Annotated in this window: 38 protein-coding genes and 4 pseudogenes; 23 read left to right on the top strand and 19 right to left on the bottom strand. The window is 43.4% G+C overall.

Annotated features, from left to right (window positions below; all coding sequences use genetic code 11):
• Window positions 1-162: 162 nt before the first annotated feature.
• The 3 genes from B3J29_RS05015 to clpB all read left to right on the top strand — a co-directional run bounded on the left by B3J29_RS05015 (window position 163) and on the right by clpB (window position 4,557).
• On the top strand, window positions 163-1,212 hold the full coding sequence (locus B3J29_RS05015; RefSeq protein ID WP_005235029.1) for an NADP(H)-dependent aldo-keto reductase: 1,050 nt from the start codon (window positions 163-165) through the stop codon (window positions 1,210-1,212).
• Between the two features lie 145 nt (window positions 1,213-1,357).
• Window positions 1,358-1,723, top strand: a complete 366-nt coding sequence (locus B3J29_RS05020) for an MbcA/ParS/Xre antitoxin family protein (RefSeq protein ID WP_175967299.1) — start codon at window positions 1,358-1,360, stop codon at window positions 1,721-1,723.
• Between the two features lie 254 nt (window positions 1,724-1,977).
• Window positions 1,978-4,557, top strand: coding sequence for an ATP-dependent chaperone ClpB (gene clpB / locus B3J29_RS05025; protein ID WP_286964527.1), 2,580 nt, complete (start codon window positions 1,978-1,980; stop codon window positions 4,555-4,557).
• Window positions 4,558-4,623: 66 nt separating this feature from the next.
• Here clpB and rlmKL read toward each other — a convergent pair whose 3' ends face one another.
• On the bottom strand, window positions 4,624-6,828 hold the full coding sequence (gene rlmKL / locus B3J29_RS05030; RefSeq protein ID WP_286964528.1) for a bifunctional 23S rRNA (guanine(2069)-N(7))-methyltransferase RlmK/23S rRNA (guanine(2445)-N(2))-methyltransferase RlmL: 2,205 nt from the start codon (window positions 6,826-6,828) through the stop codon (window positions 4,624-4,626).
• Window positions 6,829-7,483: 655 nt separating this feature from the next.
• Here rlmKL and B3J29_RS05035 point away from each other — a divergent pair.
• The 4 genes and pseudogenes from B3J29_RS05035 (at window position 7,484) to B3J29_RS05050 (ending at window position 11,688) form a co-directional block, all read left to right on the top strand.
• Window positions 7,484-7,816, top strand: a complete 333-nt coding sequence (locus tag B3J29_RS05035) for a hypothetical protein (protein WP_034170006.1) — start codon at window positions 7,484-7,486, stop codon at window positions 7,814-7,816.
• A 224-nt stretch (window positions 7,817-8,040) separates the two neighbouring features.
• Complete coding sequence (locus B3J29_RS05040; RefSeq protein WP_034170005.1) at window positions 8,041-9,057, top strand: aspartate carbamoyltransferase catalytic subunit; 1,017 nt, start codon at window positions 8,041-8,043, stop codon at window positions 9,055-9,057.
• A 10-nt stretch (window positions 9,058-9,067) separates the two neighbouring features.
• Window positions 9,068-9,934: pseudogene (locus B3J29_RS05045) on the top strand (aspartate carbamoyltransferase); the annotation flags it as partial.
• 260 nt (window positions 9,935-10,194) lie between these two features.
• Window positions 10,195-11,688 (top strand): OmpA family protein, encoded by a 1,494-nt coding sequence (locus tag B3J29_RS05050; RefSeq protein WP_286964531.1) that lies wholly within the window; start codon window positions 10,195-10,197, stop codon window positions 11,686-11,688.
• A gap of 63 nt (window positions 11,689-11,751) precedes the next feature.
• Here the strand turns inward: B3J29_RS05050 and B3J29_RS05055 are convergent.
• From B3J29_RS05055 to B3J29_RS05095, 9 genes and pseudogenes are all read right to left on the bottom strand, one after another.
• Window positions 11,752-12,827: pseudogene (locus tag B3J29_RS05055) on the bottom strand (IS3 family transposase).
• A 122-nt stretch (window positions 12,828-12,949) separates the two neighbouring features.
• On the bottom strand, window positions 12,950-14,362 hold the full coding sequence (locus B3J29_RS05060; RefSeq protein ID WP_286964532.1) for a short-chain fatty acid transporter: 1,413 nt from the start codon (window positions 14,360-14,362) through the stop codon (window positions 12,950-12,952).
• A gap of 97 nt (window positions 14,363-14,459) precedes the next feature.
• Window positions 14,460-15,098, bottom strand: coding sequence for a CoA transferase subunit B (locus B3J29_RS05065; RefSeq protein WP_004782495.1), 639 nt, complete (start codon window positions 15,096-15,098; stop codon window positions 14,460-14,462).
• 2 nt (window positions 15,099-15,100) lie between these two features.
• Window positions 15,101-15,805, bottom strand: coding sequence for a CoA transferase subunit A (locus B3J29_RS05070; protein ID WP_180013207.1), 705 nt, complete (start codon window positions 15,803-15,805; stop codon window positions 15,101-15,103).
• Window positions 15,806-15,905: 100 nt separating this feature from the next.
• On the bottom strand, window positions 15,906-16,808 hold the full coding sequence (locus B3J29_RS05075; RefSeq protein ID WP_286964533.1) for a hydroxymethylglutaryl-CoA lyase: 903 nt from the start codon (window positions 16,806-16,808) through the stop codon (window positions 15,906-15,908).
• A pseudogene (locus tag B3J29_RS05080) lies at window positions 16,805-18,677 on the bottom strand (acetyl/propionyl/methylcrotonyl-CoA carboxylase subunit alpha). The gene B3J29_RS05075 and the pseudogene B3J29_RS05080 overlap by 4 nt, the downstream one beginning before the upstream one ends.
• A 19-nt stretch (window positions 18,678-18,696) precedes the next feature.
• The gene (locus B3J29_RS05085; protein WP_034169999.1) at window positions 18,697-19,491 is read right to left on the bottom strand and encodes an enoyl-CoA hydratase/isomerase family protein; all 795 of its coding nucleotides are present in this window, start codon (window positions 19,489-19,491) and stop codon (window positions 18,697-18,699) included.
• Window positions 19,492-19,503: 12 nt separating this feature from the next.
• Window positions 19,504-21,105, bottom strand: a complete 1,602-nt coding sequence (locus B3J29_RS05090; protein WP_005235052.1) for a carboxyl transferase domain-containing protein — start codon at window positions 21,103-21,105, stop codon at window positions 19,504-19,506.
• A gap of 35 nt (window positions 21,106-21,140) precedes the next feature.
• Window positions 21,141-22,313: an isovaleryl-CoA dehydrogenase gene (locus tag B3J29_RS05095; RefSeq protein ID WP_005235053.1), complete on the bottom strand. Its 1,173-nt coding sequence runs from the start codon at window positions 22,311-22,313 to the stop codon at window positions 21,141-21,143.
• Window positions 22,314-22,459: 146 nt separating this feature from the next.
• Here B3J29_RS05095 and B3J29_RS05100 point away from each other — a divergent pair, with 146 nt between their 5' ends.
• From B3J29_RS05100 to B3J29_RS05120, 5 genes are all read left to right on the top strand, one after another.
• Window positions 22,460-23,095 (top strand): TetR/AcrR family transcriptional regulator, encoded by a 636-nt coding sequence (locus tag B3J29_RS05100; protein WP_004782481.1) that lies wholly within the window; start codon window positions 22,460-22,462, stop codon window positions 23,093-23,095.
• Window positions 23,096-23,192: 97 nt separating this feature from the next.
• A complete protein-coding gene (locus tag B3J29_RS05105) occupies window positions 23,193-24,881 on the top strand; it encodes an AMP-binding protein (protein ID WP_286964535.1) in 1,689 nt (562 codons plus the stop codon).
• Window positions 24,882-25,123: 242 nt separating this feature from the next.
• Window positions 25,124-25,795 (top strand): class I SAM-dependent methyltransferase, encoded by a 672-nt coding sequence (locus B3J29_RS05110; protein ID WP_005235056.1) that lies wholly within the window; start codon window positions 25,124-25,126, stop codon window positions 25,793-25,795.
• A 62-nt stretch (window positions 25,796-25,857) separates the two neighbouring features.
• Window positions 25,858-26,655, top strand: a complete 798-nt coding sequence (locus tag B3J29_RS05115; RefSeq protein WP_005235058.1) for a thioesterase family protein — start codon at window positions 25,858-25,860, stop codon at window positions 26,653-26,655.
• Window positions 26,656-26,738: 83 nt separating this feature from the next.
• Window positions 26,739-27,515: a Rossmann-like and DUF2520 domain-containing protein gene (locus B3J29_RS05120; protein WP_034169997.1), complete on the top strand. Its 777-nt coding sequence runs from the start codon at window positions 26,739-26,741 to the stop codon at window positions 27,513-27,515.
• A gap of 43 nt (window positions 27,516-27,558) precedes the next feature.
• Here B3J29_RS05120 and trmB read toward each other — a convergent pair whose 3' ends face one another.
• Together trmB and B3J29_RS05130 are read right to left on the bottom strand one after the other, a co-directional pair.
• The gene (gene trmB / locus B3J29_RS05125) at window positions 27,559-28,275 is read right to left on the bottom strand and encodes a tRNA (guanosine(46)-N7)-methyltransferase TrmB (protein ID WP_005235062.1); all 717 of its coding nucleotides are present in this window, start codon (window positions 28,273-28,275) and stop codon (window positions 27,559-27,561) included.
• A 150-nt stretch (window positions 28,276-28,425) separates the two neighbouring features.
• On the bottom strand, window positions 28,426-29,871 hold the full coding sequence (locus tag B3J29_RS05130; RefSeq protein WP_286964536.1) for a SulP family inorganic anion transporter: 1,446 nt from the start codon (window positions 29,869-29,871) through the stop codon (window positions 28,426-28,428).
• A gap of 216 nt (window positions 29,872-30,087) precedes the next feature.
• Here B3J29_RS05130 and B3J29_RS05135 point away from each other — a divergent pair, with 216 nt between their 5' ends.
• The 3 genes from B3J29_RS05135 (at window position 30,088) to B3J29_RS05145 (ending at window position 31,764) form a co-directional block, all read left to right on the top strand.
• Entirely contained in the window at window positions 30,088-30,699 is a 612-nt protein-coding gene (locus tag B3J29_RS05135; protein WP_004782472.1) for a glutathione binding-like protein, read from the top strand.
• Window positions 30,700-30,855: 156 nt separating this feature from the next.
• Entirely contained in the window at window positions 30,856-31,437 is a 582-nt protein-coding gene (locus B3J29_RS05140; RefSeq protein ID WP_005235065.1) for an NAD(P)H-dependent oxidoreductase, read from the top strand.
• 15 nt (window positions 31,438-31,452) lie between these two features.
• The gene (locus tag B3J29_RS05145; RefSeq protein WP_034169995.1) at window positions 31,453-31,764 is read left to right on the top strand and encodes a putative quinol monooxygenase; all 312 of its coding nucleotides are present in this window, start codon (window positions 31,453-31,455) and stop codon (window positions 31,762-31,764) included.
• Window positions 31,765-31,804: 40 nt separating this feature from the next.
• Here B3J29_RS05145 and B3J29_RS05150 read toward each other — a convergent pair whose 3' ends face one another.
• From B3J29_RS05150 to B3J29_RS05175, 6 genes are all read right to left on the bottom strand, one after another.
• Window positions 31,805-32,530: a hypothetical protein gene (locus tag B3J29_RS05150; RefSeq protein ID WP_005235069.1), complete on the bottom strand. Its 726-nt coding sequence runs from the start codon at window positions 32,528-32,530 to the stop codon at window positions 31,805-31,807.
• A 309-nt stretch (window positions 32,531-32,839) separates the two neighbouring features.
• Entirely contained in the window at window positions 32,840-33,622 is a 783-nt protein-coding gene (locus tag B3J29_RS05155; RefSeq protein ID WP_005235071.1) for a thiazole synthase, read from the bottom strand.
• Between the two features lie 17 nt (window positions 33,623-33,639).
• Window positions 33,640-33,837 carry a sulfur carrier protein ThiS gene (thiS, locus tag B3J29_RS05160; protein WP_005235073.1) on the bottom strand — a complete coding sequence of 66 codons (198 nt, stop codon included), beginning with the start codon at window positions 33,835-33,837 and terminating at the stop codon, window positions 33,640-33,642.
• Between the two features lie 39 nt (window positions 33,838-33,876).
• Window positions 33,877-34,242: a DUF423 domain-containing protein gene (locus tag B3J29_RS05165; protein WP_005235075.1), complete on the bottom strand. Its 366-nt coding sequence runs from the start codon at window positions 34,240-34,242 to the stop codon at window positions 33,877-33,879.
• 134 nt (window positions 34,243-34,376) lie between these two features.
• Complete coding sequence (rpoH, locus tag B3J29_RS05170; protein ID WP_005235076.1) at window positions 34,377-35,246, bottom strand: RNA polymerase sigma factor RpoH; 870 nt, start codon at window positions 35,244-35,246, stop codon at window positions 34,377-34,379.
• A gap of 141 nt (window positions 35,247-35,387) precedes the next feature.
• A complete protein-coding gene (locus tag B3J29_RS05175; RefSeq protein ID WP_175968201.1) occupies window positions 35,388-35,621 on the bottom strand; it encodes a sulfurtransferase TusA family protein in 234 nt (77 codons plus the stop codon).
• A 383-nt stretch (window positions 35,622-36,004) separates the two neighbouring features.
• Between B3J29_RS05175 and B3J29_RS05180 the strand changes: the two genes are divergently transcribed.
• A complete protein-coding gene (locus B3J29_RS05180; RefSeq protein WP_004782461.1) occupies window positions 36,005-36,220 on the top strand; it encodes a cold-shock protein in 216 nt (71 codons plus the stop codon).
• 96 nt (window positions 36,221-36,316) lie between these two features.
• Complete coding sequence (rhlB, locus tag B3J29_RS05185; RefSeq protein ID WP_286964539.1) at window positions 36,317-37,468, top strand: ATP-dependent RNA helicase RhlB; 1,152 nt, start codon at window positions 36,317-36,319, stop codon at window positions 37,466-37,468.
• A 62-nt stretch (window positions 37,469-37,530) separates the two neighbouring features.
• Here the strand turns inward: rhlB and B3J29_RS05190 are convergent, their stop codons facing one another.
• Entirely contained in the window at window positions 37,531-37,908 is a 378-nt protein-coding gene (locus B3J29_RS05190) for a hypothetical protein (RefSeq protein WP_034170065.1), read from the bottom strand.
• 265 nt (window positions 37,909-38,173) lie between these two features.
• Between B3J29_RS05190 and B3J29_RS05195 the strand changes: the two genes are divergently transcribed.
• The 6 genes and pseudogenes from B3J29_RS05195 to B3J29_RS05220 all read left to right on the top strand — a co-directional run.
• Window positions 38,174-38,752, top strand: coding sequence for a nitroreductase family protein (locus B3J29_RS05195; protein WP_004782456.1), 579 nt, complete (start codon window positions 38,174-38,176; stop codon window positions 38,750-38,752).
• 33 nt (window positions 38,753-38,785) lie between these two features.
• On the top strand, window positions 38,786-39,859 hold the full coding sequence (locus B3J29_RS05200) for an NAD(P)H-dependent glycerol-3-phosphate dehydrogenase (RefSeq protein WP_005235078.1): 1,074 nt from the start codon (window positions 38,786-38,788) through the stop codon (window positions 39,857-39,859).
• Between the two features lie 73 nt (window positions 39,860-39,932).
• Window positions 39,933-40,388 (top strand): SixA phosphatase family protein, encoded by a 456-nt coding sequence (locus tag B3J29_RS05205; protein ID WP_005235080.1) that lies wholly within the window; start codon window positions 39,933-39,935, stop codon window positions 40,386-40,388.
• A gap of 30 nt (window positions 40,389-40,418) precedes the next feature.
• Entirely contained in the window at window positions 40,419-41,561 is a 1,143-nt protein-coding gene (gene gspL, locus B3J29_RS05210) for a type II secretion system protein GspL (protein WP_104426267.1), read from the top strand.
• The gene (gene gspM, locus B3J29_RS05215; protein ID WP_005235083.1) at window positions 41,561-42,040 is read left to right on the top strand and encodes a type II secretion system protein GspM; all 480 of its coding nucleotides are present in this window, start codon (window positions 41,561-41,563) and stop codon (window positions 42,038-42,040) included. Before gspL ends, gspM begins: the two co-directional genes overlap by 1 nt.
• Before the next feature lie 90 nt (window positions 42,041-42,130).
• Window positions 42,131-42,354: pseudogene (locus B3J29_RS05220) on the top strand (quinone-dependent dihydroorotate dehydrogenase); the annotation flags it as partial.

Here is a 42,354-nt window from a genome sequence, read left to right on the forward strand (position 1 = left end):
AATCTATTTCAGGACAAGACATTAAAAATTTCAGCCTGATTTAGAACATAACAAATTGGCACAAGCTTGTTAGAAAAGATGATTTAAGTCCGTCTTATAATTCCGATAGGCTATAGCACACTTGCTCTTGATAAATAACAGATAAACTTAAAGGACATTTTTATGCAATTCAGACCATTGGCGGATACGGGAATCTTATTGCCAGAAATCTGTTTGGGCACCATGACTTTTGGTGAGCAAAATACTCAGGAAGAGGCTTTTCAGCAATTAGACTATGCCTTGGATCAAGGTTTATATTTCTGGGATACCGCAGAAATGTATCCAGTGCCACCTAAGGCAGAAACGCAGGGTGCAACTGAACGCATTATTGGTAACTGGATTGCTTCACGCGGTGGTCGTGACAAACTGTTTTTAGCTTCGAAAATTGCGGGTCCGTCACAAGGTGGGAGCCATATCCGTGATGGTCAGACTAAGTTCGTGGCTTCGGAAATTGCATCAGCAATTGATAATTCATTGTCACGTTTGCAAACTGATTATATCGATCTGTACCAATTGCACTGGCCACAGCGTGCGACTAATTTCTTTGGCAAGCTGGGTTATGGCAATGCAGAAGCTGCAGATGATCGTGCCGTAACGAATCTGGAAGAAACCCTGACGGCTTTGCATGACGAAATTAAGAAGGGTCGTATCCGTTATATTGGCCTGTCGAATGAAACCCCTTGGGGCACCATGAAGTTCCTGCATCTGGCAGAGAAACTGGGACTGTCCAAATTTGTTAGCGTGCAAAATCCATATAGCCTACTGAATCGTACTTATGAAATTGGCATGTCGGAAATTGCCAAATATGAAGGTGTGGGTTTGTTGGCTTATTCACCGCTGGCATTTGGTTATCTGACTGGTAAATTCCGCAATGGTGCACGTCCAGCCAATGCACGTGTGACTTTATTCTCTCGTTTTAGCCGTTATAGCAATCCGGAAAGCGAGTGGGCCGTCGAGCAATATGCACAACTGGCTGAGCAGCATGGCCTGACATTAACCCAGTTGTCACTGGCTTTCATTAAACAGCAGTTCTTCGTGACCAGTACCATTATCGGTGCGACCAATCTGGATCAGCTCAAAGAAAACATTCAGGCGTTTGACGTGAATCTGTCTGAAGAAGTCTTGCAGGGCATTGAAGTGATTCACCGTCAGCAGCCCAATCCGGCACCATAATCGTTTAATTGTTCTCTTTAAATGCCCTCCAAGTGAGGGTATTTATTGTTTCAATAAAGGATCAAATTTAATGATAAACAATATAGCAAGAAAAGGATAAAGGCAGCATAATCAAAACAAGATTCATCAATAGAATTTGACAAAAATGAATAATAAAACGGATATTCCTAAATCCCAAGTATTAGCTATAGCAATATTCAATCTCGCTGAACAGTTGCAATTGCAAGAATTTGAGCTTGCATTAGTTCTGGATCTATCTAAAGCAGAATTATCGTCAATCATAAATCAAAAAGAATTAGAACCAGATACTACCGCAGGTAAAAGAGCAATAACTTTAATCAATATCTATCAGGCATTATTTAGTCTGACTGGTGGAGACTTGAGCTGGATGCGCCAGTTTATCAATTCGCCTAACAAGCTTTTGGATGAGCAAACGCCAAGATCCTTGATACAAACAGAACATGGTTTGAGTGCAGTATTGCGATTACTAGGACGCTTGCAACCGCACTAAAAGTCTTTCTCTATTTTCTACCCAGCCGAAAAATAGCAGAGTCAATTAAATCAGATATTAATTATTGATCTTCACTTTAAAAATTCTACTTTCGCTCACTTGAAATATTTTCCTGGAATACCAATATTAATACTGATAACTCTGTCCATTATTAAATTAAGTTTTTGAAAAGTAAATAAAAAAATTATTTGAAATTTTATTTCCAGCACCCATATATTTATCAAGTAGAAAATTTGTTGTGAGGAATAACAAGAATGCGTTTTGAGAAATTTACTAATCGCTTACAGCAAACCCTTTCCGATGCGCAATCTCTGGCAATGAGCAAGGATCATGCTGCCATTGAAGGGATTCACATCTTGTCCACCTTGATGGAAGAAGCATCGAATGTGAGCTTGCTGCAACAGGCAGGAGCGAACCTGCGTGAACTGCAAAGCAAAGTACAAACTGCGCTAAATAATGTAGCTACGCTCGGTAATCCCTCTGCCGATATCAATATCAGTCAGGAAGCAGCCAAAGCCCTGCATCTTGCGGACAGTTATGCACAGAAAGCAGGAGATGAGTTCCTGTCCACTGACTGGGTATTACTGGCACTTGCAGAAACGGGTGCCACCAAAACCTTATTAAACAGTGTTGGCGTAAAAACAGAAACTTTACGACAGGTTATTAATCAAATTCGAGGCGATGAAAAAGTCATGAGCAATAATCATGAAGATCAACGGGACTCACTGAATAAATATACGATTGATTTAACTGAACGTGCCATGGCAGGCAAACTTGACCCGGTGATTGGTCGTGATGATGAAATCCGTCGTACGATTCAGGTGCTGTCACGCCGTACCAAAAACAACCCGGTACTGATCGGTGAGCCAGGTGTCGGTAAAACTGCGATTGTCGAAGGTCTGGCACAACGTATTGTCAATGGTGAAGTTCCAGAAGGACTGAAAGGCAAACGCGTTCTGTCATTGGACTTGGGTTCATTGTTAGCTGGTGCCAAATATCGTGGTGAGTTCGAGGAACGTCTAAAAGCTGTTCTGAAAGATCTGGCTAAACATGAAGGCGAAATCATCCTGTTCATTGACGAGCTGCATACATTGGTCGGTGCCGGTAAAGGTGATGGTGCTATGGATGCGGGTAACATGCTGAAACCTGCATTAGCGCGCGGTGAATTACGCTGTGTCGGTGCAACGACTCTGGATGAATACCGTCAGTACATTGAAAAAGATGCAGCCTTAGAGCGTCGTTTCCAGAAAGTGCTGGTGGATGAGCCAAGCGTGGAAGACACCATTGCGATCCTGCGTGGTCTGAAAGACCGTTATGCGACTCACCATGGTGTGCAGATTCTGGACTCAGCAATTATTGCTGCGGCGAAAATGTCACATCGTTACATCACTGACCGTCAATTGCCGGATAAAGCCATTGACCTGATTGATGAAGCAGCATCCCGTATCAAAATGGAGCTGGATTCTAAACCTGAAGCACTGGATAAACTCGAACGCCGTCTGATTCAGCTGAAGATGCAGCTTGAAGCGGTGAAAAAAGATGCAGATTCTGGTGCGCAGGGTGAAGTGAAACACTTGGAAGAGCAGATTGCCACTGTAGAGAAAGAGTACAGCGAACTGGAAGAAATCTGGCGTGCCGATAAAGCGCTGGTAGCAGGCAACAAAGACATTCAGGTGAAACTGGATCAGGCTCGCATTGCTCTGGAAAAAGCCCAGCGTGAAGGTGATCTGGCTGAAGCAGCACGTTATCAGTATGGTGTAATTCCGGAGCTGCAAAAACAGCTGGAACGCATTGAAGGGGCTGAAGAAAGCGAAGCACCAAAACTGCTACGTGACAAAGTCACTGACAATGAGATCGCTGAAGTAGTCAGTGCTGCGACCGGTATTCCTGTACCAAAAATGCTGCAAGGTGAGCGTGATAAACTGCTGCATATGGAAGACTTCCTGCACAATCGTGTTGTTGGTCAGGAAGAAGCTGTAGTGGCTGTATCTAATGCTGTACGTCGCTCACGTGCTGGCTTGTCAGATCCAAACCGTCCAAGTGGTTCATTCCTGTTCTTGGGCCCAACAGGTGTGGGTAAAACAGAATTGACCAAAGCCTTGGCGAACTTCCTGTTCGACAGTGACGATGCCATGATCCGAATTGACATGTCCGAATTTATGGAAAAACATTCGGTGAGCCGCTTGGTCGGTGCACCTCCGGGCTATGTCGGTTATGAAGAAGGTGGTGTGCTGACTGAAGCGGTGCGCCGTAAACCATATAGCGTGGTGTTATTCGATGAAGTCGAAAAAGCGCATCCGGATGTGTTCAACATTCTGCTGCAAGTGCTGGATGACGGCCGTCTGACCGACTCGCAAGGCCGTGTGGTGGACTTTAAAAATACCGTGATTGTGATGACTTCGAACCTGGGTTCACAAGATGTCCGTGAGCTGGGCGATCAAGCAACTCGTGAAGAAGTCCGTACTGTGGTGATGAATGCGGTATCGGAACATTTCCGTCCAGAGTTTATCAACCGTATTGATGAGCTAGTGGTGTTCCATGCACTGGAAAAAGACCAGATCCGTGGTATTGCTGATATCCAGTTGAACCGCTTGCGTCAACGTCTGGCAGAACGCGATATGCGTCTGTCTGTGGATGACAGTGCTTTCGATCAGTTAATCGAAGCTGGTTTCGATCCGTTGTATGGTGCGCGTCCATTAAAACGTGCGATCCAGCAACGTATTGAAAATGGCTTGGCACAAAGCATCCTGGCAGGTGAGTTTGGTCCTGGTGATACTATCGTCGTTCGTGGTGAAAGCGGCGAACTGGTCTTTGAAAAATTGAAACTCAGCTAATACCAGTTTTCCTCGCAACAAAAAACCCAGCCTAGACTGGGTTTTTCTTTATCTTATATTCACATCTTACATTTTTGGATGAGTGATTTTCCAGGCACGGTGAATTTTTTGATTACGCTTGAAGTCTGGACCAATTGTTTCATGCGTGATTTCTTCCACGTCGTATAAACCTTCAATCATTTCATCCATTTCGAAACCACGATAGTTATTCGAGAAATACAAAGTACCGTCAGTGGTTAAACGGTTCATGGCACGCTTCAGCAAAGAGACATGGTCACGCTGAACGTCGAAAGTCCCGTAGAATTTTTTCGAGTTAGAGAATGTCGGTGGATCGATAAAGATCAGGTCATATTGTTCATGACCTTCTTTCAGCCATTCGAAACAGTCAGAGGCGAAGAACTGATGTTGCTGATCGGCATGGTCTACAGTCAGGCCATTTAGAACAAAGTTCTCTTTTGACCAGTTTAAATAAGTATTAGACAAATCCACGCTGGTGGTACTCGCTGCACCACCTAAAGCTGCATGTAAGCTCGCGGTAGAGGTGTAGCTGTACAGATTCAGGAAGTGCTTACCTTTGGCTTCTTTGGCAATACGCAAACGCATCTGACGGTGATCCAGGAACAGACCGGTATCCAGATAGTCGGTCAGGTTGACCAGAATCTTGGCTTGGCCTTCCTGTACGATAAAACGTTTAGACGCGGTACTTTGTTTGGTGTACTGGTTTTTACCTTCCTGACGGGCACGGGTCTTGATAAAGATCGCATCACGGCCCAAACCGGTCACGGCACGAATCGCCTGCAGAGCCAAATTGAAACGTTTTTTGGCTTTTTCAGGATCAATTTTCTTCGGTGGTGCATATTCCTGAACATGCAGACGTTCGCCGTATAGATCAACTGCTACGTTAAAGTCCGGCAAGTCCGCATCATACAAACGCAGGCAGTGAATATTTTCTTTTACTGCCCATTTTTTCAGGGTTTGCATATTCTTGGTCAGACGGTTAGCAAATTCCATCGCACCTTCAATCGGCTCGAATTGTTGCGGCTGCCAGCTTTCCAGGAAAGGACGTGTGACTGCTGCCGGTTTTACAGTACCGAAACGGATATAGATTGGCAGTTTACCGTTCATCAAACGCAGAATTTGTGGATCATTGAACGCCAAGACATCGGCTTGTTCCACCTGAGCAGCAATGACTGCCGCTTTCTGATTCGGGAAATTCTTTTGCAGCAGATTAGACAGACCCAGATACAAGGCACGGTTAGAGGCTTTATCACCTAAACGCTCACCGTACGGTGGATTCGTCACAAAGAATACTTTCTTGCCTTCAGCCTGGAAATCTGGCCAGTCATTCAAAGTACGCTCTTCGATCTTGATCTGATCGAGGACTGATTCAAAACCTGCCGCAATAATATTCTGTTTAGTGGCTTTCACCGCTTCCCAGTCGGCATCAAAGGCATAGAATTTTGGTAATGGGTTTTCTAGCGCAGCTTTATGACGTTCAGCCGCTTCAGCTTTAATACCCATCCACAATTCATGATCATGACCATTCCAGCCATTAAATCCGAAACGACGCACCAGACCTGGGGCACGATCAGTCAGAATCATCAGTGATTCAATGATAAACGTCCCTGAACCACACATTGGATCAACCACAATATCCGGGTTGATGTCTTTCAGGCCGCCTTTTTGCAGGATCGCAGCCGCCAGATTTTCCTTGATTGGTGCTTCAGTCATAAAGCGGCGATAGCCTCGTTTATGCAAGGAATCACCGGATAAGTCTAAACAATAAGTGTGTTCTTTTTTACCGGCCAGAATGTACATGGTGATTTCTGGCTGTCTGGTATCAATACTTGGACGCTTGCCCACAGCTTCCATAAAGGAATCGACAACACCATCTTTGGCACGTAGAGTTGCAAACTGGGTGTTGACCTTAATATCACGTTCAACGTGCAGACGAATTGCGAAGGTGCTTTGTGGTGCAAAAATCAGTGACCAGTCAAAGCTCATCGCACCTTCATAAAGCTCTTCTGCAACATCACGCGCATCGTGGGAGAATTCGATTTCATGCGTATGAATTGGCATCAGGACACGAGAAGCCAGACGAGACCACATACAGATGCGGTAAGCATTTTCAAGCGTGCCTTTGAAGGTCAGACGACCTGGGAAACGTTCAATATCCTGAACACCTAAACCTTTGATTTCTTCTTCTAATAAGGTTTCCAGACCATCGGCACAGGTGACCCAATAATTGCTTAAACGTGAAGAGGTATTCATAAAATAGAGAGACCGGAAAAGAATAAATAAAAAACTGCGTTCAGTTTAGCGTATTTTGCCTGTTAAAGCTTTGGAAATTTTTTAAAATCGAGCATATACAGCCTAGTTTTAATCATCCTAAAAAGCGCTAAATATTAACTTAAAAAGCAAACTGAAAATTTACGAGATATGTAAGACTACACAATACCAATAAGGTGGATTTTCAATTAAATCTTTTATTTTACAAAGGGATATGTGGTAGGTATTAAAACTAATTCGCAATCTAGCTCTTCAATTGCGACCATGTTGTATGTGTAATTTAGAAAGATAAATAATCGGATTAATGATGTGATGGATCTGATACAGGGTCGTTTATATACACCTCATGGCAACAGCATTACTCTAAAAGTAAAAGCTAAAATTTGGTCATTCATGTCAAGTGATCGAGACTAAGAATTGATTAGCCAGACGAGGAGTGAATCTAAAACAAAAAAGAAGCCAACCTACTATTGCTTGGAGTAGATTAATTTTCATTCATCTCAATTTATAACTCACATAACTTATTTATTAATTTTGGTACGTTTATTGCTCTATCTAATATCAATGAAGCTGTAATGCTGAGGGGAATCATTACAGCTTCATCTTTATTCTTAATTATTATTTCGGAGGGGCTTAGATGTTGGATCTTCAATTACGCAGGAATGAGGCATTTTCAATCGCTACCTTGATCTACGCACGTTTAAGACGAGTAACTGGACGAGTAATTGATGCCATGTATCTTGCAGAAAATATCCACTATGCAAAGCATGTGATTGGGCTGGCAGAGCAGACTGAAGATCCTGAGCTTTTACATCTGGTCAACCGCTTAAAAACCACTCTGGATTTATCGTCATTTTCAGAACTGCAGGCTGAAGAACAGGCGGAAAAGGAACTGATTTCTGTAGAACCAAGTGAAGAAGATATCTATCGCGCACAGGTTTCACATCATTATATTGGCGCATTGCGCTAATTGGGGGGATTGGGTGTGGATGCTCCAGACTGAAGCACTCATGTTTAAATGAAAAAACAAGCATATAGATAAACAGGTTAAATTATCTTATTGAAAAAATGCATGGGAATTTAAATTTCCATTCTTATTACTGAGATGGTTTTTGTACAACTGAGCTCTTTATCAACTATAAAGATTCGCTAATCTCTGTATAATACGTTGACTTAACGTATAAGGAATCTCTCATGCACTTGGCGGCATTGCATACACCGAGCCAGATTCAACTCAACAAAGCAGGTAATCTTAAACATTTCCTGACCATCGAAGGTCTTTCTAAAGAAACTCTTACAAAAATACTGGACACTGCGTTGTCCTTTTTTAATGACCAAAATCAGCTGATCACCAATAATTTGCTCGAAGGCAAAACGGTGATGAACTTATTTTTTGAAAATTCTACCCGAACGCGTACTACTTTTGAGGCAGCGGCCAAACGTCTGTCTGCCAACGTGCTGAATATCGATATTGCCCGTTCAAGTACCTCTAAAGGTGAAACTTTACGTGATACCTTGTGGAATCTTGAAGCTATGGCGGCAGATATTTTCGTGGTACGTCATTCATCTTCAGGTGCAGCACACTTTATTGCCAAAGATGTCTGTCCAAATGTCGCCATTATTAATGCAGGCGATGGCCGTCATGCCCATCCAACTCAAGCGATGCTGGATATGCTGACCATTCGCCGCGAGACCAATAAAAAATTCGAAGATATGTCGATTGCGATTATTGGCGATATCAAGCATTCGCGTGTAGCACGTTCAGATGTGGCGTCACTGCAAACCTTAGGCTGTAAAGATATTCGCGTGATTGCACCGAATACGTTGTTGCCATACGGTTTTGATGACTACAGTGAAGATGTACGCCTGTTTAATAAAATGGAAGATGGCATCAAAGACTGTGATGTAATCATTACCTTACGTATTCAAAACGAGCGTATTGATTCGCCAGCGCTGTCTTCTCAGGCTGAATTCTACAAAATGTATGGCCTGAATAAAGAACGTCTCGCCATGGCCAAGCCGGATTGTATCGTGATGCATCCAGGACCAATGAACCGTGGTGTGGAAATTGATTCCAGTATTGCAGACGGTCCGCAATCCGTGATTCTGAAACAGGTTACTAACGGGATTGCAGTACGTATGGCGGTACTGGCTCTTGCGATGCAGGGTCAGTTACAGGAACAGGGTTTGATTGAAGCGATTGCGGTATAAGGAATAAGTCATGTCTATTGTAAAAATTGAAAATGTCCGTGTTCTTGACCCAATCCAAAACACTGATTCAGTCGAAACGGTTTATCTGGAAAATGGTAAACGTGTTGCAGAGACTGCTAACGTATCTGAAACCATTGATGGACAGGGCAAATGGCTGATGCCAACCATGGTGGATCTATGCGCACGTTTACGTGAACCGGGTCAGCAGCAACACGGAACTTTAAAGTCTGAAGGTAAGGCTGCACGTGAAAACGGTATTCTGCATGTATTTACCCCGCCAGATTCCAAACCGATTGTGCAGGATAATGGTGCGCTGATTCATGGTCTGGTTGAAAAAGCCATGCTGGATGGTGGTATTTATTTACAGGTGATCGGTGCGCAAACTCAAGGTCTGCAAGGTCAGCAACCGGCCAATATGGCAGGTTTGAAAAAGGGCGGATGTACTGCGGTTTCTAATGCCAGTGCGCCGTTTGCCAATGATGATGTGGTATTGCGTACACTTGAATACGCAGCGGGCTTAAACCTGACTGTAGTGTTCTATGCAGAAGAGCCGCAAATTGCCAAAGATGGCTGTGTGCATGAAGGCTTTATTGCTTCACGCCAAGGTTTGCCAATGATTCCGGCATTAGCTGAAACTGTGGCCATTGCCAAATACCTGCTCATGATTGAAGCGACTAAAGTACGCGCTCATTTCGGTTTGTTATCTTGTGGTGCATCAGTAGAACTGATCCGTATTGCCAAAGAAAAAGGCTTGCCAGTCACTTGTGATGTCGCAATGCATCAATTACATCTGACTGACCATCTGATTGATGGCTTTAACTCTCTTGCACATGTGCGTCCGCCATTACGTTCNNAAAGAAACGATCGTTTCTCAAGGTAAAAATACACCACTGCTCAATCAAAAAGTGAAAGGTAAAGTGCTGCAAACTTTTATTGCTGCATAACACTTACATTTCGCGTTTACAAAAAGTCAGCTTCGGCTGACTTTTTTATATCTTAATCAAAATACTAGAAAAGTTAGCCATACATAAACAGTGAAACTTTATGATATCAGTACAATTATTAACATTCCAAAGAGGGTGGGTCGCTACACTGATTAAATATTAAACATTATAAATCAGAATAATGGTGATCTTGATGAATACAGATTTAATTGAACGTTTAAAGAGTGATGTGACCGCCATTGTGCTGCAAGGTGAAACAGAACATCTATTTGCCAAGGATCAGTCCTTAGCCCAATTCTATCCTGTATTGTTAAGTATTCTTCGTGCAAGACCGGCCTGGATTGAAAGTCTGGGGCAGCAACTTAATCCCAAGATTGATGAATTATTTAATAATAATCCGACCCTAAAACAACAATTCCTGGCTCAGTTAGATTCAACTGCACCTCAAGATGAAATTGAACAGACCCTGAACCGGGCAATTGTTCCAACCATGAACTTCTTGCAGGCAGAAGCGGGTGCACCCACTGCTGAAGCGGTAGGCCATTTGTTAGATACCCATGCAGACTCGATTCAACGGGCATTACCAGTATGGGCCGGTCCTATACTGGCATCTTTAGGTGTATCTCCGCTGGCGGGACAAAACCTGAACCGCGCACCGGGTCGGGCTTCCGAACCGGAGGCAGAGCCGGAACTGACTGAAGAGAAAAAAGCAGTAGTGTTCTGGCCATTTATTCTCCTCGTGATTATTGCTGCAATTATCTTATTCTTCTTCCGTGGATGCCTGCGTGATGATGATCCGGATGAATTACGAAATGCTCAGGCGGTAAGCGAAGCTGCTGCAATGAACCCTGCAATTTTAAAAATCAGCACCGGTAGCCAAGGTGAAATTGTCAACTGTCAGGTACAGATGAATGATCCGAAATATATGCAAATTCTGCAAAATGAAATTAAACAGATCTTTAATTACAGTATTGGCTGTGGCGCAGTAGCCAATGAAAATTACCACTCAGAATTTATTGATCAGGATACAATTCCATCCGTATTGAAATTACTGCAAGGCATGTCAAATGTGACTTTGACTTGGGCAGGTAATCAGGTGTCTGTACAGGCAGCGAACAGTGCAGATGCACAGCGTCTGGCGGGTCAGATTCGTGGTCTGGCTAAAAATGTAGAAGTTGTGACCCAAAAACCAGTTGATATGGATGAGGCGATCAATACAGCCAATACCGAGGCTAAAAAAGCTTTAGACGAACTTCAGATGGAAAATATTGAGGCGTTAGATGTTGCAACTGCCTTAAACCTGCAAATTATTCATTTCGCGACAGGTTCCACCGAAATTCCTGAAGTGAATAAAAGCTTGCTGGATCAGACCGCAGCTTTATTACAATATGCCAAAGATGTACGTCTAATCGTGATGGGCCATACTGATACGGAAGGCAGCAGCACTCAAAATCAGGAGCTATCTTTAAAACGTGCTCAAGCCATTGTGAATTATCTGGTGCAGAAAGGGGTGAACCCGGCGCAGTTACAACCAGTAGGTATGGCGGCGAATCAGCCTGCTCAATCGAATGCGACTTCGAACGGTCAGTATCAAAACCGTCGTGTAACTTTTGAAGTTATGAGTACCGAAGATGATCGTGTCCATACTGTAGATAATGAAGGCGTAGTTGAAAAGAAAGCCAGCTAAATAATTCTTTGGTAATACCCCCATTTTTAATTGAGTTAATGAGTAGAAAAATCGAAGCCTTTATCATTGTTTAAATTTAGGTGGTTTACCATCAACTGACATATGAGGTCGTTGATGATTATAAAAGTGTTGCCATGCTGTTGTATAGTCTTGAACATCTTCAAGTTCTCGAAATAAATATTGATTTAAACATTCATAACGTACTGTCCGATTGAAGCGTTCTACATACGCATTTTGTTGTGGATTGCCAGGCTGGGTAAATACATGCTCAATTTCATGCTGCTTACACCATGCCTCCATTAAATCACTGATGTACTCTGGTCCATTGTCACTTCGGATTCGTTTTGGTTTACCTCGCCATTCGATGAGTTGATCCAACCCTCGAAGTACTCGTTCGGCGGGTAAGGAGAAGTCAATCAAGATATCTAATGACTCACGGTTATAGTCATCAATGACGTTGTGCACACGGTAACTGCGGCCATCACTGAGTTGATCGTGCATAAAGTCCATTGACCATGATTCATTCTGCGCTTCTGGTACTGCAAGAGTTTCAGGCTTTATTCGTTTAATGCGTTTGTTGGGTTTAATCCGAAGGTTAAGCTCAAGCTCCTTATAAATGCGATAAATACGCTTGTGATTCTAAGGGTAGCCTTGGACATTACGCAGGTACAAAAAGCAAAGCTTAAATCCCCAAGTCTTATTCTCATTGGTGAGCTTAATCAGCCAATCTGCAATAACCATATTCTGCTCCTTCAATTGAGCTATATAGCGATAACAGGTTTGACTGACTTGGAATATGAGACAGGCCTTATTCACTGATATCTTATATTGCTCAACGGCTTGTTGAGCAAGTGACTTGCGTTGCGTTGGCCTTATAACTTTTTTGACAGTGCATCCTGAAGAATGTCTGCTTTAAGACGTTCATCCGCATACATGCGCTTTAGGCGGGCATTTTCTGTCTCTAGCTCTTTAAGTCGAGTCATCATGGAAAGATCCATGCCGCCATATTTGGACTTCCATTTGTAAAAAGTGGCAGAACTCATGCCATGTTCTCGGCATAGATTAGGCACTGGAGTACCTGCTTCAGCTTGCTTCAAAATACTCATGATTAAGCTGTCCGAATATTTAGTTGTTTTCATAGAAAATCTCCTTAGGTCAAGGCTATTCGATTTTCTACTTTTAAGTTCAATTATTTTTAGGGAGCATTACCCTTTCATCATAAAAAAGGACGAATGATTCGTCCTTTTTTATTTATTATGAATTAAGAGAAGACAGGTGGGGTATAAGTCAAAGTTCTTCCCAGGAACCAGAGTAAGAACAGTACCAACGGAAGATGAAAGACCAGTTGTGTCACTGTAAAGCCAATTACATCTTTAGCCTTTAATTTCAAGATTCCCAGCATGGGGAGCATAAAGAAAGGATTGATCAGATTGGGTAAGGCTTCGGCTGCATTATAGATCTGGACAGACCAGCCCAGATGTACTTTCAGGTCATGTGCGGCCTGCATCACATAAGGCGCTTCAATAATCCATTTTCCTCCACCAGAAGGAATGAAGAAGCCTAGAATCGCAGAATAAATTCCCATAACGATGGCAAAGGTTTCCTGCGACGCAATCGACACGAAGAATTCGGCGATATAATGTGACAGGGAAAGATCAGCAGAATTCAGGGCATTGGTCATCATAAAGGCAATACTGCCATAAAGCGGAAACTGGATCAGCACCCCTGAAATGGCCGGCATAGCTTTGGATACGGCATTGAGAAAATTACGTGGTGTACCATGTAAAGCTACACCTAAAATCAGAAAGATAAAGTTATAAGTGTTTAAGCTGGAGATTGCCAGAATCGGATTGCTCTTGGAAAACTCGTTAAACATCCAGACCAGACCCAGAACCACAATCAGAATACTTAAGATTGGCGAGTTTTCAAGCCAGTCACCTGGCCGTTTATGGATCACGGTTTCAGTCTTTTCTTCTTCAATCTGGATCGGGAAGTGATCAATGGTTTTAATATGATTGCCTTTGGGCGCAGACCAGTAGGCAATGGCAATCGAGGCGATGATCAAGACTGCTGTCATAATCATGGATTGCGGCAGGAAAATCGTTTCAGTAAATGGAATCACACCAGTCAGATTATACAGAGGTTCTGGCAGGCTGGATTTGTTGGCCTGTAATTGTGCGGCAGAAGAGCTGATACCGAGCGCCCAGGTTGCGCCCATCCCGATAATCGCTGCTGCGGCAGCCGCACGATAATCCATGTTCAGCTCTTTACGCTGCGCCAGTGCAATCACCAGAAGAGCAGTTAGCACTGTACTCATCGCCCAGTTAATCAGGGAAATCAGTAGGCTAACTGTGGCGACGAGAACGATAGCTCCACGTCCAGAATGAGGAATGCGCGCCATTTTCTGAATCAATAATTGCATCGGTTTGGAAACCGAAACTACATAACCGACCACGATCAGCATACACATCTGTAAGGTAAAGGGAATCAGACTCCAGAATCCGTCACCAAATGAAATCGCGACGTCTTGTGCCGGTGCACCAATGCCAATCGCGGCAATCGCAACGATGATAACACCGAGTAGGGCAAAGATATAAGAGTCCGGAAACCATTTTTCAGACCAGTCGCTGACGCGCATGGCAAAGCGCTGCAAGATATTTTGTTGAGTTTGCATGATTAAAATCCATTTATTCTGCATTTGTTATTAAGAAGTGGCTTTCTTCAGCCAAAAAGAAACCCTTAAAAATTTTCATTTTAAGGGTTGGGAACAATCAGGCTGCTTTACGGAGTAAAGGCACACCGGTGACTTTCTGAATTTCATCAAAACTGACATCGGGTGCCAGTTCTACAAGTTGAATACCTTCAGGTGTGACATCCAATACACCTAAGTCAGTAATAATCCGGTTCACTACAGCCTGGCCAGTAAGCGGAAGACTACATTGTGAAACAATTTTAGGCGTACCATCTTTAGCGCAGTGTTCCATCAGCACCACAACTTTCTGTACGCCTGCAACCAGATCCATGGCACCACCCATGCCTTTGACCTTCTTGCCCGGAATCATCCAGTTGGCCAGATCACCATTTTCTGAGACTTCCATAGCCCCCAGAATAGCGATATTGACATGACCGCCACGGATCATGGCAAAGGAATCGGCACTGGAAAAGAAAGATGCACCTTTGCGGGCAGTCACGGTCTGTTTGCCAGCATTGATCAGGTCGGCATCCACAGTATCTGCCGTTGGAAATTCTCCAATACCCAACAGGCCATTCTCAGACTGTAGCCAGACATTAATATTCTCTGGAATATAATTCGCAACTAAGGTTGGCAGACCAATACCTAGATTCACATAGAAACCGTCTTCAAGTTCCTGTGCGGCGCGCTGCGCCATTTCATTACGTGTCCAAGCCATGATCAAGCCTCCGCCTTTAAAGTCATCTGTTCAATCCGTTTTTCCGGTTGGGTATTGAGTACAATCCGGTTCACATAAATGCCCGGAAGATGAATTTCATCTGGATCAAGGGCACCGATCTCGACAATTTCTTCGACTTCAGCAATGGTCACTTTACCAGCCATGGCACAGACCGGATTGAAGTTCTGGGCAGTTTTACGGAAAATCAGGTTACCGGCTTTATCGGCCTTATAAGCTTTAACCAAAGCTACATCAGCAGTTAAGGATTCTTCCAGAATATAAGACTTGCCATTAAACTCACGGACATCTTTACCTTCAGCAATAACGGTTCCAACACCGGTCGCGGTATAGAAAGCGGGAATACCTGCACCACCGGCACGTAATTTTTCCGCTAACGTGCCTTGTGGAGTCAATTCTACTTCGAGTTCACCGCTTAAGTATTGGCGTTCAAATTCCTTGTTCTCGCCCACATAGGAAGAGATCATTTTTTTGATCTGTTTGGTTTCCAGCAATAGTCCCAAGCCAAAGCCATCGACACCGGCATTATTGGAAATACAGGTCAGATTTTTGGCACCGGTTTCTTTTAAAGCTGCAATGAGGGCTTCTGGAATACCACAGAGTCCAAAACCGCCAACTGCAAGAGTATGTCCATCCTGGACCACGCCGTCTAAAGCGGCTTTTGCACTGTCATACACTTTATTTGACATTTTTACCTCGATTTATTCTTCTCTTGCAGATCTCTTTTATCTAAAGATCTGCTGATTTCTATCCATGAGGACTTATAGATTGTCCGGCTATTTCAAGTTTTTAAGCACAGGCTTTTTGCCAATAGGCATTGGCATAATTGGAGGGATTATTGCGTTGTAGACCCTCACTGATATTACGGCTGGTCTGCATCAGAGTATCCAGTTGAATACCGGTTTCAAAGCCCATCTTGGAGAGCAGGTAATACAGGTCTTCAGTTGAAACATTGCCGGAAGCACCTTTGGCATAAGGACAGCCACCGAGGCCGGCAATAGAGGAGTCAAATACCCGAATACCTTGTAATAGTGACTGGTAAATATTAGCGATGGCCATGCCATAGGTATTATGAAAATGGCCAGCCAGCGCTTTACTATCAATTTCTGAAAGACAGGCATCCCAGACGTTCTTCACGCGATCTGGAGTTGCCGTACCAATGGTTTCACCCAGTGATACTTCATAGCAGCCCATATCTAGTAAGCGCTGCGTAACTTTTACGACCTGCTTCGGATCAATTGCACCTTCATAAGGGCAGTCCACCATACAAGAGACATAGCCACGAACCTTGACATCATTAGCTTTGGCAGCTGCCATCACATCTGCAAACTTTTTAAAGCTTTCATCAATAGAGCAGTTGATGTTCTTACGAGTAAAGCTTTCAGAAGCTGCGGTAAATACCGCAACTTCTTTACAACCCACAGCCAGCGCTGATTCAAAACCTTTCATATTTGGCGTCAGTAAACTGAACTGGATATTCGGATCTTTAGGCAAGCTGGCAAATAGCACATCGCTATCTGCCATCTGTGGGACCCATTTGGCTGAAACACAGGAACCGACTTCAATTGCCTGTAAACCTGTTTTCATCAAATCCAGAATCAGGTTTTTGCGGTCATCTAGTGTTAAAGGTGTTTTTTCGTTTTGCAGACCATCGCGTGGCCCGACTTCTACGATTTTAACGAACTCTGTCATGCAACTTCCTCCGCTAGAGGCTGGAACTCTACCAGTTCATCGCCAGCTTTAACCTGGTCACCTTTTTGAAAGTATGAGTTTGCGATAATGCCATCATGCGGAGCGCGAATGGTATATTCGATCTTCATTGCTTCCAAAGTCAGCAGTACATCGTCTTTTTTCACTTTGTCATTTGCCGCAACCAGAACCTGAGTAATCACACCTGGCATTGGTGCAGTCAGATTGTTTTCAGTGCTTTGTTCATCCTGGCCATTAAAATCAGACTTCAGATAAGTAAACTTGTAACTTTGCCCATTCTGGAACAGGGTAATGCCATGTTCAGTCTGACTAAATGCCAGTTTCTGCTGTTGACCTGCAAGATTTAACTGGAGTAGGTGTTGATCGAGCAGTTCACCTTGGATATTGAGTGTCTGGCCTTCATGGTTTGCCAGGAAGCTATTTTCTAGCGCTTTAAAGCTCACCACACGTAAAACGTCATTACATTGTAATTTGATTGTGTAGCTATTTTGCTGATTCAGACGCCAAAATGCTTTTTGCTGCCAGACAGGATTATTGCTCGTCGGGTTTTGAGCCAGACGAGATAACAGTTCAACCAAGGCGGCACTGACCACTAATTCTGCGCTGATATCAGCAGATGGTTTGAGTAGGAACTCTTCTTCGCGTTGAATCAGGCCAGTATCGAGATGGGCATTTTTAAATGAGTCACATAATACTAAGCGATCAAGAAAAGCGATGTTATTCCCGAGTCCATCGACATGGAACTGACCCAAGGCGTGATGCATCTGGGTTAAAGCCGCTTCACGGTTTTTGCCCCAAACAATCAGTTTGGCAATCATCGGATCATAATAGGTGCTGATTTCATCACCTTCGACAATGCCACTATCCACACGCACGCTGTCATTTTGTTCTGGATAGTGCAAATAGCTGATCTGACCGATGGCAGGAATAAAACCTTTTTCTGGTTCTTCAGCATAGACACGTGCTTCGAGCGCATGACCGTGTATCTGTAATTCATGTTGCTGTTTCGGTAAAGGCTCACCGAACGCGACACGTAGCTGCCATTCCACCAGATCCTGACCGGTGATCATTTCAGTGACTGGATGCTCAACCTGTAGACGGGTATTCATTTCCATGAAGTANNGGTGCTTCTTCCAGAACTTTCTGGTGACGACGCTGCACGGAGCAATCACGTTCAAACAGATGCACATAATTGCCATGTGTATCACCAAAGACCTGAACTTCAATATGACGTGGCTGCACGACATAGCGTTCAATCAGCACATCTTCATTGCCGAAGCTGGAACGTGCTTCGCTTTTACATGAAGCGAGTGAACTGAGGAAATCTTCACTACGCTCGACCAGACGCATGCCTTTACCGCCACCACCAGCACTAGCCTTGATCAGTACCGGATAGCCAATACTGTCTGCCTGCTGTTTCAGGAAATCCGCATCCTGATTGGTACCATGATAGCCTGGAGTTAACGGTACACCGGCTTTTTCCATCAGTGCTTTAGAGGTCGCTTTCAGACCCATTGCTAAGATTGCATCCACTGGCGGACCAATAAAGACAATATTGTTGTCCTGACAGGCCAGGGCAAACTGGTCATTTTCAGACAGGAAACCATAACCTGGATGAATGGCCTGAGCACCGGTAGTTTTAGCTGCCTGAATAATACGTTCAATCTGTAAATAACTTTGTGCAGCAGGCGATTCACCAATATGGATGGCTTCATCTGCCAGTTTGACATGCTGTGCCTGTGCATCGGCATCGGAATATACGGCAACAGTAGCGATGCCTAACTTTTTCGCTGTACGAATTACACGACAGGCAATTTCACCACGGTTGGCAATTAAAATCTTTTCAAACATCCTACGATCCTTCTTGTTGTTATGCCGTGGTCTTGATCCAGGCCGGGCTTTGTTTGTTTAAAAATGCATTCAGTCCATTTTTCGCCTCATCTCCCTGGCGAACATGGGCAATATGCTGTGCGGTTTTAAGCAGCAGATCTTCAGTCAGAACTTGCTGATCAACCAGTTGAATCAGCTGTTTTGAAGCGTTTTGCGCTGCTGGTCCACCGAGTAAGAGCGCTTCCACAATCTCATCAATTTTGCTGTCGAGCTGTTCTGGTGCAGTCACTTCATGTGCCAGACCAATGGTTTTCGCCTGTTCAGCTGAAATTCGCTCAGCAGTCAGGAAATAACGTGACGCCTGACGGGCGCCAATCGCGCGAATCACATAAGGGCTAATCGTTGAAGGTGCTAGACCTAAACGGACTTCGGAAGTTGCAAACTTGGCTTCGGTGCTGGCAATACAGATATCACAAGCGGATGCCAGACCCATACCGCCGCCAAAAGCAATACCATGGACACGGGCAATGGTGGGTTGTTTTAATGTCGCCAGACTTTGCAACATTTTTGCTAGTTTTAAAGCATCGGCTTCATTATCTGCCTGTGAGGCCTGACCGGCCTGTTTCATCCAGTTCAAGTCTGCACCCGCAGAGAAGCTTTTGCCTCGGCCTGCCAGAATCACCACGCGTATATCATCACGCTGATTTAAAGACTGGAAGCAAGCATGTAGCTCTTCAATGACTTGGGTGTTAAACGCATTGTGCAATTCAGCACGATTAATCCAGACTGTTGCTACCTGATTCTGCTGCTCGAGCTGTAAAAATTGATAGTCCATTTTTGTCACCTCTTACATGCGGAACACGCCGAATTTGGTTGGCTGGATTGGTGCATTCATCGCTGCAGCCAGACTTAGGGCCAGGACTTCGCGCGATTGCGCTGGATCAATGACACCGTCATCCCATAAACGCGCAGAAGCATAATAAGGATGGCCTTGGCGTTCATATTGGTCACGAATTGGCTGTTTAAACTGGTCTTCTTCTTCAGCTGACCAGGTTCCACCTTTTTGCTCAATCTGATCGCGTTTCAAAGTTGACAATACGCTAGAAGCCTGTTCACCGCCCATCACCGAAATACGCGAGTTTGGCCAGGTCCACATAAAGCGTGGCGAGTAAGCACGACCACACATGCCATAGTTACCGGCGCCAAAAGAGCCGCCAATCACTAAAGTCAGTTTAGGCACATTGGCTGTCGCGACGGCCATCACCAGCTTGGCACCATTTTTGGCAATACCTTCATTCTCATACTGACGACCCACCATAAAGCCGGTGATGTTTTGCAGGAAGATCAGCGGAATATTGCGCTGGGTACAGAGTTCAATAAAATGTGCGCCTTTTTGCGCAGACTCAGAGAATAAAATCCCATTGTTGGCAATAATTCCAACTGGCATTCCATAGAGCTTGGCAAAGCCAGTCACTAGGGTAGTCCCGAAACGTGCCTTGAATTCGTCAAAACGTGAGCCATCGACAATACGCGCAATCACTTCACGGATATCAAATGGTTTACGGGCATCGCTTGGCACAATGCCATACAGCTCTGAACTATCAAAACGCGGTGCTTCGATTTCATCTGCAGTTTTATTTGGCTTTTTGTTCAGGTTCGCCACAATGTTGCGGGCAATGGCAATTGCGTGTTCATCATTTTCTGCCAGATGATCGGCAACTCCAGATAAACGGGTATGTACATCACCGCCACCGAGATCCTCACTAGAAACCACTTCACCGGTAGCTGCTTTTACCAGAGGAGGGCCACCCAAGAAAATCGTACCCTGATTGCGCACAATAATGGTTTCATCTGACATCGCTGGCACATAAGCACCACCGGCTGTACAGCTACCCATCACTACAGCAATCTGGGCAATACCTAGACTCGACATACGTGCCTGATTGTAAAAAATACGGCCAAAGTGATCACGATCCGGGAATACTTCATCCTGTAAAGGCAGATAAGCACCGCCAGAATCGACCAGATAAATACATGGCAAATGATTCTGTTCGGCAATTTCTTGGGCACGTAAATGCTTTTTCACCGTAAGGGGATAATAAGTACCGCCTTTGACTGTGGCATCATTGGCCACGATCATGCAGGTCACACCATTGACCTGACCCACACCCGCGACTACACCTGCTGCAGGAACATCATCCTGATAAACCTGATAGGCAGCCAGTTGACCAATTTCCAGAAAAGCTGTGCCTGGATCAATTAAATGATTAATCCGTTCACGCGGCAGTAATTTGCCGCGATCCAGATGTTTCTGGCGGGCATTTTCTCCACCACCCAAGGCAATTTTTTCTACTTTCTGTTTCAGGTCATCGACCAGTTGCAGCATGGCAGCCTGGTTGGTCTTAAACTCTTCACTACGTATATTGATTTTGCTCTGTAACTGATTCATGACGAACATCCTTGTTTTATTCTAAGTGTTCAGGTTTAGGCTGTTTCGTTGAAGAGCTCACGGCCAATGAGCATGCGGCGGATTTCGGAAGTTCCGGCACCAATTTCATAGAGTTTGGCATCGCGCCATAAACGGCCTGCAGCAAATTCATTGATATAACCGTTACCACCTAGGGTCTGAATAGTTTCGCCTGCCATCCAGGTGGCTTTTTCAGCGGCATATAAAATGGCACTGGCAGCGTCTTTACGCAGGCTACGGCTATGTTCGGCTTTGTCACATTCAGCACCAACGGCATACACCAGTGCCTTACATGCCAGCCAGGTAGAGTACATGTCAGCAATTTTGCCTTGCATCAACTGGAATTCACCGAGTGCCTGACCAAACTGTTTACGGTCATGAATATAAGGAATCACTGTATCCATGCAGGCATCCATAATACCCAATGGACCAGCACTGAGAACCGCACGTTCATAATCCAGTCCGCTCATCAGCACTTTAGTCCCATTGCCGACACCGCCAAGCACGTTTTCTTTCGGAACTTCGACATTGTCAAAAAACAGTGGATAGGTATTGGAACCGCGCATACCCAGTTTATCTAAATGAGTGCCGTGACTAAAACCTGGCATATTTTTCTCAACCAGAAAAGCAGTCATGCCTTTGGCGCCAGCTTGTAAATCGGTTTTGGCATAGACAACGAGTACATCGGCATCACCACCGTTAGTGATCCACATCTTGGAACCGTTGAGTAGATAATGATCGCCTTTATCTTCGGCTTTCAGTTTCATACTGACCACATCTGATCCGGCATTTGGCTCAGACATTGCTAATGCACCGACATATTCGCCAGAAATCAGTTTTGGCAGGTAACGCTGTTTTTGTTCTTCATTACCATTTCGCTTAATTTGGTTTACACATAGGTTAGAATGGGCGCCATAGGACAAACCAATGGATGCTGAAGCACGGGAAATTTCTTGCATGGCAATAATATGGGCCAGATACCCTAGATTGGTACCGCCATATTCCTCACTGACCGTTAAACCAAGTAGGCCCATATCACCAAATTTTTTCCAGAGGTGAGCCGGGAATTCATTGTCACGGTCAACTTGCTGGGCAATTGGGGCAATTTCCTTGGCGCAAAAAGCGGCCACTGAATCACGAAGCGCAATAAGAGTTTCATCCAAACCGAAATCTAAGCTTTGTAAATTCATTCTTCATCCATCCTGAGATTATATTTGTTGTGTCCAAAAGCATTTTTGTTGTGCTTGTTTTTTTAACATACAACGAAAAATTAAAAAAGTGAACCTATATTCACAAAATGATTTACAATTCATTTTATCTGGTTGAGAATAAGATTATGAGTTATAAAAGATCATCACTGATGCAGGAACGAATGGAACAAAATCGTTTGTCGATTTTACAGTCTGCTCGTGAACTGATTACTCAAGGGGGCTTTAAAGAGGCGTCGATTCAGGCGATTGCAGAACGCGCAGGCGTTTCTACAGGGCTGGTATATCGATATTTTGAAAACAAAAGCCAGATTTTGATTGAGGTTTTGTCGGCAGCGATTCAGCACGAAGTGGGAATTCTTGTTTCCATTGCTGGGTCGGATTTGTCGCCAAAACTGAAATTGCAAAAATCTGTTACAACTTTTGTGAAACGTGCCATGAATAGCCCCCAGTTGGCGTATTCACTTATGTTTGAACCGGTTGATCCGGAAATGGAACATGAGCGTTTTCGCAGTAAACAGCTGCTTAAACAAAGCATTAAGGAAATCCTGGCCGAAGGAAAGGTGAATGGAGAGTTCGAGTTTGAAGATTTAAATACGGCAGCTTTGGGTGTGGTCGGTGCCATGACCTTTGTCGTGATTGAACCTTTGAATCCGTCCCGTAATGTGATGTTTGATCAGAACTACAAGGATCACTTTGTCAAACAGATTGCCGATTTTTGTGTTAACGCAGTACATCGACAGGAGGGGAATTCAGCAGCATAAACACACAAAAACAGGCACATAGACAAGGTCGTCGTGGTCATAAAACAATTAGTAAAGTTGAAAATCAGAATTACAAAGAATCAAGGAGATCGATTCAATGACACAAGTACGGTTAAGCTATGCCTATGGAACCAGCAGCCAGCCTTTATTGGGCATGACGATTGGTGAAAAATTTGATCAGGCTTGCGAGCAATATGCAGATCGCGATGCAGTCGTCAGCATGCATCAGAACATACGCCTGAGTTATCGGCAGCTACAGGATCAGGTCAATGCCTTTGCCTGTCAGCTGCTGAAATTGGGTATGCAAAAAGGTGACCGTCTGGCGATCTGGTCGCCGAACTGTGTGGAATGGACTATTACCCAATTCGCAGCTTTCAAGGCAGGCATTATTCTGGTTAACCTGAATCCAGCCTATAAAAGCAATGAGCTGGAATATGTTTTGAATAAAGTGTCCTGTAAGGGACTGGTTATTGCATCGCAGTTTAAAACAACGGACTATCAGGAAATTCTGACCAAAATTGCGCCTGAATTAAAACAGGCTGAAAATAAATTACTGAATGCAGAGCGTCTACCACATTTAAAGCATGTCATTAAAATTGATGAGCAGCAGCATACGGGTATTCATCGTTTTCAGGATTTAATGCCTATACCAAGTGCTCAAGAGCTGGAACAGCTGCAACAGATCTCCACTGATTTGCAGTTCGATGAAACCATTAATATCCAGTTTACGTCAGGCACCACAGGTAACCCTAAGGGTACGATGCTGACCCATAACAATATTTTAAATAATGGTTACTTTGTGGGTGAAGCGATTCACTTAACTCCAGAAGACCGTGTCTGTATTTCTGTTCCATTATTCCACTGCTTTGGCATGGTAATGGGTAATCTGGCTTGTATTACCCATGGTTCAGCCATGATCTATCCATCTGCCGTATTTAATCCGCTGGAAACCTTAAAAGCCATTCAACAAGAAAAATGTACGGCAGCTTATGGTGTACCGACCATGTTTATTGCTGTGCTAGAACATGAACAGTTTGACGATTTTGATCTGTTTAGCCTGCGTACCGGCATTATGGCGGGTAGTCCATGTCCACAGGAAATTATGCAGCGTGTAATAGAGCGAATGCATATGTCTGAAATTACCATCTGTTATGGCATGACTGAAACAGCACCGGTAAGTGCCCAAAGTTCAACAGAAGACAGTGTTGAACGTCGTGTGAGTACAGTTGGCCGTGTCCATCCGCATCTGGAAGTTAAAATTGTCGATGAAAATGGCAAGGTGGTGCCGCGCGGTCAATTGGGTGAACTGTGTGTGCGTGGTTATTCCGTTATGCTGGGTTATTGGGAAGATCAGGACAAGACCCAGGAAGTCATTGATGCTGCGCGCTGGATGCATACTGGTGATATTGCGGAAATGGATGATGAAGGCTTTGTCAAAATCAAGGGTCGTATCAAGGATGTGGTCATTCGTGGCGGTGAAAATCTATTCCCGAAAGAAATTGAAGATTTCCTTTATACCCATCCAGCGGTTTCAGATGTACAGGTGATTGGCGTGCCAGACCATAAATATGGTGAAGAGCTTTGTGCTTGCATTATCCTGCATGAAAATGACCCATGTACCGAAGAGGCCATCCGCCAATATTGTGCTGAGCATATTTCTCACAATAAAGTGCCGCGTTATGTGCGTTTCTTCCATGAATTCCCGATGACAGCTTCAGGTAAGGCACAGAAGTTCAAGTTGCGTGAATTTATGCGTGAAGAATTAAATTTAAAAGAGATTGCTTAAATTAATTAAAGCTAAGTTTAAATAGTATTTGATCAGATGACCTGGCGGCATGGATGCCGCCGTTTCATTGTATGGCAAGGATGCCATATCAATGAAACAGAAGGGTTTGGTTACTTTGCCCAGTCAAAGTAACGAAGCACCTGCACAATGGAAGAAGAATCCATCTTGCAAATTGAGGTCATGTATTTAGCAATTTCTTTAAATAGATAAAAATTTATTTCTATATAAATCAGAGTAAACAGATGGCAAAAAACTTTCACAGTGAAGTCGTGGTCGCCAGCTATGACGATCATATCCGCAAACTGATTCCCGGATATGAACTGGTGCATCAGCAGATTGAAGCAATTCTCAGCACTGAACTCCCGGAAACCGCTCATATTTTGGTAGTGGGCTGCGGGACGGGTTATGAGCTATCTTATTTATTGCAGCAGCATCCAAACTGGACATTTACTGCGATTGATCCTTCCGCTGCGATGCTTGGGCAGGCAAGGAAGCATCTGGCTTCTATTGGAGTTGAACAACGAGTTCAGTTTATACAGTGCACCACTCAAGAACTGGATCAGCAAAATACTTACGATGCTGCACTCGCTATTTTAGTCGCCCATTTTATTCCTGAACCTCAGAAATCTGATTTTTTTCAGGATATCTATCACAGCCTTAAAACTGGCGGGATCGTATTGACCTATGATCTGATGCAGCCTGAAGGTGAGAATGAATTAAAGGTAATGCAAAAAATGGCACAACAAACCGGACTTAGTGTGCAGCAAAGCGAAAATATGATGGCCAGATTGCAGCAGGACTTTTTCCTGATTTCAGTAGAAAATTTAAATGAACTTTTAACAAAAGTCGGATTTAAACAACACAAAATTTATAGTCAAATTATGAATTATTGTGGTTTTTTACTCAGAAAATAAAGATCATGAAACCTTATATGAATTTTAAAGTTTAAGAGAATAATCAAGGAAGTTTAAGAAGAATGTCAGCATATTATAGTTTGATCCAGCGCGAACAGCATGCAGATGGCAGTACTACTGCCTATTATCGTTCCAATATTCATGCTCAAGGTGCGTGGAATCCTCATGAACAGCACATGGCACCGGCAACCGGTATTCTATGTGTTGAACTAGAACAGTTTCAGCCTAGATCAGAAATGCGTATTGGCCGGGTTGGACTGGATATTTTTGGACTGATTGCATTTGGTGAGTTTTCTATTACTACGCGCATGATCCGTCCTGGCAAAACTATTGAACTGATTGAGGCGGAAATGTGTGCCAATGGAAAAACCTGTATCGTTGCTCGTGCCTGGAGGATGCTGACTTCGGATAGCCGGGCCATTGCAGGTATCGAAGATTTTCCGATTGAAAGCCCTGAGTTTTTACCGGTTTGGGAGGGTATGAGTTGCTGGCCGGGTGGTTATATTCAAAGTATTGAAACCCGTGCACATCCTGATCATCGAGCAGGCAAAGGCATTGTCTGGCTCAGAAATTCACTGGATATGGTCGAAGGACAACCGACTACAGATTTTAGTCGTTTACTTGGTATGGTAGATACGGCCAATGGCATTGTGCCGCGTCAGGATCCAAATGCGGGCTGGGGATTTCCAAATCTGGATTTACAGATTCATATGCACCGTCTGCCGCAAGGTGAATGGCTGGGGCTGGAAGTAGTGCAACAGTATGGTGAAGATGGGATTGGTCTCACCAGCGGTGTGCTGCATGATATTCACGGGCCTTTCGGTCGCAGTGAACAGATTCTGACCTTACGTAAATTCTAAATCCGATTCAAAAGCAAAAGGATGAATTGATTCATCCTTTTTTTATTGGCATGCTGTGCGCAATGGTTCAGGAATATTGATGAATGCGGATTAGTATCATTGGGGCAGGACGAGTGGCTTATCATCTTGCCCGTGTATTGTCAGCACAACATGAAATTGTACAGATCTACAGCCGGACTCTGGATAAAGCACAGCAACTGGCTAATCGATTTAAAGCGCAAGCTATCGCTCAACCTGAGAATCTGAATCAGAATATAGATTTGATCATCATTGCCGTGAGTGATCAATCAATTGCTAATGTCATCAGACAAGTCCATTCTTATTTGCAAGATGTGCTGATTGTCCATACTTCGGGTAGTACTCACCTGAATGTTCTAGCAGATATACATGCAAAGTCTGGCGTCTTTTATCCATTGCAAACCTTTAGTCTGGAACGTGAAATCGACTGGGAAAATACGCCTTTATTTATTGAAGCATCTGACCCAACAGATCAAGAAATCTTAACCCATTTAGCAAATAGCCTAAGCAAAAGAGTTTATCAATATAGTTCGGACCAACGTTTGAGCTTGCATCTGGCTGCTGTGTTTGCCTGCAATTTTAGCAATTACTGTTATGACATGGCTAAGCAGGTGGTAGATGCACAACAGGTAGATTTTAGCCTGCTTTATCCATTGATTCTGGAAACAGCCAATAAGGCGACGCAAAATGATCCTCGCCAAGGACAGACGGGACCTGCGATGCGTGGTGATCAGAATATTCTGAATATGCATCAGCAGATGCTAGAGCAATCTCAACGACAAGACTTGGCAGGTGTGTATAAATTACTCAGTCAGCAGATTTTAGAACGCCATCATAGCTAATAAAAAAGCGCTGAATAATCAGCGCTTTTTAGACTTATAGATATTAAGAAATTTTCTTAAAGATAAAGTCATTAATCTTGTGGCCAGCTTCGATTCCGCGACGCTCAAACTTGGTTTGTGGACGCCATTCAGGGCGAGGATAGCTGTTGCCTTTATCCGCCAGATTTTCTAAACGTGGACGTTCTTCCAGAACTTCCAGCATCCACTCAGCATACGGTTCCCAGTCTGTTGCAGCATGGAAAGTACCGCCAAGTTCCAGTTTTTGCTCAACCAATGACATGCGGTCATGAGATACAAAACGGCGTTTAAAGTGACGTTTTTTCTGCCATGGGTCAGGGAAGTACAACTGAACGGTGTTAATGCTATTGTCTGGCATTTCACGAAGCACCTGAATCGCATCAGCATCCAGTACACGTAAATTAGTCACGCCCGCCATACCTGCTTCATACACGCACTGCGCAATACCCGGTACATGCACTTCAATTCCGACAAAGTTACGCTCTGGATTCGCTTTAGCCATGAGTACCAGAGAGCGGCCCATACCAAAACCGATTTCTACAGTCAGCGGACGTTCAGGATGTTCAAAATACTGACGCAAATCACCTACCGGATATTCCAAAATTAAGTGACCATATTGTTCAAGCGCAGTACGTTGAGAGGTATTTAATGGCGCTGAGCGGCGCATAAACGTCACAATTTCACGGTGCTCGCTTAAATTGTCCAGCTCCACGACTTGCTGGTCTAATTGATCGTTCGACATAATTTTGGCAAATCTAAAAATTCAGAATGCGGTATTTTAAGTCCTGAGCGGTGCAAGTCAAACTTTTCTCGGTATTTCTCCATAAAAATCGAGCCAGAGATCCCAGGCAAAATAAAAGAGCCAGTTGGCTCTTTTATAGATCAAGCTTGATCAGGTACTAAAACGGTCGATCAAAGTGCTACTGGCTTCATTTAAACCAATTACGGTCACGTCTATGCCTTGGGCTTTAAACTTCTGGATGACATTATTGAGCATATTTACTGAAGTCACATCCCAGATATGTGCATGGGTCAGATCCAGCTCAACATGATCCAGCCTTTCTTTAAAATCAAAAAACTGGTAGAACTTTTCTGTACTACTGAAAAAGATCTGTCCAGAAATTTTATAGCTACGTGAATTAGGCTTATGCAAATAAGTCGAGACATGTACAGTTCTTTCTAGCTTATTAATAAAGAACAAAGCAGAGAGCAATACACCGACAAATACACCGAGCGCCAGATTATGAGTAGCAAGCACGACAGTTATCACAGCAATCATCACGGTATTAAATTCTAGCGGATGCTTGCCAAACTGTTTGATTGCACCCCACTGGAAGGTGGTAAATGACACCATAATCATAATAGCAACCAGCGCAGCCATTGGAATATAAGCCAGCCAGTCTTTCAGGAAGACCACCAGACACAGCAAAAACACGCCAGCCACCAAAGTGGATAAACGGGTACGTGCACCTGAAGAGACATTGATAATCGACTGACCAATCATGGCACAACCGGCCATTCCGCCCATAAAACCGCTGACAATATTGGCCATACCCTGACCACGACATTCCCGATGGCGGTCACCTTCAGTTCCGGTAACTTCATCAATCACTGTAGTCGTCATCATACTTTCAAGCAGACCTACAGTGGCTAAAGTAAAGGAATAAGGCAGGATAATCTGCAAGGTTTCCAGATTCAGTGGAATTTCTGGAAGAAGAAAGACGGGTAGGGTATCTGGAAACTGTCCCAGATCGCTCACAGTACGCATATCTGCACCAAGCAATAACGCAAGTGCGCTCAGCACGACGATACAGATCAGAGGCGATGGAATCGCTTTACCGATTTTCGGTATATAAGGAAACAGATAGATAATTATCAAACCTACTAAAATGAACAGATAACCCGTACTGTCCATCCGGTTAATTTCCGGGATTTGTGCCACAAAAATCAGGATCGCGAGGGCATTCAAGAAACCATATACCACAGCCTGCGACACAAAACGCATCAGCTTGGCAACTTTAAAAAAGCCCGCAATCACCTGAATAATCCCGGTCAGAATTGTGGCTGCAAGCAGATATTGCAAACCATGATCCTTGACCAGCGTAATCATCAGTAGCGCCATTGCACCAGTCGCCGCAGAGATCATGGCAGGACGGCCACCGAAAAAGGCAATGGACACCGCAATACAGAAAGAGGCATACAAGCCGACTTGCGGATCAACACCTGCAATCGCAGAAAAAGCAATAGATTCAGGAATCAGGGCCAGTCCAACCACCAGACCTGCCAGCACATCAGTCCGGATATTGGAAAACCATTCTTCTTTTTTCAGGTTAATCACGAAATATCATCTAAATTTTGAGAACCTGCGTATCTTAAACAGATACAGATAAAAATCTACACAAGATTGACTTGCAAAAGCCTGTAAATTCCTCAATATTGGATATGTAACTGTGCCGAATCACAGTTACGCTTTTTTGCAATTTACAGGTTTGATCACTTGAAAGTTTGTCAGAAGCGATTTAAAACATTGAGAAGTGTATAACAAGGATCAGAAATGAAGCTTTACTATTCGCCAGGCGCATGCTCTTTGGCAGCTCATATTATTTTAAATGAAATTAATGTCGATTTTGATTTGGAACGTGTTGACTTAAAAACCCATAAAACAGAAAAAGGTGCAGATTATTACGAAATTAACCCAAAGGGTTATGTCCCAGCACTAGAAATTAATCCGGGTTTAATTCTTACAGAAAATGTTGCAATTTTACCGTTTCTTGCTCAACACGATCCAAAACAAGATCTGATTCCTCCTTCTGGCATGGGACGTGCCAAAGTGCTGGAGTGGTTAGGTTATCTCAACTCAGAACTGCATGATGCTTATGCTGTCTTCTTCACAGGAAAATTATCAGATGAAGCCAAAGAAAAAGCATATGCAGAAATTGACCGTTTATTGAGTTATATCGATAAGGCCATTGGTGAATCGGACAATGATTATCTGGTCGATGATAATTTCGGTCCGGCAGATGCTTACCTATTTGTTCTGACCAACTGGTCGAACCAGATTGAACATGATCTGAGTCCATATAAAAATATTATTCATATCCGCAATAAGGTTGCAGAACGTCAATCTGTACAGATTGCAATGCGTGATGAAGGTTTAATCCCTTAATCACAAAATTTTGAAAAAGCGCCGTAGGGCGCTTTTTTATTCCTTCCAAAGTAATTGTTGATATTTAGTCAATAATGATTTGCAAAATCACTGCTTTTTAGCAATAAGCAGAATCTATATAGTGCCCGTATAAATTTTTGGTTTCAGGTTCTTTCCATGAAAAATATTCTATTAATTAACGGCGCAAAAGCTTTCGCCCATTCAAATGGTCAGTTAAATGATACTTTGGCCGAACTGGCTCAAGAAGTATTAACAAAGCTGGGGCATCAGGTTCAGGTGACTCGTGCTGATAGTGAATATAATGCAAAAGCAGAAGTGGAAAAATATCTTTGGGCAGATACGGTCATTTACCAAATGCCAGGCTGGTGGATGGGTGCGCCGTGGCCAGTGAAAAAGTATATTGATGATGTTTTTACCGAAGGGCATGGCAGCCTATATGCAAATGATGGTCGCTCACGTTCAGATGCTTCAAAACAATACGGCTCAGGTGGCCTGATTCACGATAAAAACTATATGTTATCTCTTACCTGGAATGCACCGATGGATGCGTTTACGGATACCGAGCAGTTTTTTCATGGCGTGGGTGTAGATGGCGTTTACCTACCTTTTCATAAAGCCAACCAATTCTTGGGGATGCAGGCTTTACCGACATTTATTGTGAATGATGTAATTAAAGCCCCTGAAGTTGAAGCGTATATTACACAGTATCGTGAACATTTAATTCAAATTTTTGCTTAACCAGGAGATATGACCATGCTAACCGTTATTGCTGAAATCATTTGTCATTCGGAACAAGATATGAAAACAGTGCTGGATTCATTTAACAACATCCGCGCACAGGTATTACAAGAGCCAGGCTGTCATCTTTATGATGTTTATATTGATCATCCAGAGATTGAGAGCCGATTACAGACCAAAGTGCCTTTTTCAATCATGATGTTTGAAAAATGGGAAAGTATTCAGCATCTGGAAACCCATATGCATAGTGTAAATATGCAGCAACATACTAAAGCCACTCAAGGTGCGGTTGCGAGTGTAAAGATCCGAATTTTAGAAGCACTTTAAGCTGTAATTCTCAGTTTGAAAGAGTTTGTGATATTTAATTTTATTTGAACTCTTGTGGCTGATTAAATTGAACCTGTTCAAATTTTAGTGCGTAGCGGTGTTTTAAAGTGGACCATTGAACTTTGGCAGGTTGCGTCTGTTCTGCAAATTCATTTTCATCTGTTGTAGTTTTTACCTTGCCTGTTAAAAAGTTAATGCTTAGTGCTGTACTCTCACCCGAAGCACGGTGAAAATCATCTACATCATAGCCGATCAGCTTAAAAGCATTATTTTGGTATCGGAATGTATAAGTATGATTGGTGACATACCATGAACCACAGCTTAGCCAGTAATATAAATGAACCCGAAGTACACCTTTTTGAATGCTTAAGGCTTCGGATTCACCAAGTGGATCAGCGAGACAAGGTGATTCAACATCACCTTCGTTTGGCAAAGTAGTATTGCTAGCTGCAAGCTGATAACCACTTTCTTGCTTGAATAAAATCAAAAGTTTTCGTTTGTTGGTATTCAGAACATGATTGCCTACACCTGCATTTGCAACAAGGTTTTCGGGATTAGTATCTTCAATAATCAGCGCGAGATCTGCTTGACCGTCCTGATTTAAATCGCCTTGCGTTTTTTCTAGAACTTTCCAGTTTTTCGGAATAAAAGATTGATAGCTTGATTTGAAAGAACTATCTGTCTGAGGTTTTGCACATGCATTTTGTGTAAATGCTATACACAGCAGGGTGCTAAATAGGAAAGGCAGTTTGATCTGATGAAGCATCGGTTTAAATTCCTTTTATTTATAATTTTTTTGATGGTCAAAGCTGAGTAATAAGTTTAGCCAACAAGGTTAAGTCATTTCTTTGAATATTGGATAGATATTTATGGTGAACTTTAAAGCTTTTTTATAAATTCAACTATGGGGATTTGAAGTTCCTATTCAAATTTGTCTAAACCAAGAAGTGAACTTTTAATATTTAATCTTCAAATTTAACTTGGGTATCTAAATTTAAAAGTTCAGGAGTTTGCTAGAAACTCCTGAACAGATCGATATGATTCAAATAATCTTTTAAGCTTCTAGCCCTGATTATTATTTAAAGAAATAACCGGTTTCAGGTGAGCTGGCATTGGCCATGCGTTTGCATGGCATACGGCCGGCAAGGAATGCTTCACGACCAGCTTCAACCGCTTTACGCATCGCAGAGGCCATTAAGACCGGATTTTGTGCTGCTGCAATCGCCGTATTCATTAGTACGCCGTCACAGCCCAGTTCCATGGCAATCGCTGCATCACTTGCTGTACCGACACCTGCATCAACCAGCACAGGCACTTTGGCATTTTCTTTAATGATCGAAATTGTATGTGGATTCAGAATCCCCATACCAGAACCGATCAGGCTCCCCAAAGGCATGATTGCTACGCAGCCCATACTTTCCAGTTCTTGTGCTACGATCGGATCATCTGAGGTATAGACCATGATTTCAAAACCGTCATCGATCAGGGTACGCGCTGCTTTCAAGGTTTCAGTAATATTTGGATAAAGCGTCTTTTCATCACCCAGAACTTCCAGTTTTACCAAGTTATGACCATCCAACAGTTCACGTGCCAGCATACAGGTGCGTATTGCGCTATTGGCATCAAAACAGCCTGCTGTATTTGGCAAAATGGTGTATTTTTCTGGTGGAACTACTGAAAGCAGGTTCGGTTGGTCCGGATGCTGACCAATATTCACCCGGCGAATAGCAACCGTTACAATTTCTGCACCGCTGGCCTGAATGGCCTGATCTGTTTCATTTAAATCTTTATATTTGCCTGTGCCTACTAAGAGACGAGACTGAAATTGGCGTGAACCGATCTGTAATAAATCTTGCATAATTGTTCCAAGTGTTATTAGCCGCCACCGACTGCGTGAATAATTTCTATTTTGTCCGCTTCGCAAATGGGCGTTTCACCCAATCTGCTTTTAGAAATAATCATTTCATTTACCTCAACAGCAAAGCGCTTACCCTCAAGCGCCAGACTTTGAACCAGTTCCAGCAGGTTCTTGCATTGAGTTTCTTGTTGTTCGCCATTGATATATACCAGCATCTTGGCAACCCTCCATGATTATTGATTAAAGCATCAGACCTATTTGAGGTATTTTACGGCATTCCAGGCCAGAATTAACCAGCCAGCAATCATTAAGGCACCACCAATTGGCGTAATTGCACCTAAACCGCGCGGCAGACCTAGTGCCATGATATAGAGTGAGCCACAGAACAGGAAAATCCCCGCCTGAATCAGGAGAAAACTCCATTTGATTGGCAATTCAGGAATCACTCGGCTGATCACTGCCAGAATAAGTAAGCCAAGAGCATGGTAGAAGAAATAATCTGTGGCCGTTTGCCACCAGGTCAACTGTGCTTCAGTCGCTCGAGTCTTTAAACCATGGGCACCAAATGCGCCGAGTATGACCGCAAGCGCAAGATTCAGTGCTGAAATCGCAATCCACATTTGAATTGATCTTCTCAATAAAGTTTGCGCTTAACCTTAGCATAAAAGCAGAGACCGAAACACGACATTAAAAGACAAAAAAGCCTTCATATATGAAGGCTTTTTTAAGATTAGTAGCTTATTAATTCAACACGTCAGTTTGAAGACATTGCCACTTTGATTTTTTCCATTGCATTCTTTTCAAGCTGACGGATACGTTCAGCGGAAACATTATATTCAGCTGCCAGTTCATGCAAGGTTGACTTTTCATCATCCAGCCAGCGACGCTGCAAGATATTACGAGAACGGTCATCAAGCTGTTCCATCGCTTCATGTAGGGCAGAGGTACTTTGTTCCTCATAGTCTTCATTTTCAATCAGACGTGCCGGATCATAACGGTTGTCTTCCAGATATAGTGCTGGAGCAACGTGAGTTGAATTTTCGTCATCATCGTCACCTGATGCTTCAAATGCCGCATCATAAGCTGTCAATCGGCCTTCCATTTCCAGCACCTGTTCTGGCGTTACATTCAGGTCATTGGCAATCGACTGAGCTTCTTCAAGCGTTAACTTTTTAGATGACTTTTTCAGGCTACGTAAATTGAAGAACAGTTTACGCTGCGCTTTAGTGGTCGCAATTTTGACAATACGCCAGTTACGAATTACATATTCATGAATTTCAGCTTTGATCCAGTGCACCGCAAATGACACCAGACGTACGCCCATATTCGGGTCAAAACGTTTAACGGCTTTCATCAGGCCAAGGTTGCCCTCCTGAATCAGGTCACCTTGAGGCAGGCCATAACCTGCATAACTACGTGCAATATGTACCACGAAACGCAAATGAGACATGACTAGCATTTTTGCTGCGTCCAGGTCTTGGTCGTAGTAATAGCGTTCGGCCAACTCTTTTTCTTGTTCGGCCGTTAAAATAGGAATTTGATTGACAGTGCTAATATAAGCACCAAGATTGACACCTGGCGCCGATAATGACAGGGGCATCAATTGATTGCGGCTGTCACTCATGTGTTCTCCTTGAAGTGCGGGGGATTTAACCCTTAACTAGGTTTTATCTTAATCTAAACTCTCCTCAAATAATGGATATTTGGGTAGAGAAATGTAAACTTTTATACGAGTATGGAGAGCATCCAGTTTAATTGAAAATTTTTAAGATTCAATCAGGTAGTGATATTCAGTTGCAGAAATCTGTTGAGATTCGCATTTTAACTGATGCATTTGGCAATATCGTGTAACATCAGTTTGACTATGTGGATCTGATGACTTTAGCAAGAATGTTTTGCCCTGATCTGCTTTTAATGCACGCTTTAACATCAGGAGCGGCATCGGACAGGGTTTACCCATGGCATCAATAATATGCGCTTGACCGTGGTTATCACTCATTTCCGTTTTATTCATATCGCAAAAAAAAGGCTATAAATATTAGCAAATAGGATGCCAAAACCCAACTATTTGGCTAAAAAGTTACATGAAATAATATATATAATTTTTCTGATATATATTGTGAAAAAAATAACTAAATCAAAAGGAACAAAGCTAAAAAATATCTATTAATTGTCATAAACCCATGTTAAGCTCGTTGCGTATTTAGGATTTCAGATAAACAAATTGATTGTTTTTCGCCCTATACACAATGGATGTAACCGGGATTTTGTTAATAGTTTTACAGAATGATTACAAGCTTAAAAATAATATTTTCAAACTTGTTTGCTCTGCTGTTTGCAACACCGGGTGGTCCTTTTTTTAGTATCAATGAGGATTAACTTATGACAGCTGCTCGTGAACAAGGCGTAGTTAAATGGTTCAACGACACTAAAGGCTTCGGCTTTATTCAACGCAACGGCGGTGATGACGTATTCGTTCATTTCCGTGCAATCCAAGGCGAAGGCCACCGTTCACTTCGTGACGGCCAACGTGTTGAATTCAGTGTAGTTAAAGGCCAAAAAGGCTTCCAAGCTGAAGAAGTTCAACCATTAGACTAATCTTCGGATTAAGCTAATAAACGCCCCAATATAAATTGGGGCGTTTTTTGTTTATACTATTCCATCTTAGTGATTATCAAATTAGAGCAGCGCTTTATGTCATCTGGTTTTGAAACCTTAAATTTACATCCCCAACTGAAAAAGGCAATTGATGCTTTAGGCTTTACTTCCATGACGCCGATTCAGCAGAAGGTTTTAAAATTCACCTTGGCAGGACATGATGCTATTGGTCGTGCACAAACGGGTACGGGTAAAACTGCCGCATTCCTGATTAGCGTGATTAATGACTTGCTGAACAATCCGTTAAAAGAGCAGCGTTATCGTGGTGAGCCACGTGCACTGATTCTGGCACCGACTCGTGAACTGGCATTACAGATTGAAAGCGACGCGCATGAGCTGACCAAGTTTACTGACCTGAGTGTGGTAACACTTCTGGGTGGTGTAGATTTTGACAAGCAGAAAGCTCAATTGGATAAAGCGCCAGTCGATATCATGGTGGCAACGCCAGGGCGTCTGATTGATTTCGTCGAGCAAAAAGAAGTCTGGCTGGACCAGATTGAATTCCTGGTGATTGATGAAGCTGACCGTCTACTGGATATGGGCTTTATTCCATCAGTAAAACGTATCGTGCGTTTCTCGCCACGCAAAGAGCAGCGTCAGACACTGATGTTCTCTGCAACCTTTAGCTATGATGTGTTGAATCTGGCACAGCAATGGTTGTTTGAACCGGTCACTGTCGAAATCGAACCAGAGAAGAAAACCAATGCCGACGTTGAACAACGTGTTTATATGGTCGCGAAGGCAGATAAATATAAATTGCTGCAAGACATTCTGCGTGATGAACCGATTGAAAAGGTAATGATTTTCGCTAACCGTCGTGATCAGGTGCGTAAGCTCTATGATCATTTAAAACGTGATGGTTATAAGGTGGTGATGCTGTCAGGTGAAATTGCTCAAGACAAACGCCTGAAAATGTTAGACCAGTTCAAAAATGGTAAACATAACATCATGATTGCGACAGACGTTGCCGGTCGTGGTATTCATGTAGACGGCGTATCCCATGTGATTAACTTTACTTTGCCTGAACAGTCAGATGATTATGTACACCGTATTGGTCGTACCGGTCGTGCGGGAACGCGTGGTGTAAGTATCAGTTTCCTGGCGGAAGATGATGCGTTCTATCTGCCAGAGATTGAAAAAGCAATTGGACAGAAATTACCGCTGACCCGTTTGGAAGGTTATTGCTAATCTAAATTGCAAAAAAAACCGCTCTTAAAGAGCGGTTTTTTTATTGTTGCACATGTTGAAGCTTATTTAGCCTCACAACGGAACGTTAAAACAGTCTGATAATCATCATTCTGGTTCAATCCGGTATTGGTGCCGGCAATATTGCCTAATACAGTCGCAGCAGCCTGAATCATTTGTCCGGTCTGTTCATCGACTACACCTTTTAGTGCACCATCATAAGAAGTTTTTTCATCCAGAATAATCGCAGTTGCTTTGGAGCCACAGGTTTTGCTGGCGGCATTCACTGCATTATTTTTAGAGGTTAACTGGTTTTTACCTAATCCTGTTACTTCAAACTGATTATTTTCCTTTTGAACCGCTACTGAAGTCGGGTTAGATGCACAGGCAGTTAAAAGTAGAGCTGAAGCTGCTAGTCCGCTGATCGCAATTGTTTTTTTCATCATAAAATCTCGCTTGAAAACAGAACTGGGGATATTGAAACACAGTAAAAAGCACAGAATTAGGAGCTGTTGTATAAGTTTGGCAATTTTTGATGTCGCTCTATGAGAGAAAAGTGAATGAAAGAGGCATTTTATTGATTCCACGGAAAATATTGTAATCTTCCTTAAATATTTTCAAGGTAAAGGCTATTGCAAGTTTCTAGAGTATTGTTAGTGGAATATGCTAATCTTGACCATAGTTTTTAAGTTATAGATCTATAAAGCAATGACGGAATCTGTGGTCGACATCGTTCATCAAAATATTCACCAACGTCAATCAATAGGGCATTTGCTGGCACCTGCACCGAATGCAGAGCAGTTAGAACTGGCATTTAAAGCTGCTTTGACAGCACCAGATCATCACCGATTGAAGCCTACCACTTTTGTGATCATCCCGGATGCGCAACGTGAAGCATTTGGCGAACTATTATCACAAGCACTGATAGATTTGGGTCAAACTGAATCAGCTCAGATTGAACGGGTCAAAAATCATCCTTTTCGTGCACCTTTGCTGGTACTGGCATTAACCCGTTTGCAGGATCATCCTAAAGTGCCACATTTTGAACAGATTCTGAGTTCAGGTGCCGCTATTCAAAACTTCCTGCTGTCTTTACAGGCTCAAGGTTTTTCAACCATGTGGCGTAGTGGCGCAGTGGTAGAATCAAAATTTTTCAAGCAGTCGCTCGGCATTGGTAAAGATGATCTGGTTTCTGGCATTATCTATATCGGTACGGCGGCAAAAGCGATTGCACCACGTGCTGAAATCCAAACCCAGAATTATGTAAGTTATTGGAATCAAAACTAAGGCATTTCAAGACACAGGATATTAGAAAGCAAGATGTCAGAATTAAATTTTACCAATTTGATTGAACCGGTTGCGGTCAACCAGAATACGGCTTTAAGAATTACAGTTTTAGGCGGTGGTAGTTTTGGTACTGCAATGGCCAATACCGCGGTTCGAAATGGCTGCGATACCATGATCTGGATTCGTGACCCGGAAGTAGCTGAAGATATTAATGCAACACATATCAATAAGCGTTATCTTCCGGATTTTAAGCTGGAAGAAAATCTGCTTGCTGTGTCCGATCTGGAGAAGGCTGTTCGTGATCGCGATATTATTTTAGTCGCGATTCCAAGCCATTCTTTCCGTGATGTATTGCAGCAGATCAAGCCTTTTATCACATCTCAAGCGGTGATTTCCCTGACAAAAGGGATTGAAGCCAATACTTTCAGCTTTATGAGTGACATCATTCGTGAAGAACTACCGGAAGTGCCTTATGGTGTGCTGTCTGGTCCAAACCTGGCCAAGGAAATTGTCGCAGGACAGCCGGCAGGTACGGTGATTGCCAGTGAATCTGAACTGGTACGTTATGCAGTGCAACAAGCACTCCATAGTGCGTTATTCCGTGTTTTTGCCAGTGATGATGTACATGGCGTAGAACTGGGCGGTGCACTGAAAAATATTTATGCGGTCGCAATGGGAATGGCGGCTGCCTATAATGTTGGTGAGAATACCAAGAGTATGATTCTGACCCGTGCTCTAGCGGAAATGAGTCGGTTTGCAGTCAAGCTGGGTGCAAACCCGCTGACTTTCCTTGGGCTTTCAGGTGTAGGTGATCTTTTTGCCACCTGTAATAGTCCGCTAAGTCGTAACTATCAGGTTGGTTATGCATTAGGTAAGGGTAAAACCCTAGAGCAGGCGACGACTGAACTGGGGCAGACGGCAGAAGGGATTAACACGATTGTGCAGGTAAAAGCACGCTCAGAAGAGCTGGATGTGTATATGCCGATTACAACTGCTTTGTATGAAGTGATCTTTGAAGGAGCGCCGCCGCTGACGATCGCTTTATCCTTGATGAAAAATGGTCATCGCAGTGATGTCGAATTTGTCTTGCCACATCATCAAGTCTGATCTATAACACAAGAAGCACGATGATTATGATGCTGACTGATGATCGTAACGACCAAATAAATAGGGAAATAAGATGCAACTGACTTTAGTGCGACATGGCGAAGCCGCGCCACCAGTGAATGGGAATGATACCAAGCGTCCCCTAACGGAGCGCGGGCATCAACAGGCGGAACAGACAGCGCAGTATTTAAGGGACATCATTAAACCGGAGGTGTTTGTGGTCAGTCCTTTATTGCGTGCGCAGGAAACTCTGGCGCATTTACAGCACTATTTTAAAGATGTACCCGTGGTGATCTGTAATACCATCAAGCCTGATGATGATGCCAAAGTTGCAGTTGAATGGTTATCGCAGTTGCCGTATGAGTCCATTGCGGTGGTTTGTCATATGAATGTAGTGGCGCATATTGCCTCCATTCTCGTGACTGAGTCTTTCCACCCATTTCATTTGTCAGAAGCACGTATTTATGATCAGGCCGTGATTGCACCAGGCTTATCAACACAAGTTAAAAGCTTTATTCCAACAGTATAAAAAACCAATTAAAACGGTAGAACACAATCGATGTTGTATTTATGGATGCCGGAAGCCAATGGGGTTTGGCAATGGTCAAAGGGGGAATTCTGGAGCACTGCTGCGACACTCGAGCAGCTGATTCAGGATATTCAGGCCTATCATGGTGAAGAGGCGACGGTCTTTTTTCCAAGTCGTCATGTGCAGATTTTGCAGCAGACTTTGCCAAAGAGCCAATATAAAAAAATGGGCAATGATGGCATCAAATATCTGTTAGAAGAATATGTAGTACTGCCTGTCGATACCATGAAAGTGCTGCATCATTTTCAGCAGCCTGATCAGATTAGTATTCTGGGGATTGCAAATTCTACAGTTGAAACTTTGCAGCATGCCCTGAATTTGATTCCTGTTAAAGTCGCTGCGTTATTGCCAGACTTTCTGGTTTTGCCAGTGCCTGAACATGCGCAGCAGCGCGTTATTGCACAAATCAGTGGGCATCTGCTGGTACGTGAAGCTGAATATATCGGACAGTCAGTGGATGATTTGAGCCTTTATCTGGATTTTCAGCCCAAAGATCTGGAATATCAGGTCAGCAATCTCAGCCCTGAACAAATGAGTAGTCTGGAAGCTGTGGCAACACGTGAACAATTAAACTCGTTCGAATATACGTTGCCAATGCTAAAAAAACCGAAACAGCATCCATTTAATATCCTGCCAAAGGGTAAATCGGATCATACTGTTTCTGGTTACTGGAAAGCCTGTGCGGCGGTTTTTCTTGGGATTCTGGTATTGCAGTTCACTTACGATGCGGTGCGCTGGTACCAATATAAAAAAGTCGCCAATACCACTGCGATGCAGGCTATTGACCAGTTTAAATACTGGTTCGGACAAAATTATCCGGTCACTGAGCAGAATATTAAAAGCCAGTTCGAAGCTCAGCTTCGTCAAAGCCAGACCGCAGACACTCAGGCCTTACAGCTCATCAGCCGAGTCGGGCCGGTACTAATGCAAAACCAGATTGTGGCACAGCGCGTCAATTATGACCCGTCAGGATTGAGTCTACAATTACAGTCCAATTCATCTGAAAGTTTAAATACTTTAACCAAGCAACTAGGGCAGCAGGGCTTTAAAGTGGAATTGGGGAATATACAGGCGAATGGAACAGGCGTCGTAGGACTGGTGAAAATACAATAATGAAAGCCATTGAAACCTTACAGAACCGTATGGATCTGCAAATCGAAAAACTGACCGATTATCTGGATCGTTTGTCAGCACGTGAACGCATTCTGGTGATCTTTACAACGATCTTTGTGTTGGTGACCGCTGTTGCAAGTGCACTCTGGGCGATGCATCAGGCAGCAGATACCCAGCAGAAACGTTTAAATGATCTAAAAGATACGCTGGTCTGGATGCAAAGCAATGCGGTTACCATGAAGCCGGCAGGAGACTTGCAATTAGATGCAGCAGAAAAAGTGCAACGCATTGCCCAGCAACAAGGGCTGTCGATTGCATCACAGCAAATGGATGGAAAAATTCAGTTGATGCTGTCTCACGAAAATTATTCTGTGCTGGCCAACTTCCTGACGCAGCTGGCACAAATGGGGCTAAGTATCGAGAAAATGGAACTAAATAATGAAGCAGGGCAGATTAAATTAACAGCGACTGTGCAATAACTGGTAAAAATAAAGATTTGCAAAGCATGGTTTTTTTGTCAGCCTATGCCTATAATATGCCGACTTAAAAAGCAGTAGACTTTTCTAGATATGTTGTATTCTCTAGCCCGCCCTTTGTTGTTTTCTTTAGCACCAGAGCGTGCACATGAGCTGACACTATCACTATTAAAATCATCCCATAAAATGGGCATGATGCGTCAAAATGTTGCTGTGAAACCTGTGACCTGTATGGGAATCGAATTTCCTAATCCGGTCGGTCTTGCAGCAGGGTTAGATAAAAATGGTGCCTATATTGATGCCTTGGCCAGTCAAGG

It is taken from the genome of Acinetobacter sp. UBA5984 (assembly GCF_002429925.1).
Lineage (GTDB): Bacteria > Pseudomonadota > Gammaproteobacteria > Pseudomonadales > Moraxellaceae > Acinetobacter > Acinetobacter variabilis.

What these genes read in the sequence shown, in the direction of transcription:
- B3J29_RS05050 (WP_286964531.1), top strand. Translation starts at nt 10,195, where the DNA reads ATGAATACAGATTTAATTGAACGTTTAAAGAGTGATGTGACCGCCATT.
- B3J29_RS05035 (WP_034170006.1), top strand. Translation starts at nt 7,484, where the DNA reads ATGTTGGATCTTCAATTACGCAGGAATGAGGCATTTTCAATCGCTACC.
- B3J29_RS05165 (WP_005235075.1), bottom strand. Translation starts at nt 34,242, where the DNA reads ATGTGGATTGCGATTTCAGCACTGAATCTTGCGCTTGCGGTCATACTC.
- gspM (WP_005235083.1), top strand. Translation starts at nt 41,561, where the DNA reads ATGAAAGCCATTGAAACCTTACAGAACCGTATGGATCTGCAAATCGAA.
- rpoH (WP_005235076.1), bottom strand. Translation starts at nt 35,246, where the DNA reads ATGAGTGACAGCCGCAATCAATTGATGCCCCTGTCATTATCGGCGCCA.
- rlmKL (WP_286964528.1), bottom strand. Translation starts at nt 6,828, where the DNA reads ATGAATACCTCTTCACGTTTAAGCAATTATTGGGTCACCTGTGCCGAT.
- B3J29_RS05070 (WP_180013207.1), bottom strand. Translation starts at nt 15,805, where the DNA reads ATGTCAAATAAAGTGTATGACAGTGCAAAAGCCGCTTTAGACGGCGTG.
- B3J29_RS05060 (WP_286964532.1), bottom strand. Translation starts at nt 14,362, where the DNA reads ATGCAAACTCAACAAAATATCTTGCAGCGCTTTGCCATGCGCGTCAGC.
- B3J29_RS05140 (WP_005235065.1), top strand. Translation starts at nt 30,856, where the DNA reads ATGAAAAATATTCTATTAATTAACGGCGCAAAAGCTTTCGCCCATTCA.
- B3J29_RS05110 (WP_005235056.1), top strand. Translation starts at nt 25,124, where the DNA reads ATGGCAAAAAACTTTCACAGTGAAGTCGTGGTCGCCAGCTATGACGAT.
- B3J29_RS05065 (WP_004782495.1), bottom strand. Translation starts at nt 15,098, where the DNA reads ATGGCTTGGACACGTAATGAAATGGCGCAGCGCGCCGCACAGGAACTT.
- B3J29_RS05020 (WP_175967299.1), top strand. Translation starts at nt 1,358, where the DNA reads ATGAATAATAAAACGGATATTCCTAAATCCCAAGTATTAGCTATAGCA.
- B3J29_RS05135 (WP_004782472.1), top strand. Translation starts at nt 30,088, where the DNA reads ATGAAGCTTTACTATTCGCCAGGCGCATGCTCTTTGGCAGCTCATATT.
- B3J29_RS05090 (WP_005235052.1), bottom strand. Translation starts at nt 21,105, where the DNA reads ATGAATCAGTTACAGAGCAAAATCAATATACGTAGTGAAGAGTTTAAG.
- B3J29_RS05180 (WP_004782461.1), top strand. Translation starts at nt 36,005, where the DNA reads ATGACAGCTGCTCGTGAACAAGGCGTAGTTAAATGGTTCAACGACACT.
- B3J29_RS05040 (WP_034170005.1), top strand. Translation starts at nt 8,041, where the DNA reads ATGCACTTGGCGGCATTGCATACACCGAGCCAGATTCAACTCAACAAA.
- B3J29_RS05200 (WP_005235078.1), top strand. Translation starts at nt 38,786, where the DNA reads ATGTCAGAATTAAATTTTACCAATTTGATTGAACCGGTTGCGGTCAAC.
- B3J29_RS05120 (WP_034169997.1), top strand. Translation starts at nt 26,739, where the DNA reads ATGCGGATTAGTATCATTGGGGCAGGACGAGTGGCTTATCATCTTGCC.
- clpB (WP_286964527.1), top strand. Translation starts at nt 1,978, where the DNA reads ATGCGTTTTGAGAAATTTACTAATCGCTTACAGCAAACCCTTTCCGAT.
- rhlB (WP_286964539.1), top strand. Translation starts at nt 36,317, where the DNA reads ATGTCATCTGGTTTTGAAACCTTAAATTTACATCCCCAACTGAAAAAG.
- B3J29_RS05100 (WP_004782481.1), top strand. Translation starts at nt 22,460, where the DNA reads ATGAGTTATAAAAGATCATCACTGATGCAGGAACGAATGGAACAAAAT.
- trmB (WP_005235062.1), bottom strand. Translation starts at nt 28,275, where the DNA reads ATGTCGAACGATCAATTAGACCAGCAAGTCGTGGAGCTGGACAATTTA.
- gspL (WP_104426267.1), top strand. Translation starts at nt 40,419, where the DNA reads ATGTTGTATTTATGGATGCCGGAAGCCAATGGGGTTTGGCAATGGTCA.
- B3J29_RS05155 (WP_005235071.1), bottom strand. Translation starts at nt 33,622, where the DNA reads ATGCAAGATTTATTACAGATCGGTTCACGCCAATTTCAGTCTCGTCTC.
- B3J29_RS05075 (WP_286964533.1), bottom strand. Translation starts at nt 16,808, where the DNA reads ATGACAGAGTTCGTTAAAATCGTAGAAGTCGGGCCACGCGATGGTCTG.
- thiS (WP_005235073.1), bottom strand. Translation starts at nt 33,837, where the DNA reads ATGCTGGTATATATCAATGGCGAACAACAAGAAACTCAATGCAAGAAC.
- B3J29_RS05150 (WP_005235069.1), bottom strand. Translation starts at nt 32,530, where the DNA reads ATGCTTCATCAGATCAAACTGCCTTTCCTATTTAGCACCCTGCTGTGT.
- B3J29_RS05105 (WP_286964535.1), top strand. Translation starts at nt 23,193, where the DNA reads ATGACACAAGTACGGTTAAGCTATGCCTATGGAACCAGCAGCCAGCCT.
- B3J29_RS05095 (WP_005235053.1), bottom strand. Translation starts at nt 22,313, where the DNA reads ATGAATTTACAAAGCTTAGATTTCGGTTTGGATGAAACTCTTATTGCG.
- B3J29_RS05085 (WP_034169999.1), bottom strand. Translation starts at nt 19,491, where the DNA reads ATGGACTATCAATTTTTACAGCTCGAGCAGCAGAATCAGGTAGCAACA.
- B3J29_RS05205 (WP_005235080.1), top strand. Translation starts at nt 39,933, where the DNA reads ATGCAACTGACTTTAGTGCGACATGGCGAAGCCGCGCCACCAGTGAAT.
- B3J29_RS05175 (WP_175968201.1), bottom strand. Translation starts at nt 35,621, where the DNA reads ATGAGTGATAACCACGGTCAAGCGCATATTATTGATGCCATGGGTAAA.
- B3J29_RS05015 (WP_005235029.1), top strand. Translation starts at nt 163, where the DNA reads ATGCAATTCAGACCATTGGCGGATACGGGAATCTTATTGCCAGAAATC.
- B3J29_RS05115 (WP_005235058.1), top strand. Translation starts at nt 25,858, where the DNA reads ATGTCAGCATATTATAGTTTGATCCAGCGCGAACAGCATGCAGATGGC.
- B3J29_RS05195 (WP_004782456.1), top strand. Translation starts at nt 38,174, where the DNA reads ATGACGGAATCTGTGGTCGACATCGTTCATCAAAATATTCACCAACGT.
- B3J29_RS05145 (WP_034169995.1), top strand. Translation starts at nt 31,453, where the DNA reads ATGCTAACCGTTATTGCTGAAATCATTTGTCATTCGGAACAAGATATG.
- B3J29_RS05190 (WP_034170065.1), bottom strand. Translation starts at nt 37,908, where the DNA reads ATGAAAAAAACAATTGCGATCAGCGGACTAGCAGCTTCAGCTCTACTT.